Raw genomic sequence first — 56,977 nt, forward strand, 5'->3', positions numbered from 1 at the left:
CCCGGCAGGTACTGTACGGCAAGCCCTACGAGCAGTCCCCCGACGGCGAGCAGGGGCAGCGGCCACCACGGCGGTGTGCCGTGGAAGCCCAGCGCCTTGGGCAGATCGGTGTAGAGGATCGGCTGAAGTTCGTCGACCAGCGCGAGGAAGCCGAACGCCACCGCGGACACCGGTACGCCGACCAGCGCGGCCATCCCAAGAAGCACCAGGTAACTGCGGCTCCGGAGGATCGTGGACGGATCCGGCGGTGACGCGTTCGTGGGTCCCGCCTTGGCGTCCGGCATGCGCCTCGCCTCCTCGTGACGCGGACCCGACACAGGTCTCACCGGCTGCCCTCAGCGAAACGCCGGCGCCCCGTCACCCACTCCGGGCGCGATCCTCACGCTGGCACACAGTCCTGACGTCGGCATTCCGAGGCCGTCCATGCGGGTGGCGCGGAGGTAACCGTCGTTGCCTGCAGGCGGCCAGTCGACGGTGAGTACGTCCCCTCCGGCATCCCAAGTTCGTGCGCGCCTCGATGCGGTCCATGGCTCCGGTCCAATGATCCAGGTCTTCAAGCGTCACAGGTTCCGAAGCTGAGCGTTCACGAAGTCGCTGGCGATGACGATGCCGGCAGCGTAGTAGTCCGGGTCCCACGCCGGCACACGGTCGGCAAGCCTGACGCTGACGACCTGGTCTCCATCGGCCAGGCGGATCAGTTCGAGAGCATCGCTTCATCCATTGGCCGAGTGTCCCAGAGGCCCCCATGCGCCAGTCAGCGACTCATTCAAGAGACAGGCCCAGGCGCCAGACGACGGCCGAGCCGGCCGTTGTAGCCGATCTCGGACTGATCAGGCCCATGCCGACCGCGATCCCAGGTGCGTGCCAGAGTGAACAGCAGAGCAGTCCGAACGCGGCGAGCCATTCCATGGCGGTGGCGTCGTGGATAGGAAGCCGATGGCCACGGTGACGGCGCCGACGAGCACCACGCTCAGCACGCATTGCAGGACGCTGCCGATGACGTGTCCGATGAGTACGGAGCCGCGGTGGATCGCCATCGTGCGGAAGCGGGCGACGATGCCCTGGGACATGTCCGGTTCGTGGGCAGTCGTGGACGGTGGGGGCGAGCGGTCGCGGTCGGCGGTCTGCTGTTCGTCGTGGTGCCGGCTCCGGGCTCGTAGAGGGTGTGCCCGGACGGGTGGAGGGCCGCGCCAACGGTCGCTCCGCCCGCCCGGGGCGAGGCGCCGGACCGTCATCCAGGGTGCCTCGGGCTGGGATGCCTTAGTTCGTGCTTGAGCATCGAGCACCAGTTTCGAAGATGACGGCATTGTTTTACAGAGGATGGGGCCGGGTGTCGGACAGAAGACTGCGTGCGGCTTGTTCGCAGGGCGGTGAACTGGCACGACGCACGTGAACGGGGTGTTGTCCACCGCATGGAAGGGCGGGCAGTCAATTGTTCGGGACCCAGCCCATGGTCGGCAGCATTGTTTGAAAATCAGCACAAGCGCTTCCATAAGCCTCATCTCGAGCTGTGCGTCGAGGCTGTTCCGGCATGACGGGTTGGGGCATCTTGAATGCATCGCCCGCTCCGGCCTGACGGTTGGACACAGCGCCAACTGTGCAGGGCGGTACACCACTTGGCCGGACCGTCATCCCAGGAGGCTTCCATGCCCGCCAGTCCTCTTTCCTGTGTGCCGTCGTTCCCGCACGAAGTGCGGATCCGCATCGTGGTCATCGTTCTCGTGCTGATCGCGACCGTTGTTCTCGTCCGCCACGGCTACGAAGCCGGCAGCGCACTGGCGGTGATCACCCTGGCTGGGGGCACCGCTCTGGACCTCGCCCGACGTCTGCTGGCACCGGCATCCCAGCCCTCGCGCGCACGCCGCCGCACCGCGGCGGGGGAGTGACGAGCCATGCCTCGAGGACGTCCCGAGAAGCCCGTCGACGAAACCATCCCCGAATTGGCGGAACTCGCCACCCGCTTGCGGGCCGTTCGGCACGGAGCCGGGCTGACCCTCGACCGGCTTGCCGGAACCGTCAACTGGAGCAAGGCGATGCTGCAGGCCGCCACGACCGGCACCACCCTCCCCAGCTGGCGCCTGGTCGAAGACTGGGCGAAGGCATGCGACCCCGCGACCAGCCTGGACCTGTGGCGCAGCCGCTACGCGGAAGCCAGCCGCGCCCACCGCGCTCACCACGGTCTCGACCGCGCACCGAACGCCGCCGAGGATCCGCCGGGATCCGGCGCCGTATTCATGCCGGGCGACGAATCTGGGAAGGACTCACTCTCCCCGTTGCGGGCCGCCGCCCAGCACACGCTGGCATCCGGACTGTCGGTGTGGAACTTGCGCAGCGAGGCGAGCACCGGACATGGTGTGGGACCGCTGCCGATCCGGTTCATTCCGGCACCGGTCGACCTCATGGACGGCCCGCCCCAGGTCGACTTTCATGGACGCTTCGGTGACCTGCGGGCTCTGTTCACGCTCCTGCCGTCTCAGCGGCTGGTCATCCTCGGCCAGCGGGGCAGCGGCAAGAGCGAACTCGCCGGCCATCTGGGCAGAGCCCTCCACCACGGCAAGGCCGTTCCGGTCCGGGTGTCGCTGGCCGAATGGCGCCCGGAATACGTGTCCATCCTGGAGTGGATAGCGCACCACCTGCCACACCTCCCGCAGGAACACTTCTCGGCTGAGCGGGTCTCCGTCCTGCTCGGCGCGGGAGAGCTTCTGCCTATCCTGGACGACTTCGACGCGGTCGATCCCCAGTACATGCCGCGTGCCCTCGAAGAGATCGACAGCTGCCTCACCGGTGTCATCCTGGTCAGTGAGACCGACCCGTTCCGCGTCCTCGTCGAATCCGCCAACACACCTCTGGCACGCAGCAGCGGCATCGTCCTGTGCCCTCTGCAGCGCGACGACCTCAAAGAATGGCTCCCTCAGACCAACCGGAGCGCCGATACCGCCCTCGTACACAGCAAATGGGAACCCGTACTCGCCGCCACCGAAGCCCCGGAGCTCTGGGACGTTCTCTCGGCCCCTTCCATGGCCTGCGCCGCCCGCCAGGCGTTCAGCGACGGACGAGCCGACCCAGCAGACCTGCTGGGCAAGTCACGCCACGACATCGAGCGCCAGGTCATCGAATCCGGCTACCTGCCAGCCGTCGCCAAACACGCCTGCGCCACCGGCTACTCCGCACCCCACACCGCTGACCGCTTCCAAGCGTCACTGGCGCTGTTCCTGCGCCAGCCGGCGCGCCCCGACGGAAGCCGCACCGTGGGCGGCGCCGGCTGGCAACCCCCCAAGCGTCCCTACCTCACGCTCCTGATCGCCGTCCTGGCGTTCTTCTACACGTGGGTCACACTGGCCGAGGACACCATCAGCTCGGAAGGCGAGTACGACGGCAGCCTTCCTATGCGACTGGTGCCGTACGCCGTGGTGGCTGCCGTCATCATCGCCGCCATGATGCACCCGGTTGTCACGCGCCCGCCCTCGGCCGTGATCCGTACTGAGCCGCACCCCGCGATGTTGCGGGCTCTCGCCAGCAGAGCAAGCCTGCCTGCCCTTCCCTGCGTTCTGTGCTCGCTGATCACCACCCTCACCGGGGGGCCCAGCGCTGCTGTGCTCGGTCCCATCTTCGCCGTCTATGCGATTGCCTTCATCGGCAGGGCGGCCTACTCGGACGCCAACCCCAGGCAGCACACCGTGGACCATGGCCCGCGCCCGTCCCCGCGCGAACGCCGCAGCGCATGGCTGGGCCTGGAACTTCTCATCGCCCTCTTCATGGTCAGCATGACGGCCGCCTGCATCCCCTCCACGATCCAGGAAAACACCTCCGAAACCCCGACTCTCGTCGCCGCCTCCGCCGTCCTTGGAACAGCACTGCTGCTCACGATCCTTGTCGGCACCCTGGCGGCACCCCACTGGGCCCGCTGCTACTTCAACCGTCACGACCGCAAGGGGCTCAACAACCTCAGTGACACACTCAAAGCCGCACGGAAACAAGGGCTCCTCGTCGTCGACGAAGGGGCCTACCACTTCACCGACGCAGTCCTGGCCCGGCACTACACCGGCACGCTCCCGCACTCGGCAGCCGATCTGCCCGCCAGGGCCTTCCGCTGGGGCGGGCAGGGAGCCTGATTCGCCTAGTGCCTGTCCGACGGGTCGGTGACCGAGGCTTCCATTCCATCGTTCTGTTCGGCGTGGGGAGGGGCGATCGGTCAGACCGCGAGTCGTCTCGTCTGGAAGGGCATCTACTGAAGGCCGTTGGCAGAAGGGGCCGGTGGAAGGATCACCGGATCGTCATCAACGGGATCCTTTTCAGGCTCCGGACCGTGTGCCATGGCGTGACCTGCCCGCGCGTTTCGGGAGCTGGAGGACGATCTACGACAGGCATAGGCGCTGGTCGGCGGACGGCACCTGGGACACGATCTTGCATGCCGTGCAGGCTGACGCCGATACCGAGGGACGCATCGATTGGTCCATGGTGAGGGTGGCTCCACCGTATGCCGGGCTCACCAGCACGCGGCCGGTGCCCGCAACCGACCGCCCCAGATCAGCGGCAGGCGCTCCCGGCCTGCCCAGCATCGAGAGGAGGAGGCCCTGGGCCACTCCCGCGGTGGCCTGACAACCCAAGATCCACCTCGTTGGGGAGGGGAGATGCCGCCCGCTAGCCCTGCTGATCACGCGGGGGCAGTGGGGCGACGCGCCCCAGATGATCCCGGTCCTGGACCGCATCCGCGTCCCCCGCGTCAACGGCGGCCGCCCGCGCACCCGGCCCGACCATCTTGGCGGCCACAGGGCGTACTCATCCCGCAGAAACCGGCGTTACCTACGCAGGTGCCAGATCAAGCACACCATCCCCGAACCGAGGACCCAGCAAGCCAACCGTCGACGTCGCGGAAGTACTGGCGGCCTGCCTCCCGGCTTCGACCGCGGACGATATGCCCGCCGGAATGAAGTGGAGCGAACCATCCTGGCACTCAAGGGCTTCCGGGCTGTAGCGACGAGATACGAGAAGCGGGCGTACGTCTTTCACGGCGCTGTCACGGCTGCCGCGATTCGGCTGTGGCTCCGCTCATGATCCGCGAGTGGGAACCGCTGTCACAGCTGGCCTAAACGCTGCGAGCGATCTACGACCAGCTGATCGGAAGGCAGGATGACGCGCACCCCCAGACCGTCGATCGATTCGATACTCGCTGTGCTTCCCGAACTCGCCCCCCCACGCGCGCGACGCAGTCGTGCTCCACCCCGAGCGGGCAGAGCCAGACTGCCGGAACAGCTCGATCGGCGGACCGCTGCTGTGGCCGGGCGATGAACCGTGGCCCGAATGCTCATTGCCCGACGAGAACGGCCCTGCCGGCGTGCCTGCCGCGGTCATGGTGCCGGTCGCACATTCCAGCGCGACGCGCCGGGACCCTGGTGGCCCGCTGGCATCAACCTCTTGCAGATCCTTTGGTGTCCCAATGAACACGGGGATCCTCCGGCCCAGCAGGCTGACATCAGCCCTGTGATCGAAGTTCGATGGCGTCGAGCCGCTGACGTGACCAGCCAGTTGACGAACCCGCCGGCGCCCTCACGGTATGACGAGGACAGCTACCTGCCCAAGACGTGCGCCATCACCGCCGAGCACGTGACCGACTTCCCATTCCGCGAGGAGCTGCCTGCAGAACTTCGTCCGCGATTGGAGGAACTGGTCCGCGAGACCGGCGACGGAGGCGACGTCATCACCCGCCTCGGCGGCTGGAAACTCGGCGGCTGGCCAACCTGGCATCTGACGCACCCGGCAGTCTTTCGCTGTGGGGACTGTGGCAAGGCCATGACGCTCCTCTTCACCGTGGCAAGCGACGACGAGACAGGGTTGTCGTCGGCCGATGGGGAGACTTGCGCATCATCACCTGCCCCGCCGATCACCGTCACGCGTTCCAGGTAGACCTGCATTGACCTCGGGCTCGTCACCCGCACCACGACCCATCAGACAGGCTCTAGTGCTGCATCAGACAACGTTCGCCCTTTTCACAAGACGCCGTCTGGGATCTGATCCAGGTGTCTCGAATGCTGGCGCCAGTGACCCGTTCATGCCAACATACCCACGCCATCTACACGCGGTGAACACAAACTGCTTGTTGCCGTGGTCTGAGTGGGCTTTCTGAATCACCAGCCGGACGACCAAATTCGCGACCGCACGGAGGAGAGCATGATCACGGGAAAGCTCGGTAAGTGGGGCGTGCGCTCTGCGGCGCTCGCCATCGCGGTACCCCTCATGAGCATCGGCCTGAGCACCCCCGCATCGGCAGGCACGTGTACGACCTCGGGCTGCGGCGGTGAGGTCAGCAACAACTCGGGCATGTCGGTCCGCATAGCCAACTGCTGGTCCGGGACCTCCAGCACCTACTCGGGGGACAAGCTTCCCTGTGTGACGCACGTGAACACCTGGGGTAGCTACAACGCGGATGTGGAGCTCCCCGCAGGCGACGAGTCGAAGTTTCACTACCACTACTTCGACACCGACGCCGTCCGGTTCTACAAGGGCTGTGTCACCAAGTGGCACTACTGGGGTGGCTGGACCAACACGGAGGACCGGCGCGGTAAGACCAGCCTCTGGAAGAAGTTCAGCGACCTCGACCACGTCTACATCGAAAGCATCACCTGCTAGCCAGCGGCATGTGCGGGGCGAGCAGACTTCTTCGCCCCGCGCACCGTGGCGAGTACCTCCCGCTGGAACTGCGGCTCCGGCTCCTCGTCCAGGGCCGCGGTGATACGGGCGAGGCTGTAGGCGTCGGCGGTGTCGTGGTCGGGACTTCGAACTAACAGCACATGTAGACCGCGAGGAGCATCTTGTCCGCGCCGCCCGAGCCGGTCACGTACTCTCACCGAGGTCGGCTGGACGCAGTGCAGCAGGTGCGGGTGCCATCTGGACCAGGGGTGTATGGGAAGTGGGTCTTTCGCGTCAGCTCAACTGGTGAGGTGCCGTCGGGCGAAAGGCGCCGTTCCTAGGACGAATGCGGTGAAGGCGACCAGGCGCTGGAGGCCCGGTTGAGCGGCGAGGCTGCTGTGCTGGATGCCATAGGTCGCGTACCAGTTGGCGGCGAGGTCGGTCGTCATGATGGCGCAAGCGAGGTCTGTCCCTCGACGCTTGCCGCTGATCAGAAGCGCAGCTGTGAGCAGGTCGAGGAGCGCCAGCGAGGACCAGTAGAAGTTGAGCCACTTCGGAGCCCATTCGTAAGCTACAAGGCCGTGGTGAAGAAGGTCGGCGACATGTACGACGGTGCCAACGAGGAACAGGCCAGCGGTAATAGCGCCCACCACTATCACCACCCAGACTGGGGTGCGGTGCATCCAAGCGATCACGTCACGGATCGTCCCAGCCGCCGGTGTGTCGCGTCCGGCAGTTGACGGAAGATGATCTCTCTTCGTGAAACCTGGAGATCTGACCAATGCTCAGTGGGCCCGGCTGGGGCCGTTGTTGCCAACGGGCAAGAAGCCGGGACGGCCGCCGATACGGACCCGGCGGCAGCTGGTCAACGGCATACGGTGGCGGACACGGACCGGGGCGCCATGGCGGGACGTGCCAGAACGGTACGGTCCCTGGGGCCGCGTGTACGACCTGTTCCGTCGCTGGCAGCGGGACGGCACCTGGAAGCGCTTCCTCGCCGAACTGCAGGCCCAGGCCGACTCGAAGCATCTGATCACGTGGGACATCAACGTCGACTCCACGGTGTGCCGAGCCCACCGGCACGCCGCCGGGGCACGGAAAAGGGGGAACTGCAGGTCGAGCCGCCAGGTGGCCTCGACATCGAGCCAGCCGACCACGGACTCGGACGCTCACGCGGAGGTCTGACCACCAAGCTGCACCTGGCCGTCGAACAGGGCCAGAAGCCGATGTCGTTCGTGATCACAGCCGGGCAACGCGGGGACTCTCCACAGGTTGAGCCCGTACTGAAGCAGATCCGGGTACATCGTCTGGGACCGGGCAGGCCCCGCACCCGCCCTGACCGGGTGCGGGCCGACAAGGCGTACGCCTCCCGGAGGAACCGTGCCTACCTGCGCAGACGCGGGATCCGCTGCACCATCCCGGACAAGGCTGACCACGCCCGCAACCGGAAGAAGCTCGGTGCCTGCGGCCGCCCGCCGAAGTTCGACAAGGCCGACTACCGTGAGCGCCACGCGGTGGAGTGTGGCATCAACCGCCTCAAGAGACACCGGGCGGTGGCTACCCGCTACGAGAAACTCGCTGTCCGCTACGAAGCCCCCGTCCTCGTTGCGGCCATCAACGAATGGCTGTGACCGGCACGGAAACCAGTTCGCCCCACTGCCGTGTGACCGGGAAACTCGCCTCATGACCACAGACTTCACCGTGCGCCCCGCCCGACCCGCCGATGCGGGCCGCCTGGCCGAACTCCGATGGACGTTCAAGCAAGAGGACTACGAAGGACTAAGACCGACCCGCGCGCGGCCCCTGGAAGAGGCAGAGCACTGGATCCACGACCGGCTCAGGGATGGCTACTGGTTGGCCTGGGTCGCGGAGACCGAAGGCGAAATCTGTGGTCACGTCTTCCTCTGTCTGGTGGAGCGGATGCCGGAGCCCTACGAGGACAACAACCCGGTCGGCTATGTCACGAACTACTTCGTCCTGCCGTCACATCGGAACAAAGGAGCTGGCTCCGCGCTCCTTGAGGCGCTGAAGCAGCATTCACGCAGCGCAGGCCTCGAGGGCTTGATCGTCTGGCCGTCAGAGCGCAGCACGCCGCTCTATCGGCGCCTCGGTTTCCAGTCCCCAGAGGAACTCTTGGAACTTCCACTCGACACCTGATGAGATCCACTTCCGATACACGGCCTAGCAGCACCAGCAGCACCAGCAGCACTAGCAGCACCAGCAGCACTAGCAGCGATGAACACGCGGCGAGTCACATGAGCGTGCTGCCGAGCGCGGGAGTGCGGCCGATCGGCCACCCGCTCGCTCGGCGGCGCCCTCAGGGCGATGTGACGGACCGCCAACGAACAGGGGGAGTTCATGGCACTGCATCCGGAAGGCATGTTCACCAGCGGACCGATCGCGCACCTCGTCGGGCTCGCAGCCGGCGGGCCCGACCCGCTGGAATGGGAGGTGTTGCGCTTCAAGAGGGTCTCGCGGACCAACCATTGGGACGCGTCCTGGCGTTGCGCCCTCCAGCCGCTCGCCTCCCAACTGGACTACCTGGCCACCGCGTTCAGCGACGAGTTCTTCGCGACCTGTCCGGACGACACTCGGCGGGCATGGACGACAGCCGCCGGAAACAAGCGCCTTCCCGAGTTCATGACCGAGCTGGCGATGCTGCTGCGGCTCGCGGACCGTGAGTGGGACGCCTCGTACGAGGAGGTACCGCTCGCCGCATGGGAGGTGCGCACGCAGTTCCCGCTGCTGCGCGCTCTGGACGACTGGACGTACGACGGCGAGCACGCCTCGTACGAGGACAGCCTGAGGGCGTTCATCGAGAGCGAGCACCCTTTCTGCTTCTACGAGTTGCTACCGCGCCTCACCCAGGCTCTGGAGGCACAGGCCCTCTGCACGCAGTCGGCCGCCTTCGCCGCGTCCTTCCGGACCCTCGTACCGGAGGCGACGCCGGAGGTCCTGAACACCCTCGCCTGCACCACGTTCGCCCACATGACGGAGCACCATGGCTGAGCAGACGACCTCGTACGCCGTCTTCCACGACGAGCCCTTTTCCGAACTGCACGGGCACGCGTCCCAAGTGGTCGTCAGCGCCGACGAGCAGTGGATCGCGGTGAGTTCGGTGCTGCAGGGAAGCAGCGTCGTCGCGCTCTTCCGCGCCGCCGACCTGTCCTGCGCCCACCTGCTGACCTTCACGACGGATGCCGAGTCGATCGCCTTTCACCCCACGCTCCCGCTCCTCGTCGTCGGCCTGGACAACTATGACGAGTACCGACGTGAAGGCGGCCTCACCCTCTTCGAACCCGGCACTGGCCACCGCGTCGACTTCGCCGACCCCGCCTGGGGCATCGAGCCGGTCCGCTGGCTGGACGACCGCACCCTCGAGCTCACCTTCTTCGCCCTGCACCCGGACGACGAGTACACGCACCTGATGTCCCGGGCCACCGTCGTACGCGACAACTGGCTCGGCCTCACCCCCGACGCCCTCGACCTGACAGCGCTCGACCGGACCCCGCTCGACCCGGACGGCCCGTCCCCGTACGACGACATACCGCTCGCGCAGCCGCTGCTGCGCGAACTCGCCGAGCGGGCCGGCCGGACGTACGACGCGCGGGGCGGGGTTCGAGCCGTGGCCGGGCTGCGTGACGGCCGTGTGCTCGCCACCCGCATGCACACAGCGGTGGAGTGCTGGGGCCGGGACGGATCGCTGCAGTGGAGCGTCCCCGCGCCCTCGGCGAGCGGCGGCACGCGGATCGAGCTCGCAGCCGACGAGCGGACGGTACGGGTCGCCGTCTCCGGCCCGGATTCCCGCACGCGGACCGACTTCCCGCTCGTCGCCACCTCGGACGGCACGGTTCTCGACCGCCCATCCGTGCCCTTCTCGGCCGCGCTGTCCGCCCGTACGGACGGGGTCTGGGCGATCCGGGACACCTACGACCGCAGCTTCGGGACCGAGCCGCCCACCCCACCCAACACCCGGATCTTCGCTGCCGACGGCACCCGGCTCGGCGCGGTCCACGAGCCCGACAGGTACGACCTCGTCCCGCTCGACGTCCGCCGCTGCCCCGAGCTGCTGTACGGACGGCGGCGCCGGGAGGTGATCGCCCTCGACCCGACCGGCACCGTCGAGACGACGCTCTTCACGGTCGACGCGCCTCTCGGCAGAGCGGTCTACACCGACGACGCGGCCGGCCCAGCGTTGTTGCACGGACGGACGGAGCTGGTCCGCAGGGCCTTCCCGTCGGGCGAGATCCTCTGGAGCCGTCCGCTGGAATCCGAGGTCAAGGACCTCGACACACATGCCGGGGTTCTGTACGCCCTGTGCGTCGACGGCACTCTCGTCTCCTGCGACACCGCCGACGGGACGGTGCTCGGCCGTCGCGCGCTGCCCTCGTACGGCCCCCTCTCGCTGCACGCTGCCCCGGACGGCACGCTCCTCGTCGGCACCGCCGCCGGCCAGATCCTGCGCCTTCCGGTGGACTCTCGCAGCCCGACCGGGCCGGCGGGCCGGTAGCGGCGGCGCGGGACACCGAGGTGGGGAAGGGGCCTGCGCCGCCGTTGGCAGGACGTACAACCGCGGCGAGGTCTTCGCCCCGCCGACGTGAGCGACATCGACGACCCGCACGGCTCGCCCCCCCGCCAGGGAAGTGACAGAGAGAGCCGATCAACCGTCAAAACCTCTCTCCAGAGCGCCTGCTGGCCACGAGCGCCGCCTCTGCGGCGGAGGTCACCGGCGACGGAACGCGTCTGGGGTTTCATCGTCGCGCTCCATGTGGCAGCGTGAGTGCCGTGATCATCAGGATTAGCGAGGCCCGTGTCCGTCCGGATCGCTTCGAGGCGTTCCGCGACGTGATCGTCAGTGCTGTGAGTGAATTCCCGTCTCTCCACCCCGGGTTGGTGGACCACGAGGTTCTGGTCGCGCCGCCGGACGGACTGTTGTACGTCAGTCGCTGGCGGAGCGAGGAGGATCTGGTCGCCTACGCCGGCGAGAACTGGCGTGACCAGCCGGTGGTTCTTCCCGGCGAGCAGGAGTACTTGGTGGCGCCACTTCAGGTTCGGCACTTCACGATCGCACCGTTGACCTGACGCCCGGCAGCGATGGCCCCGACGCAGCCGTACGCGTCGGCGCCTCGCCCGAAGTTGCGGGTCTGCTACTTCTCGTGCTGACGACGCACCATTTCGGCGATCCAGGCAGGCGCGAACGGGGACGTGCAGTTCGGGGGAGTCGGGTAGTCCTTGAGCACTTCCAGGCGCTCGCCGATGTCGATCGCGCGGGCGCGGTACTCGGCGTGCTGAATCCCGATCTGAGCCAGGCAGTGGTTCATCGCCCACTGCAGACGATCGGGCGCGTCCTTCATCTCCGCCTCGATGACGTCGAGCAGTCCCGCGAGGTCGAGGCCCTCGGGCTTCTTCGCCACCCGCTCGGTGGTCAGCGCCCAGCCGGCGCTCGCGACCACAGGATCCGGGTCCTTGAACCAGGCGAGGCGCAGTTCTTCGGAGGCCGGGTTCTTCTTCACCACGTAGTTCACGAGCCAGTCGTGAACCTTGGGGGCGCGCGCCTCCCGCACCATGGTGTCCAGCTCGTCGCGCTCGAATGCCTTCGGACGGCAGATCAGCATCGCCAGGAGCCTCGCCGCGGTGTCTTCCGTCGCCCAGAGTTCGCGCGCGAGATCCTGCTGCGTCTTGAGCTGCTTCGCGAGTGCGCGCAGCCTGCCGAGGTTCACGCCGTGATCGTCACCGCGCTTCTCGTTCGCCGCACGCATCTTCGGGTCCTCAAGCGCGGCCAACTCAGCCATGACCTGCGCCACCGTCGTCCCGGTCACGTCAGCCTCCTGTCCGTCGAGCATGGAATCCAGCCTACGGCTCGACGGTGACGGGCAGCCCTTGGCGACCCCGAGGCCGGATCGTCGTTCCCATCCGTCCGAGTGCGAGCGGGACCGCACTCGGACCACAGCGAACCGAGGTTGTCCTTCCTGTCCCTGGTGAGTGTGATGTCGATCACTCCCTGCGATCCGCCGGCGGGCGCTCTGCAAACCGCTCCGGCAGCGGCCCGCTCGCTCATCGAGCGGGCCCATGCCGCGGCTGCCGCTGTACGGGCCCGGTGCCTGCGGGCGGGCGAGGCCGTCGACGCATCCCTGACAGCGCCATCGCCGTCACCGCTCGCGCGTCCGTGATGAGAGGCGGCTGGTGCCATCCCATGAGCGGCGCCGCGCGACTCAGACCATGGGAAGGGATGGATCGGGAGTCCAGGGGGTTGGTGCGGTGATGGCCCAGCGTTCGTGGTCCCGCCAGGCCCCGTCGATGTAGAGGTACGCGGGCGCAATCCCTTCGTAGCGGAAGCCCAGCCGCTGGATCAAGGCGAGGGACGCCTTGTTACCCGGTTGAATGTTGGCTTCGAGTCGGTGGAGCCGCAGGTCGGTGAAGGCGTGCTGCAGGGTGGCGGCGAGCCCCTCGGTCATGTATCCGTGCCCTGCGGACGGGGCGAAGGCCGCGTAGCCGAGGGACGCGCCCTGGTAGCGGCCCCGGATGATCGAGTTGATGTTGACCATGCCGGCCGCTGCGCCGGTCTCCCGGACACGTATCAGGAAGCCCCGGTTGGTGGCGTCGTCGAAGCGGCTCATCCAGACCTGGAACTCCTCGGCGGTCGCGGGTAGTTGCATCCATGGCCCGTGCAGCTCGGAGCTGGCCTGCACGAGCGTGCAGAACTCGTCCTGGTCGGAGCGGGTCAGCGGGTGGAGTTCAATGCGTGACGGCTTCTTGAGCATGGACCAACGTTAGGGCCTGTGAGTACCGGGGCACCCCGAGTGATCCACTACTGGGATGACCTTGGCGTGGGTCGTGGCGATGCGACCGGCGCGCGGCGGGCGGTGCTGGAACCGCCGGGGCCGCCGTTGCCGGGGGCTGCCGGCCCGGCCCAACGGAGACGGTTGCGCGTCCAACTGGTCACGCGGGAGGGCGGTCGATCCGGTGTCACCGCTGCCCTCCCAGATCGCCGTGATCCGGCGGGGCTGGATAGGGCCGATGACCTTCTCGCCCCGCGGCGTCCGCCGGATGGGCCTTGGCGGTCAGCCGCTGTCCTAGGTTCTGGCTCTCGGTGGGCGACGGTCCACGTGACGATCGTGGCGAAGTGCGGTGCGGCCTGTGGGCGTTGGCGAGTTCGTCGGTTCGCCCACACGGCCGAGCGGTACTTGGAGCCGGTTCCACGCTCCGGTAGCCGAACCTGAGGGCCCGTCCCGCGTCAGGGTGGATATCGACACCCACAGCGCGATCGTCCTCGCGGGACGCGAGGAGCACCGTCTGGCCCTACTCGCGGGTAGGGTCGGTGTTCATGACACGTGTTGCGCTGGTGGGTGTGGGTGCGGTGGGGGGCGTCATGGCCGCGGGCCTGGCTTCGACCGGGCGGCTGGAGGTGACCGCGTGCGTGCGCTCCCCACTGGGCGAGCTGCGGATCGACGGGCCCGACGGGGCAGTTGAAAAGGTATCGATTCCGCAGGTCCTCGACCCTGCCCAGGCGTGTGCGGTCGACTGGGTGGTGCTGGCGACCAAGGCACACCAGACGGCGGGCGCGAAGCCGTGGCTGGAACGGCTGTGCGCCGCCGGCACTCGTGTCGTGGTGCTGCAGAACGGCGTCGAGCATCGTGAGCGCGTCGCCCCGCTTCTGGGCGCCGCGGCCCGCGTGCTTCCGGCTGTGGTGGAGATCTCCGCCGAGTCGCCGCAGCGTGGCCACATCCGGCTGTTCAACCGCCCGAGGATCGTGGTCCCCGAGGACGACGACGGTGTGGAGTTCGCTGCCCTGTGCCAGGGCAGTGGCATCACCGTGGCCCTGACCGACGACTTCGTGACTGCCACCTGGGAGAAGCTGTGCCTGAACGCGGCCAACGGCGCCATCACCGCTCTGACGATGCGCCGTATGCCGGTCTTCGACAATCCGCGCGTCGCACAGTTGGGCCGCGCGTTGGTGGAGGAGGCGCGGCAGGTTGCTACCGCTTCAGGTGCGAACCTGCCCGATGACCTGGCCGACCAGGTCATCGCCCGGCTGCGAACGATGCCGGCGGAGTCCGGCAGCAGCATGCTGTGGGACCGCCTGGCCGGCCGCCCACTGGAATACGACGCTCGCAACGGCGCTGTCGTGCGCGCGGGTGCCCGCCTGGGCATCCCCACCCCGCACAACGAAACTGTCACCGCCCTGTTGGAGGCCGTCAGCGCATCCGGGATGTGACGCAGCGGCACCAGTCAAAAGGCTGGTGACCTGAGTCGTTCGGGCTCAGTCCCACCAGAGCGACCACATCGTCGAACGGACCATGCCGTCGCCGGTGGGGGTCCTGCACCGTGTCGCTGCAGTAGCCGAGCAACTCCGTGGCAGGACTCAACAAGGAAACAGGCCCTGGATGACGCGCCGCTGCGGCTGCGGCACCGCTCCTCGAAGGGGCGGTGCGCAGCAGTCGGGAGCACCACCCACCGCGGACGACGTGGCAGTGCTAGAGAGGTCGGCGAGGGTGCGGGACGGTGGGTGCGGAGCGGGACGGCCTGCCGAGCCGCACCGGGACTCCGGGGGAGTACAGGACGCTGACCGGGGCCTCGCGTGGCGTCGGGAGGCCGGCCGAAGCGAGCAGGTTCTCCTCGCACGTGAGCAGCTCCGCTCGGTACAGCGGCCAGCGCGGATGGTCGTTCGGCAGATACGCAGCCCCGCCGAAGAAGCCGTTGTGCATACCCCACCGGGCGGTGAGGAAATGCTCCAGCGCGGTGGGCTCGTCGATCCGCTTGCCCCTGGCCACCGTGATACGGCTGTGCGCCCCGCGCGGGCCGGGCCAGCGGCGTGAACTGGCGTAGTCGACGGTGTCGCCGTCGGTGCGGACGCTCATCCGGGACCACAGATACGGCAGCCGGAAGCCGACCCGCCCCATCACGACCGGGATGAGCCGTGACGCGTCCATCGACCGGAACACGACACCGCGCCGCCCGTGCGCGTCGACCGAGTACAGGCGCACATTGGTCTCGGGGAACGAGCCGAGGTACGGCACTCCGGGCAGCCGGAGCCAGCCGACCCGGTGCATCCGGAAGGCCACGAGCCCCACGTAGCTGACCCCGTCGTATGTGTCGGGCACCGTCCCGCTCGGCAACAGCGGGGCCACGACGTCCGGGTCGACGGCCCAGTGGATGAAGGCGAGGTCGAGCCACTCCTGGGTGAGGAGCGGGTCGCGTATGGGGGAGGGTGCGTCGGGAGTCACGGACGAGGGGGGCTGCACGGCGCAAAGAATGACAGAGCACCCGCGCGCCGCCGCTCCACACCCCCTCCGGTCGCCCGAAATGCCCGATCTGCGGACTGCTGTGGCAGAGCCTTTGCGCGGCCCGGCTTTCCGCGGGACGGGTCCAAGGGTCTGCGGAGGCCCGCCGCTCCAGTTCGGCAAGGCCGACTTGACAGGCTCGTAGTCGTCGAGGGCCACGACCAGAGCAAATACACGACGCTCCAGCCCGAGGTAGTCCTCGGGTTCCACGACTTGTGCCTCGTGCTTGACGACGGCGAGTGGTTCATGGGGCAGCTCGACACCGACGGATCAGTCCCTTGCTGGGCCTCCTACTGCCCCGACCTGGCCGGGGGCCTCCTGCTGGGCCTCCTACTGCCCCCGACCTGGCCGGGGCCATCCGCAACCTGTGAGCCACCCATTCGGCCATATTCACAACGGGCCCGAGCCGCCCAGGTCGAACTCGGAGCTGGGGTTCACCTTGATCTGGAGGCCAAGGCCCGCCACCCGTGTGGGTAGGTCGTGTGGCCCTTCCGCCTGCAGCACCATCTCGTCGTCACCGAGCGGCACCGGGTCGATGTCCAGCAGGGTGCCGCCGACGGTGGACAGCTTGGCCGCCAGATCGCCGAGGTCGGTGCCGACCGGCACCGTCAAGAGCCACTTCATCGACACCTCTCGGGTCACGCGATCCGGGGCCCGTTCTCGGTCGTATCCGGATTCACTGCATCCGCGCCGAGCTTTCCGCAGCTCAGGGCTTCCGCAGCAGGAATGAGTACGACGCCGCAGCGTTCACGATCCCACGCCCGTAGCCCGGATCCCAGGCCTTGCCGGTCGTGTTGACCAGCCCGGCCAGCAGCGCCTCGCGCAGCTCCTCCGGGCTGAGTCCGGGGAACGCGGAGAGCATCAGGGCCGCGACTCCCGCAGCAACCGGTGTGGCCGCCGACGTCCCGTTGTCGAAAGGCGACCTGGGGGGCGCCGGAACTCCGCCGGGGCGCCCCGGGCCGAAGTTCCCGAAGAGGTGCGTGTACGACGCGAAGTCCGGCTTCTGCGACTCGAACATGCCGGGTCCTTGAGAGGAGTAACCGACGCGCTCTTGTTGGCTGTTGACCGCGGCGACCGTGATGACCTCCAGAAGGCTGTTGGAGGCGTGGACGGAGCGGCCGGGGCCGATGCCGGAGCGGTCGCAGGCACCGCTCGGGCACTGTGCGCCGCAGTTGCCCGCCGCGAAGAACGCCGCCGCGCCGGAGGCCACGACCTCGCGCACCTTGCGGTGGAGCGGGTGGTCGAGGTCCCAGATCTCGTGCCCGGGCGCCAGCTCGCGGCGCGGGACGCCGGTGAACCCGTAACTGTTGTTCGTCAGGTGCGGCGTGCCGTCGAGTCGACGGTGCTCCAGCACCGCCTGGAACATCGTCAGGGCCCCGCCGGAGTCGGGCTGCCCGAGGAAGGGGTAGTCGTACAACCTGGCCGCGGGCGCCGCGACGAGGACGTCAGCCGCGCACATCGAGCCGTGGCTGGTGATCGGGGCGGCCCCGGGCTGCAGGGTCGCTCCCGGACGGGTGAAGCCGCCGGAGACCGGATAGACCTGCCCGTTCACGCCTTCGTCGATGATGCCGACGACGACGTTCTGCCCTCGGAAGCCGTCCTGCCACGGCCGGGCGACGCCCAGCAGGGCTCGGATGGTGTCAAGGGTGGCCCCGGGGCGGAACGGCCGGCAGTCGAGGCCTGTACGCGAGCGAGCGAGGTCGAACGCGTTCGCCTCGACATCCATGCCCGGCTCGCCCGGACTGCCCTCGTCCTGGTAGAGGTGGAGCGGGGAGCTCGCCCATACGCGGACACCTTCGCGCTCGCGCAGCTCCGCCAGTTTGGTGGGGTCCACTTCGACCGGCAGCACGACCGAGGTCGGTGCGATGTCGGGGTTGGTTTCCGGAACCGCGAACTCCCGCAGGGACCTCAGCGGCTCGGGGCTCCCGCCACCTTCCGGGGGTGGGCTGAACATGGGGACGGGTACGAAGTTCTCGCCCGGCTCGACACCGAGCCCGGCCACTCTGTCGAGTTCGGGAAGGGCCTGGTCGAGGGCCGAGGTCTCGGAGGCAACGGCCGCCCTGAAGGCACCGAACCCCTCGGGCTGGATGTGTGACGCTTCGGTTTCGAGCAGCACCTTGATCTTGGCCATGGTTCGGCTCTTCTCTCCGTCCGTTGGGAACCAGGCTGCTGCGTGGCCCTCTGGCGCGGCCGGAGCGTGCTTCGCATCGCGACCGTGCGTCGGACAGTCGTACTGGCACCTGCGAATCCGCGGGAACCGCGGTCGGGTCGGACCGGGACCGCTCAGTGTCGTGACCCCTCGGTCGGGCGTCGAGTCGGTCGGACGTCGAGTCGGTCGGACATCGGGTCGGCCGGACGTCGGGTCGGCCGGGGTCACGGCAGGACTGGGGTAGCGCGCCGGAGAATCGGCACCTACCACAAATCTATTGATATCGCCCATCATGTGCAACTCTGATGAGGTAGTTGACAGTTGCACGGCGGCTGGCCGTGATCAGTGTCGATACCTTGGTCGGCCATTCCCGTGGCGCGTCCGTGAACCGCCACCCCCGATGGATGAACGCGGCGTACGTTCCCGGTCGACCGCATGGCCTTCGCCGCCGGCGCCGACAGCCCCGTCGCCGGCCCTGGCGCGCCGACGTGCCCCAGGAACTTGCAGCCGCAGTCGCCCTGTCGTGCGCGCCGTGCACGTTCGAACGCTCCGGCGCGCCCGTCGTGCGCGCCGTGCCCTTTCGAACGCTCCGGCGCCCAGTCCTCCGCGCCGTAGGGCTTGACGCCAGGTCAGGGCGGCCGGCCCCGTGTCCCATGGGCAACGCTCGCCCGGGGCGTCAGCCGGCCGCGAGCACCTCGATGCCGCGCGCCGTGAGCTGCTCGATCGCCGGGTCGTGCGGGGTGGCGTCGGTGATCAGGCCGTTGATCTCCTCCCAAGGCAGGACGCGGAACCGTGAAGCGGTGCCGATCTTCTCCGAGGAGGCGAGGACGTAGGTGTCCGCGGCCCGTGCGGCCAGGGCGCGCTTCATCGCGGCCTCCTCGGCGTCGCCGGTGGTCAGACCCGCGTCCGGGTGGACACCGGTGACACCGAGGAAGCAGAGGTCGGCGGAGACGTTCTGTGCGGCCTCGACCGCGGCCGCACCACACGCCACCGCGGAGTGCTTGAAGATACGGCCACCGAGCAGGAAGACCTCCGCCTGCGGATGATCGAGGAGGGCGGCGGCGATCGTCGGACTGTGAGTGATCACGGTGCAGGCCAGGTCCCGGGGAAGCGCATGGACGACCGCGAGGGCAGTGGTGCCGCCGTCGAGGATCAGTGCGCCGCCCGGCCGCACCAGCCCGGCAGCTACGGACGCGACCTTCCGTTTCCCGTCCGGGGCGACGGACTGCCGGGCGTTGTAGTCGGCCACGGCAGGTGAAGCGGGCAGCGCCCCGCCGTAGACCCGCTGGCACAGCCCCTCGCTCGCGAGATCGCGCAGGTCGCGCCGCACGCTGTCCTCGGAGATCCCCAGCGAGGCGGCGACGTCCTTGGCGATGATCTTGCCCTCGCGGGCGAGCAGATCCAGCAGGTGGTCGCGCCGTTCGGCAGCCAGCATCCGTACTCTCTCCTGTTCTTGCACGTTTCTGCATGTATCGTAGCGCGCCATGACCGACAAGCCCCTGCTCGTCCTCATTGCCGGGCCCTATCGCTCCGGCGCCGACGGAGATCCGCAGGCCATGGCCGCCAACCTCGCCCGTCTCGAAGCCGCCGCGTGGCCGATCTTCGCCGCGGGCCACCTCCCCGTGATCGGGGAGTGGATCGCCCTGCCCGTCCTGGGCTCGGCCGGCGCCGGCCCCACCGACCCCCTCGCCGACCAGGTGCTGTACCCGGCCGCCGAGCGCTTGCTCGTCCACTGTGACGCCGTACTGCGACTGCCGGGCGACTCCACCGGTGCCGACCAGGACGTCGCCACAGCTCGCCGCCGCGGCCTGCCCGTCTACCACGACGTCACGCAGATCCCGCGCCGGACCCCGAGGGAGGGCGCGTGAGCCCACACCCCGGCATCGACGCCCCCGACCACCGCGGTCGCACCGGCCTCGACCGCGCCGGACGCGACCTGGACCGGAACCCCGATGTCGTGATCCGCGACGTCGAGCTCACCTCCCAGGGGTGGCACGTGCTGCGACGCACCACCTTCGACTACCGCCGCCGCGACGGACGCTGGGTCACCGAGCAGCGCGAGACCTACGACCGCGGCAACGGCGCCGTCGTCCTGCCCTACGACACCGAGCGCCGGCGCGTCCTGCTCACCCGTCAGTTCCGCTACCCGGCCTACGTCAACGGCCACCCCGACGGCATGCTGGTCGAAGCCGCTGCGGGGCTGCTCGACGCGGACGACCCGCCGGCCGCCGTCCGACGTGAGAGCGCCGAGGAGCTCGGAGTCACCCTCGGCCCGCTCACCCACGTCCTCGATGCCTTCATGAGCCCCGGCTCCGTCACCGAACGGCTCCACTTCTTCGCCGCCCCCTACACTCCGGCCGACCGGACCGGGGCCGGCGGCGGACTCGAGGAAGACGGCGAAGACATCGAGGTCCTCGAACTGCCGTTCGCCGAAGCGCTCGCCATGACCCGCGACGGACGTATCACCGACGGCAAGACCATCCTGCTCCTGCAATGGGCAGCCTTGGACGGCCCTTTCGCCCCGGCCGCCGTCCACTGACGGCACCGCCCCTGACCCGGCCGGACCTGCTCCAGACATGCGGGCCGGCGTCGGGGGCTTGGGGACGGTGCCCGGCTGAGACTCGGCAAGGGTGCTGAACTGGCCGGGGTAGACCATGTGGTGGCGCGTCCGAGCGCCGCAGGACCTGCCACCAGGGGGGGCGAGCGGGACCGGCGCGTCTGGCAGGGGGTCGGTGCAGAACCGCGACGTCGGGGCTGCCTTTTCCGTAGACCGCTTCCCGTACGAGGCGGGAACGTGCGATGTCACTCGTGCGTCGGCGCAGCTCGGGGATCAGGGCCCCGGCCGGGAAGGGGGCCCGGCCGGGAAGGGGGCCCGGCCGGGGTGGTGCCGTGTCAGTTTTCGGGGCACTCCTTCCACGCGAGGTGGTAGACGGTGCTGATGTCACCGTCGGTGGAGTCCATGGTCATGTAGCTGGTGGTGGCCGGGTTCGACGTGCCGGCGTTCACGCGGAGCTCGGTGTTGATGTTGAAGTTCCGCTGCACGCCGCAAGGCGCCCACACGAGCTGCGCCCAGTCGGTGTCGTCGGTGGCCTGCCAGTTGTCCTCGTACGGGCCTCGGAAGGTATGGGTCCGGGACGCGGTGTTCGGCGAGCCCTGGAAGTAGTACGAGGCCTTCTCGGTGCTGCTCGCGCCGGGTCGGAGCGACGCGTAGCCGCGGTAGTCGGCGCTGGCGATGGCGTACGTGAATCCCTGGGGCACGTGCACCAGCAGGTTGAGCTGACAGTTTCTGCGGGCTGCCGTGGGCGGGGCGTTGCCGCCCACCTGCGCAAGGTACTCGCTGTAGGTGACGGTGAAGGCGGTGTTGTCCTCGGACACGGCGATGGCGGCGGTGCCCAGGGGGCAGCCGGAGCCGTTCACCGTGGCGATGTCGATGACGATCTTGTCCGGGGGCGGGTCGACGATCGACGACGGGCTCGCCTGTGTGGGTAGGGCCGAGGCGAACAGAGCGGTGATCGCTCCGCTCACGAGCAGGGGGACTCTCATGGTTCTCCCATCCAGTGCTTCACTGCCGGGCGATCGCGGGCGCACGGGTGCGTCCGGTCGCGGGGCGGGTTGCGGCGCGCCGCAGGTGCGGGCGGCAGGCATGGACCTATTGCGTGGATCGAGGCGCCGGCGGTGCGGAGGGTAGTCCAACAAGCAATCGTTGAACTATCATGGACATGTCAGGTTTGGATTCTGGAGCTCCCACCAGTGCGGGCGGGAGTGGTCGAATGCTAGAAGCCCGGGCGCGGAAGGGCAGGGGGGAGCCCGGCCAACAATCGCCGCGCGAACGGCCCTCCTTTGGCTCGGAACAGTGGTTGTCGCCCCTGGCGTCCCACATGAACCGGGCGTCCCGCGCGCCCCTCGCGTCACTCCTGCGTTCTATGCGTTCTCTACGTCCGGCGCCCGCCCGGCCGCCACAGCCTTCAACCGAGCTGCTGGGCCAGGCCGACGATGATTCCCTCGGGGCCGCGGACGTAGCACAGCCGATAGACGTCCTCGTACTGCGCCAGCTCGCCGACGAGTTCTGCGCCGTGGGTGCGCAGTCGGGCGACGACGTCCTCGATGTCGTCGACAGCGAACATGACGCGACGAATGCCCAGCGTGTTCGCCGGCGCGTCCTTCGGCTCCGTACGGATCGCCTTCGGCTGGTGGAACATCGCCAGCTCGATTCGTCCGTGGCCGTCCGGGGTCCGCAGCATGGCGATGTCCTGTCGGACGTCGTCGACCCCGATGACACGCTCCACCCAACGTCCCTCGATCGGCGCCTTGCTCTCCAGCTCCATGCCGAGTTCGACGAAGAACGAAACGACAGCGTCGATGTCCTCGACAACGATGAGGACGTTGTCCATCCGTTGGATCGTCATGCCGGGTCTCCTTGGTGTCGTACGGCCACGGTGACCGCTTACGCCCCTGAGGCGGAGCCGCCACGCCGTTCTCGACATCCCTGCCACAACCTCTTCGAGTGCCGGGTGGGATCGGCGGGCGCCGGGAAACCCCGTCCCAGGCCACGCCCGTGAGGCCTGGGACGGCACACCTTCCAGGCCCTGCACGCCACCCCGGTCCGGCACCGAGCGACCCGGCCAGAGGGCGGGCGCCCATCGCGATGAGGTTCAGAACGTGTGCCGGCGCCGCAAGCCCATGGGGCGGCCGTCCGGATCGACGAGGAGGTGGTGCAGGGGCGTCGCCAGCACCCTCTCCGTCCTGGGCAGTTCCGGAGGGACGTACCGGCGCAGGCGGCCCGACGGCCGGGGGCCACGACACCCGCTGTCGTACCAGGCGTCCAGCGCGGCGGCGGTCTCCTCGAAGGCACCGAAGGCGGTCACGGGATCGCACAGGCCGTCCGGCGTCCACTCCTCCGAATCCTCGGCCGCACGCGTCCGCCCGCCCGCATCGGCGGGGGCATCGTGGTCGAGAGCTCCCAGGTGCTCGGACATCAGATCCAGGCGGAGGTTCCTGGCGAAGACGCGCGCGCCGTCTCCGAGTCCCGCCGGGTCGCGTGGCCGCCGTGGGTCCGGGCTCTCGTCGATCACGGCGCAGCTGAGTTCGGAATCATGGGTCCACGAGCGGAGGTTGACGTTGTCGGAGCCGACGGAGGCCCATACGTCGTCGATGACGCACACCTTGGCGTGGACGTAGACCGGGGTTCCGGCCCGGTTCTCCAGGCCGTACACCGCGACCCGGTCGCCGCCGGCACGGCGCAGCTTGTCCAGTGCCTTGATCCGTCCGATCAGGTTCATGGGCAGCGTGATCCGGCCGTCCTGCTCCGGGACGGAGGGGACGACGGCGATCAGCAGCAGTCGCGGATGCGCGGTCAGCGCCCGGGCGAAGCAGGCCACCACGCTCGGGGACCACAGGTACTGGTCCTCGACGTAGATCAGCGTCCGGGCCCGCCGCAGCGCCTTGAGGTATCCCCGTGCGATGCTGCGCTCCCCGTCGGGGGCGAAGGGGTATCCGCGCAGGAGCCGGTTCGGATACGTGCGGAGCAGCTGCACGGTGTGCGTGCCGCAAGGGGCGGGGTCGGCTTCCTGCGGCGGCAGGCGGTCCGCGTCGGTGTCCTCCCGGTGCGCCAGCTCACGCAGTCGTGTGAGCGGGCTGCGGGTGAGCGGCGACGGGTCCTCCCACCGTTCACGGAAGACGGCTTCGACGTCGCCGACCACCGGCCCGCGAAGGGCGAGCTGCACGTCGTGCCACGGCGGGTGCGGGCCGTAGGCGGACGCCATGCTCAGCGACTGGCGGTCGCCGCGGTGGGTGGCGTCGTCGTTGCGGTTGTGGCAGAGGTCGATTCCGCCGACGTACGCGACATCCAGCTGCTCGCGGCCGGGATGGCGCAGCACCACCAACTTCTGGTGGTGGGAGCCCCCGGGCCGCACCCGCATGTCGAGCAGACACTCGCCGCCGGCTTCCTCGATCTCCTTGCCCAAGTGGAGGTTCTGCTCCTCACTGAAATGGAACTTGTCCAGGTGGGAGCGCCACAGCAGTCCCTTGACGATGACGCCGCGCTCGGCCGCGTGGCACAGGACCGTGCCGATCTCGGTGCCGGGCCCGTCAAGCCTCTCGTCGGGGTCGCCGCGCCAGTCGGTGAACAGGAGCAGGTCGCCGGCGCGCATCGCGCGGACGGCTGCCAGGAGTTCTGTGAAGTAGGCAGCGCCGTGGACCAGCGGCCGTGCCTCGTTTCCCTCGGACCAGGCAACCCCGCCCGCGCGGCGTTCGTCCAGGCGCGTCGCGGAGTTGCCGCGTTCACCGGACAGCAGAAGCCACTCAGCATGGGTCACGACATCGGCCCTCCGATGTGCCCCTACCCACCACACCGCGTCCCATCCGACCCGGCAGGGCCTGACAGGGTCGGGGCTGACCGGGGCCGGTCCGCCCGACCGTTGGCGCCATGTGAGCCGCCGAGGACGGTGTCCGGTCTCCGAGTGGCGGATTGGGCGGAGAGCCGTTGCGATAGGGCTCATGGACGAGCCGATTGCCCGCACGCGGTCCGTGCCGCCACCGGCTGGTACGTGGACGGACCTGCCGCCCGCGGCGGGCGCCGTGGTGATGGCCACCGGCATCCTGTCCGTGGGCTTCCATCTCGACGGCCGTGAGGTGCTCTCGCGCGTCCCGCTGTGTCTGGCCGCACTGGTGTGGCTGCTGCTCGGGTGGGACTTCGGCGCCCGTCTGCTCCGCAGTCGGAGCCGCTGGCTGGCGGACGCCGACACCCCGCCTGGGCTGACCGCCGTCGCCGCCACCACCATCATCGGCGTTCGCGTCGCCCTCCTCGGCTGGAGTGCCTTCGCGGGGGTGCTGTTGGCGCTGGCTGTGGTGCTGTGGGCTGTGCTTCTGACGGCGGTGCTGCGGCATCTGCGGCGGCACATGCCAGGAGCCGTCTTCCTGATCTGTGTCGCCACACAGGCGCTCGCTGTTCTGGCCGCGACCCTCGCACCCGTCGGGGGCGACTGGCTCGCCTGGGCGGCGCTCGTCGCTTTCGCTCTCGGGCTGCTGCTCTACGTGGACGCCCTGGCCCGGTTCGACTTCGGGCAGGTCGCCCGGGGGGCGGGCGACCAGTGGGTGGCCGGCGGAGCGCTGGCCATCTCGGCGCTCGCCGCGTCCAAGCTGCTGGCGAGCGGAGTGTGGTCCGGGTCTGCCTCCACCGCGCTGCGTACGGCCACTCTCGTGCTGCTCGCCCTCGACCTCGTCTGGTACGTCGTGCTGCTCTGCTCCGAAGTGCTGCGTCCGCGCCCTCATTACGACGTTCGGCGCTGGGCGACGGTCTTCCCCCTCGGTATGACGGCGGTCACTTCCCTGTCCACCTCGGCCGTCACGGGCATCGCCTGGCTCGACACGCTGGGGAGCATGTTCCTGTGGGTCGCTGCGTTGGCCTGGCTGCTGACCCTGTGTGGGCTGCTGAGTGCGCTGCTCGCACGTGCTGCACCGCCGGTCGGCCGGTGAAGGGTGGTGGCGCGGCGAAGCCGGGGCCACGGTGGGTCTCTCGGCGCGCCTGACACGAGCCGAATGGCAGCAGCTGACCGGCTCCTTGGTTCACGACAGCAGAGCGGGCCGTTCGGGGTTTGAGGTCGGCTCGGAGGGAGTGCGGGCGCGGGTGCCCGACGCCGGCCGGCCGCGGTCCATTGCTTTGATTCTGTGGAGCCGGTGGTGGAGGAGATGCAGGCAGTGTGGGGCGCCACCGGTACCCATGGCGCCATCGCGATGACACTCTGGCCCATCGTGGCGCCATGACGCTTGCAATGGCGCCACGATGGTGCCACTATTGCGTCATGGACCTCACCCCGTATGTTGACAACCTTCGCCATGAACTCGGCGTGGCCGCCGAGGCGGGCGGGGACGAAGCCCGTGCTCTGGCCGACCGGCTGACCGGTCAGCTGGAGTCGGCCGCGCGTCTGACGCTGCTGAACGCCCTGTCCGACGCGATGGACGAGATCACCCGCGACCTGGCGCCGGGCTCGGTCGATCTGCGGCTGCGCGGCCTGAACCCCGAATTCGTGGTGACCGCGCCGCCCGCCGCCGACGTCTTCGAGGAGGTCGGCACTCCGGTGCAGGCCGCGCCGGTGGCGGCCCCGGTGGAGGTCGAGGACGGCGCCACGTCGCGGATCAACTTCCGGCCGCCGGCCCAGCTCAAGGTCCGGGTCGAGGAGGCCGCGAGCCGCGAGGGCCTTTCGGTGAACGCCTGGCTGGTACGGGCGGTGACCGCGGCCCTTGAGCCCGGAACGGCGGGCCGTAGCCGGAAGGGTTCGCCGGGCCCGGGCGTCGGGCAGGGCTTCACCGGCTGGGTCCGCTAGCCGCACCCCGGAACCGCCTCACGATTGCACCGGCGGGCTCCGGGTGCGCCGATCGCACCCGGCACGCCTCAAGTCACTGTCGCACCACGGCACTTCACCCGAGCACCGGCGTCCGTACGACCACTCGGCTGCTCAGTACTCGGTCGCTCAGCTCGGTCACTCGGCCAACAGTCACTCAGTCAAAGGGACGGCACAGCCATGCCTACTTTCGAAACCCCCGAACCCCTCTCCGCCACCGTCGAGCTCGAGATCGGGCGGGCCCGGATCGTTGCGGGCGAGCGCACCGACACCGTGGTCGAGGTGACGCCGAGCGACCCCGGCGACAAGCTGGACGTGCAGGCCGCGGAGGAAACCAAGGTCACCTGCGCGGGCGGGAAGCTGCTGGTCAAGGGCCCGAAGAAGCGCTCGCTCTTCGGCAAGATCGGCGCGGTCGACGTGACGGTCGAGCTGCCCGCGGGCTCGGACCTGACCGGCAGCACGGGCCTCGGCGAGTTCATCGGCGAGGGTCGGTTCGGAAACTGCCGCCTCACGACGGCGGCTGGGGACATCCAGCTGGACGAGGCCGCGGCGGTACGGCTGAAGACCTCGCACGGCGACGTCCTCGTGGACCGTACGACGGGCGAGACCGACATCCAAGGGTCGGGCCGCGTACGTGTCGGCCGGATCGAGGGGGCGGCGACCGTCAAGAACCTCAACGGCGAGACCGCGATCGGAGAGGTCGCCGGGGAGCTGCGGGTGAACTCCTCGAACGGTCCGATCAGCGTCGTACGCGCGGCGTCCTCGGTGACCGCGAAGACCGCCAGCGGGGCCATCCGCCTCGGTGAGGTCGTACGCGGCCGGATCACGCTGGACTCCGCTGCCGGAGGCCTGGAGGTCGGTATCGCCGAGGGGACCGCGGCCTGGCTCGACGTACGCTCCACCGCCGGCCGCGTACGCAATGAGCTGGGGGCGGCGGAGGGCCCGGGGGAGTCCGAGGAGACGGTCGAGGTCCGGGGCCGTACGAGCGTCGGCGACATCGTCATCCGCCGCGCGTAGGCGCTCTCGGCGGCGCGCGTGCAGGCGTGCGCACAGGCGGGGTCGGGGCTGAAGCGCCGGCACGGCGTACACATCGAACTGAGGGGCGGGGAGAGAGATGGAACGCGGATCACAGACCGGCGCACTCGGCGCACCCAGCACCCCCGGCGCTCCCGCAACCCCAGGTGCCTTCGCCTCCTTCGTCCGCTTCGTGATCTTCGGCGGCGGAGTCGGCCTCGCCTCCAGCGCGGCCGTCGCCCTGCTCGCCACCTTCCTGCCGTTCATCCTGGCCAACGCGCTGATCGCGGTGGTCTCGACGATCCTCGCGACCGAGCTGCACGCCCGGTTCACCTTCGCCTCGGCCCGGCGGCCCGACGGGCGCGGACTGCTGCGCTGCGGCCTCCGCCACCATCTGCAGTCCGCCGGGACGGCCGTGGCCGCCTTCGCCGTGACCTCCCTCGCGATGCTCGTCCTGTACGCGTTCGAGAGCGCACCCCCTCTCGCGATCGAGCAGACGGTCTACCTCTCTGCCTCGGCCCTCGCCGGCATCGGCCGCTTCCTGGCACTGCGCTTGTACGTCTTCGCCACCACTCGCAAGCAGCCCACCCCGGTCACCCTCGACCTGCACCGGTCCCCGGCCTGTCGCGAACTGCTCACCACCGCGTCCTGAACCGGACCGGGAACCGGGTGAAGGCCCGGGGGACCCTCGTCCGGCCGTGACGGATATGCCGCAACGGATATGCCGTGACGGGGATGCCGTAACGGAAATGCCGTGACGGGGATGCCGTGACCGGGATGCTCGCCCCGCACCTCTAGTGCGCCTATCCGACGCCGGACACACGCCGCCGAGGCGCCATGTCGCGCTGCCCGGCGCCGAAGGCCCGGCTCGCCCGTCGCCCAACGCCCACCGTTTCGACCGGCAGCCGCTCTGACCGGCCACCACCCATCCGATGCGTCCGCCGAACCGATTCGACGGACCAACCGCTTCGACCGACCACCGACCCAACGGGAGTTCCTCCGTGGCTACGTTCCTTTCCAGACTGGGCCGACTCGCTTTTCGCCGCCGGGGGGTGACCCTGCTGCTCTGGCTGCTGATATTCGGCGGCGTGGGCTTCGCGGCCTCGTCCGCGCCGGCGCCGCCCGCCGACACGTTCTCGATGCCGGGCACCGAGTCGCAGGAGGCCTTCGACCTGCTGACGGAGAAGTTCCCCGACGCGAGCGCCGACGGCGCCAGTGCCCGGGTCGTCGTCCGGGCGCCCGAGGGCACGAAGATCACCACGCCCGTGCAGCGGACGAAGGTCGAGCGCCTCGTCGTTGAGCTGGGGACGTCGTCCCCGCAGGTGGTGGGTGTCGCCGACCCGTACAAGACCCCCGAGATCAGCATCAGCAAGGACGGGACGACCGCCTACATGGTGGTGACGTACAAGGTCCCTGCGATGGAGGTCGGGGACAAGGCGCACGACGCGCTCGACGCGGCCACCGAGCGGGCCCGCGAGGCAGGGCTGACCGTCGAGGCCGGCGGTGACGCCGTGAAGATCGAGCAGGCCATGGGCGGCACCGGCGAGCAGATCGGCATCCTGGTCTCCGCGTTCGTCCTGGTCCTGACCTTCGGTTCGATGATCGCGGCCGGCATGCCGCTGATCACCGCGCTGATCGGCGTCGGCATCGGCATCTCCGGCATTACGGCGCTCGGCTCCACTCTGGGCCTGTCCGGCACCACCTCCACCCTCGCGATGATGATCGGTCTCGCGGTCGGCATCGACTACGCGCTGTTCATCGTGTCCCGCTTCCGTGCCGAGAGGGCTGAGGGGCGTACGCCCGAAGAGGCCGCGGGACGGGCCGTCGGAACCGCGGGATCGGCCGTCGTCTTCGCCGGTCTCACGGTCGTGGTCGCCCTGGCCGGGCTCGCCGTGGTGGACATCCCGATGCTCACCAAGATGGGCCTGGCCGCGGCCGGCACCGTCGCGGTCGCCGTACTCGTCGCGATCACGCTGGTCCCCGCCCTCCTCGGCCTGGCACCGGTCAAGGTGATGGCCCGCAAGGGACGCCTGCAGTACGCCGTCAAGCCGCTGTCGGAGCGCAAGCAGCGCAGGGCCGCCAAGCACGCGGCGAAGCTGGCCAGCAAGACCAAGCCCAACCTGGGCTCCCGCTGGGCCAGTTACGTCCTGCGCCACCCCGTGGCCGTCCTGCTCGTCGGTGTGATCGGCCTCGGCACGATCGCCGTGCCGGCCGCGAGCCTTGAGCTCGGCCTGCCGGGCGAGGGCCAGATGTCGACCGAGACCACCCAGCGCAAGGCGTACGACCTGCTCTCCCAGTCCTTCGGGCCGGGGTTCAACGGACCCCTGATGGTCACCGTGCAGGCCAAGGACGCCAAGGCGGCCGGAGACCAGGTCGGCGAGGCCCTCAAGGGGACGGACGGCGTGGCCTCGGTCTCCCCGGCCACCGCCAACAAGGCGGGCGACACCGCGATCCTCACCGTCATCCCCACGACCGGCCCGACCGAGAAGAAGACCGAGGAGCTGGTCCGCGAACTCCGCGACACCGCGGGCGACCTGGAGCAGCGCACCGCGTCCCGGATCCTCGTGACCGGCCAGACGGCCATGTTCATCGACTTCTCCCAGACCCTCGACGACGCGCTGCTGCCCTACCTTGGCCTGGTCGTGGGTCTCGCCTTCCTGCTGCTGATGGTGGTCTTCCGCTCGGTCCTGGTCCCGCTCAAGGCTGCCCTGGGGTTCCTGCTGTCGGTGGCCGCGGCACTGGGCGCCGTCGTGGCGGTCTTCCAGTGGGGCTGGCTCGCCGATGTGTTCGGCATCGACACACCGGGCCCGATCATGAGCACGATGCCGATCTTCATGATCGGCGTGGTCTTCGGTCTCGCGATGGACTACGAAGTCTTCCTGGTCAGCCGGATGCGTGAGTCGTACGCCCACGGAGCCCGCCCCGCCGAAGCGGTCGTCGACGGCTTCCGCTACGGCGGCAGGGTGGTCAGCGCGGCCGCGGTCATCATGATGAGCGTGTTCTCCGGCTTCATCATGGAGGACAACGATTTCGTCAAGATGATCGGCTTCGCCCTCGCGATCGCCGTCCTCTTCGACACCTTCATCATCCGCATGGCGATCGTGCCCGCGCTCTTCGCTCTCCTCGGCAAGTCCGCCTGGTGGCTGCCGAAGTGGCTGGACCGGATCCTGCCCCGGGTGGACGTCGAGGGCGAGAAGCTCGGCCGGGTGCAGGCCGCACCGCACTCGCACCGGGATCGCACCCTGGTCGGCTGACGACCTCACGGACCGCGCGGCACACCTTTGGCGCCAATGGCGCAAGGCCTCGCCTCTCCGGCGTCGGACCCGCCAGAGGTTGCCGTGCCCAGCCGGACCAGCCGGACCAGCCGGACCAGCCAGGCCCGTCGGCAGGCCCTACCCCGCCGGGCCAGCCGGACCAGCCGGCCCGCCGACGTGCCGTACCCCGGCCAGGCCCGCCCAGGCCCGTCGGCGCGCCGTACCCCGGCCAGGCCCGCCCAGGCCAGTCGGCGCGCCGTACCCCGCCAGATGCACCCAGGCCGCGCGCCGTACCCCGCCAGACCCGTCAGCCCGTCAGGCCCCGCCGACCTCAACGGTCCTGCCGCTGCCCCGACGGCCCCGCCCCTTGAACTCCCCGGAAGAGAAAGGCCCACCCACCATGAACACCGCGACCACAGCGGCCACCAGCACACACTCCGCGGCGATCTCAGCGATCGGCCTGCGCAAGTCGTACGGCGACAAGGTGGTGCTCGACGGCATCGACCTGCGGATTCCCGAGGGCACGATCTTCGCCCTCCTCGGCCCCAACGGAGCGGGCAAGACCACCACCGTGGAGATCCTCTCCACACTCATCACGCCGGACGCCGGCCAGGCGCACATCGCGGGCCACGACGTGACCACCGACGCAGCCTCGGTACGCCGTCAGATCGGCGTCACCGGACAGTTCGCCGCCGTCGACGGGCTGCTCACCGCCGAGGAGAACCTCCTCCTCATGGCCGACCTGCACCACCTCGGTCGCGTCGAGGGCCGGCACCGCGCCGCCGAGCTCCTGGAACGGTTCGAGCTGACCGAGGCGGCCCGTAAGAACGTCGCCACCTTCTCCGGCGGTATGCGCCGCAAACTCGACCTGGCGATGACGCTTGTGGGCAGGCCGCGGATCATCTTCCTCGACGAACCGACCACCGGCCTCGACCCGCGCAGCCGCCGCGTCATGTGGGAACTCATCCGCAACCTGGTCACCGAGCAGGGAGTGACCATCTTCCTCACCACGCAGTACCTGGAGGAGGCCGACCACCTCGCCGACCGCATCGCGGTCCTTGACCACGGCAAGCTCGTCGCAGAAGGCACCGCACAGGAACTGAAGCGGCTGATCCCCGGCGGCCATGTCCGCGTCCAGTTCGCCGAGGAGAGCCACCTCGCCACCGCCGCCGCGATCTTCGGCGTCGCCGCCTTCCCCCAGGCTCTCGACTTCGCTCGAGCAGGGGGAGAGTCGCTCACCCTGCACATCCCCAGCGACGGCTCGATCGCCGACCTCCGCGCCGTCCTCGACGCTCTCGACTCCACCGGCGTGCCGGCCGAGTCGCTCACCGTGCACACACCCGACCTCGACGACGTCTTCCTCGCCCTCACCGGCCGGCACACCACCCCCACCGCCCCCACCGTGCCTGCCCCCGCCGTGTCCGCCACGGCTCAGAAGGAGTCGAACCGATGAGCGCTGCCACCCTCAACCCGGCCAAGCCCACCAAGCCCGCCCGCTCGTACGCCTTGCGCGACTCCATGACGATGCTGCGCCGCAACCTCAAGCACATGCAGCGCTACCCCTCGATGACGATCTCGATCCTCGTGATGCCGCTGCTGATGCTGCTGCTGTTCGTGTACGTCTTCGGCGGCGCCCTCGGCACCGGCATCGGGGCGGGAGCCGAACGCGGCGACTACATCAACTACCTGGTGCCCGGCATCATCCTGATGTCCGCGACCTCGGGGGCCGTTGCCACGGCGGTGTCCGTCTGCACCGACATGACCGAAGGCATCGTCAACCGCTTCCGTACGATGTCGATCTCCCGCGGCTCCATCCTCACCGGCCATGTCCTGGGCAGCGTCATCCAGGTCGCGGCGGTCCTCGTCCTGATCACCGGGGTCTCCCTCGCGATCGGCTTCCGGCCCAACGCCTCGGCCGTCGAGTGGGCGTCCGCAGCGGGCCTGCTCCTCTTCCTTGCCTTCGGCATGGCCTGGCTGTCCGCCGCGATGGGTATGGGCGCCAAGACCGTCGAGTCCGCGAGCAACGCCCCGCTGCCGCTGACCTTCCTGCCCTTCCTCGGCAGCGCGGTCGTCACCCCGGACTCCATGCCGACCGCCCTGCGCTGGTTCGCAGAGTTCCAGCCCTTCACCCCGATCAACGAGACCCTGCGCGGCCTGCTGCTCGGCACCCCGATCGGCAACGACGGCTGGATCGCCCTGGCCTGGTGCACGGGCCTCGCCCTGGTCGGTTACCTGTGGTCCCGCGCAGCCTTCAACCGCGAGGTCACACGCTGATCCCGACAGGCCAGGCACGGCGAAGGGCGGCTCCCGACCGATTCCGGGAGCCGCCCGACGGGCGCGGCCCCGCTTCCGGCTCCGGGCCTTGCCTGGTCAGTACAGTGCAGGCGTGCCCCCTCAGCCGTCTTCGCTCAACTGGCACTTCCTGTTCTCGCGCCGGGGCTGGATCTGGTGGATGCCCATCATCGCCGTCCTCATTGTCCTGATCACGGAGGTGGCCGTCCAAGGGCGCGAACCGGTGAGTTTCCTGCTCACCGGTGTTCCCCCCTTGGTCTCCGCGACACGTGGGCCGAGGGCAACCGCATGGTCGGCATTCGGCTGCCTGGGGCTGCAGATGCTGATGGCGGCAGCCCGTCCGGGCCACTTCGACGAGCAGCACCATGTGGCCCTGTACATGGCCACCCTCGTCATCGGGGCCGTCAGTATCCTGCTCGCCAGGCAACGCCAGAACACCGAGAAGCACCTGATCAGGGCGAACTCGGTGGCCGAGGCGATGCAGCGCACGCTGCTGCGCCCGGTGCCGTCCCGCCTCGCCCATGTCAGCGCCGCCGGCTACTACTCGCCGGGTGAGGGCGGTACGTTCGTCGGGGGCGACCTGTACGACATGTGCGAGACGCCGTTCGGGGTCCGGGTCATCATCGGGGACGTCCGGGGCAAGGGCCTGGACGCGGTACAGACGGTCGCAGCGGTCCTGGGGAGTTTCCGCGTGTCCGCCCATGAATGGCAGGACCTCTCTGTCCTGGCGGACCGGCTCGAGCTCAGCATCGTGCGCAACGGCCCCAAAGCGGGCACCGGTGATCCCGAGCTGTTCGTGACGGCACTGGTCATGGAGTTCGCCGGTGACAGCGTACGTATCGTGGACCGAGGTCATCCGGCACCGGTCGCCGTCGGCCCGCACGGGGCCCGTCATCTGGCCACTGCTCCCGCGCTGCCGCTGGGACTCGGAGAGCTTTCCGCCGGCCGGGTCCTGACCACGGAACACGTCCTGCGGCCCGGCGAGGTCCTCGTCCTGTATACCGACGGCCTCAGCGAGGCCCGCAACACGGACGGCACCTTCTACCCCGTCATGGAACGGCTCGGCGAGCACTTCCTCACGAGCGAGCCGGATCCCCAGACGGTGGTGTCGTTCCTGCGGACCGACAGCGACAGTTGGTCGGCGGCCTCCGAGGAAGACGACCAGGCAGTCCTCGCCATCACACTGGCCCAGCCGCCACCACGGCATCGCGTACACAACTGAGCTCTTGTGACGGCGAGTTCAGCCTCTCCGTCATACCGCAGGGGCCTGCCACGCAGACGCTACCCAAGGGTTGTCTGTACAAGTCGGCGTCGCTGTTCTCCGACTCGTCGTCGCGAGTTCACTCCCGACTGCTGCGATACACGCGCCATTTGAACAGCGCTTGATCGAGGAGGCTCGAGTGAATCTCGTAGTCAACGGCGACGCGGAGAGCGGGCCCGGCGGGTCCGCCGAGCCGGTCACCGGCGTGACCGGCTGGGAAGTGCGGGAAGGAGCGCCCGCGCTCATCGCGTACAGCCTGGGCAACGGCTACCCCGGGGCTGCCGACCCCGGGCCCGCCACCCGTGGCAGCCGGTTCTTCTCCGGCGGCAACAGCCCGCGGACCACGCTCGTCCAGGACATCACGCTGCCGACGCGCGGCGCCACCGGCCGCCGGTCAGTCGACGCCGGGAAGGTCCGTTACGCGCTCGTCGGCTGGCTGGGCGGATACGCGACACAGGAGGACGGCGCCCGGTTGTCGGTGGAGTTCCGGGACGCCGACGGCACGCCGGTCGCCCTGTCCGTGCTCGGCCCGGTGTCGGCTGCCGAGCGGCTGTCCCGTACCGCCCTACTGGAGCGCACCGCGACCGCCACGGTGCCCCCCGGCGCGCGTACCGCGCGCGTGCTGCTTGTCTTCACCCGCAGCGGCGGCGGGACGTCCAACGACGGTTACGCCGACGCCATATCGCTCACGCTGCACGCCACGGAGGGACGCAAGTGACCAGGCTCAACCGCCGCGATCTGCTCAAGGCCGCCGGTGCCGCGGGTGCCCTGAACCTCGCCTGGCCACTGGCTGCCGGACTGTCGCCCGCACAGGCCCTGGAGGCCGCCCAGGCGCTCGGCGCCGACTACGACCAGGCGCCGTTCACCCTCGGCATCGCCTCAGGCGACCCGCAGCCGAGCAGCGTCCTGCTCTGGACCCGGCTCGCCCCGGAGCCGCTTGCCGCCGAGCAGAAGCTGCCCGAGATCGTCGAGGTCGACTGGGTCGTCGCCGCCGACCCCCGCCTGCGGCGGGTCGTCGCACGCGGCACCGCGCCCGCCTCGGCGACGCTCGGCCACAGCGTGCACGTTCCGGTCGCCGGGCTGAGCCCGAACACCCGCTACTGGTACGCCTTCAAGGCGCTGGGCAAGCAGAGCCGGATCGGTCGCACGAAGACCGCGCCCGTCGGCAACGTCCCCTCCGTCCGCTTCGCCGCCGCCAACTGCCAGGCGTTCCACGACGGCTTCTACGCCGCCCACCGGGGCATCGCGCGCGAGAACATCGACTTCGTCGTCCACCTCGGCGACTACATCTACGAGCACGGGCAGGTGGGCGGAGTCCCCGCCGACCACGTCCGCGACCACGAGGGCCCCGGGATCTTCACGGTCGCCGACTACCGCCGCCGCCACGCGCTCTACAAGGGCGACGCCTCCCTGCGCGAGGCGCACGCCGCCCACCCCTGGTTCCTGACGTGGGACGACCACGAGGTCGTCAACGACTACTCGGGTACGGGTGGGGGCGCGCCGTTCATGCAGCGGCGGGCGGCCGCGTACCAGGCCTGGTACGAGAACATGCCGCACCGCGACGGCGGCGCCGGAACCGCCACCGCGCTGCCGGACCCCGAGATCCACCGGGTCCGCCGCTGGGGCGACCTGCTGGAGCTGACCGTCTTGGACCTCCGCTCGTACCGCTCGGCGCAGAACCTCTCCGACGGAACGATCCTCGGTGCCGGGCAGAAAGGGTGGCTGAAGCGGAACATCGACCAGGCTCCGGACACCTGGCACGTCTGGGCGAACTCGATCATGCTCAGCCAGCTGCGGAGCCGTCCCGGCGGCTCGTACATGTTCACCGACCAGTGGGACGGCTTCCGCACCGAGCGCAACGAGGTCCTCGGCCATGTGCACAGCGCCGGCATGGAGGACCTGGTCGTCATCACGGGCGACTGGCACTCGGCGTTCGTCGACGACATCCGGCCGGACTTCGACGACGTCTCGTCCCCGGTCATCGGTACGGAGTTCACGGCGCACTCGGTGACCTCGGGCGCCTACTCGGCGAGCTGGAACGCCACGAACGGCCCGGTGATGGGCGCGGGCAACCCGCACCTGAAGTACTTCGAGGGCAACCGCTACGGCTACGACGTCTACGAGGTCACCCCGGAGCGGTTCAGCGCCCACATGCGGGTGATCGACGACCGACGTGACCCGGCGTCCCCCGTCTCCACGCTGACCACGTTCCACGTGGACCGCGGGCAGGCGGGCTCCTACGAGGACCCGGCGACGAAGAACTCGCCGGCCCAGTACCGCAGGGACTGACACACCGAAACGCCCGTCCCGCCGGTCAAGACCGGCGGGACGGGCGTTTCGGGCGGGGGTGTTTGCCGGCCATCACATCCACACCATCAGGCGATAGCGGAAACACCCAAAGAGTCACGGACGGTCCCCTGAGGTCAAGGTCAGGTCGACTTCTCGAAAACAGAGACCACGGTCGGAGTCGACTCCCCGTAAGGGGCACCGGTCAACCCGCCGAGGCTGGCAATCCGTCGCAGACCTGATGCATCAGCAAGCTCAAGAAGTCGTTCCTCGCTGATCAGCAACGCACGCTCGGGGAGGATGCGTACGTCTTCGTCATCGATCCAGACCTGCTTGCAATTCCATTGCTCACCCTCCAGCTCTGAGAAGATGACCATGCCACGCCTGACGCCAGGGTAGGGCATGAACATGCTTCCGCCATTCTCCTCAAGCTTTTGAACCCATGGCAGGTTGTGTGTCTCAGTGATCAGCAACCCGCCAGGTGCGAGATGCTCGGAAAATGTCCGCATCGCATCCAGCTGAGCCGCCGGATCCGTGAGAATCGCCAGGCTGCCACACACGCAGAGGACCAGGTCGTACTGTTGTCCGTCCCGGTAGTGCTGCATGTTTCCGAGCCGCGGTGTGATCGTTGGGAACTCGCGCTCGGCCAGAATCGACAGCATTTCCTGTGAGGCGTCGATCCCGACCAGTGAAGCGTCTACGCCCTCATCGCGGAGCCGCTCCGCGAGCGGGACCAGGACGCGCCCCGTGCCGACTCCGAATTCTGCGACGGAGGGAGATGTACGGCCGCGGAGCTGATGTGCGAGCCACTCGATTTCGGCCGGTTCGAGCGGAGGGAAGATCGAGTCGTAGACTTCGGAAAAGCGTTTCCCGTAATTGCCGCTGTCACGTAAATCGCCGGGAGAATAAGCGCCTTCACTGTCTAACGCCATGGCTGAGCGACCTCCAATTGCGGTGGAATTTGAGGTTAGCACGGCCTTTGTTGGTGATCGAGTGGCCGACCAGTGGATGTGGAAAACGTGCGGCCGGGCATGAAGAATGCATTGACCTCTTCTCATCCTGATCGCCGGGCGATTTCGATGGCGCGGACGGCGACGACAGCGGGACCGATGCGGCAGGGGCTGCCTGCACCGGGCCGAATGAGGCGGGCGAAGGCTGGTTCCCCTGGCGCCCGCGGCGCGGTCCTCGCGGTCTTCGCGGTCTTCGACGACGAGACCGGACCGCGCGCTCCAGCTCTGAGCGGTGGATCTCGTCTTCACTCCGGTGTGTCCCTCCTGTCGGGAGCCGGGGTGCCCGGGTCGTCCTCCCAGTCCCATGTGCCGATGTAGGCCGCCACCCCGGACCGGCGAGCCTCCATGACCGCGGTGAGCCGGGCGAAGTCCCGCGTCGGCATGAGAGGCGCCCAGTCCTCCAGCGGGAGCACGCGGACCTGGTCGTGTTCCTCGGGGGCCAGGGTGATGCCCGCGATCTGCCGGTCGGTGAGCCGCCCGCCGTCGAACACGTAACCCGCGGTCGCGAGCGGCCAACCCGCCCCGGGCAGGCCGAAGACGGCCGCGAGCAGCCTTGGCGGCCCGGTCACCAGGAGCCCGGTTTCCTCCCGGGTCTCACGCACGGCCGTCTCCCACGGGCGCTCGCCGGCCTCGGCCGTCCCGCCCGGCCACTGCCATGGATGCTCCGTGCTGTAGACCGCGTGCAGGTGCACCGGGTGATCCTGTTCGTCGGTGAAGAAGACGCTCCCGAAGAGCGTGGCCTTCGGCAGCGTCGCCGCGTACTCCTCGGGAGGCAACCAGGAACCGCTCGCACCGGATCCCCTTCCCGAGGAGGAGGGTCCGGCGGGTGCTTCGTCGGGAACGGTGGTCACAGTTCATCTCCATGGGTGCGAGAGGGATTGCCCAGCGGCCAGGCCAGAGTTCCGCAGCGGCTTGCCACCCACTGGGCTCCGCCGGGGTCGATCTTCAGCCGGTACGTGTCCGGTGAGCCGACCGCGCCGGCGGTCGGCGATGTCAGCGCGACCAGGGACGCTGCCACCGCCACTGTTGCCGGCGCTGTGGCGCTGACTAGGCCACCGACGATCACCTGGCGCCGCTTGGAATGGCGAACGGCGAGCGCACGGGCGTGCAAGGCGAACAGCGCGGGCGGAAGCTGCCCGAGGAATGTCCGGGATCGCCTGAGGCAGCGTCTCGAATCGCTGCCCGGTGGCCTGTTGTCGTCCACCCCGCGCTGCGAGGAGGACGTGGAAGTGCGGGTCGACTGTGACTGCTGGCGGGAGGGATTCAAGGCGTCCTCCATCTGGGGGCGGCCGGCTGGCACTGGTGCTCTAGGAACGCAACCGGATCCGAGCCCGTCACGGCCGGTTCGCGGGCAGATGGTGAACGCATGTTCTGATCTCGGTGCATGCGCGCTCGGGCGGCGGCCTGCTTCGCCAGACTCGTTCGATTGAGGTTGAGTCACTCCGCCGAGGGATCGCCGGCGCGGGGTGTCGGCCACACGAACGCTGTGTTGTGCCTACGCGCCGAGCTTCGGCAGCGGCTCACCCGGGGCCGCCGGGCGGCCCTCGGCCAGCCAGAACGCGTAGTCGCGCAGGTACTCCTCGAGCCCCTGGCTCAGGTGGGCGAGGTACGCCCGAGCGCTGGCCGCGGCGTCCCGCAATTCCTCGCGCTCGCACGTCGCCCACTCACCCCACCCCACGCGCACGGCCCACTCCCTGACCTTGCCGCGCTCACGCCACCAGTCCCGGACCAGATCCGGGGTCCAGTGGGAGTCGCCGTCCCCTCCGTACGCCGCGAACGGATCGCATGCCGCGGCGCACGTCAGTTGGTGGACCTCGGATGCCCGGACCGGTTGACGGTAGACGAACTCGGCGCAGAACTCGTCCTCGTACGCCACATGGCGGGGTGCGCACAACCGTCCGGTGAAGCAGTTGTCGGTGTTGGCCGTGTAGAAGGGGCCGGGGATGTTCCGCCAGTCCCGCATCTCCCAGCCCTCAGGCGCAGATCGGGACCAGTCGTGCCTCACCAGGTCGCCGTGCCACAGCGGATGGGGCTCGCCCACCAGGGCGCGGACAGTCGGTATCGGGTCCCAGTAGGTCATGCCCTGCAGGATGTCAGACGGCAGTGCGCAGAGCCCTCCTGGATTCGGCGCTGCCCCGCCGGCCTGTGCGGCAGAGAAGGGGGCCCAGGGGGTACGACCCCCGGGGCCCCTTCCGTCATCCCGCTGCTTCGACGAGCGCGTTGGCCGTGCGTGCGCGACGCGTTCCTTGGCGGCTTGCTGCCGAAGGCGCGTTCAAAGGAGCGGAAAGCATCCTCCTGCTTCCACTCCGCCGCGGCCTTGACGCTGGACGCGAGGAACCGGGCGCAGCGCGGACCGGGGTGGGGCTCGCCGAGACGGTCCCGGGCGCACTCCGACACGACCGCGTAGCCGTCACGGTCGCGCCACAGGCTGCGGCCCTGCAGGAAGCCGTACTCCAGGGAAGTGCGGGCCAGGTCCTTCGGTACCGGGTAGTCCAAGTCGGAGCCTCGGGGCGGTCGTGTACGTCTCGGAGGTACGCCGAGACGCGGGCCTCCGCGTGAGTGGGATCGTTCGCTTCCCCCGCTGCGGCCTGGGACAACTGAGTGGCTGCCAGGGTCAGCGCCGACGCGGCGCTGAGGACCGTGGCAACCAGGGCGGTACGGCGCCACGCGGGAGGCAGGATTGAGGGGGCATGCCGATCATCCTCAGGCGGTCGTGCCGCGAGGAGAATGTCCGACATGCCGCTTGTCGCTCGTGCGGGACGCATCCGGCTGTACCGGTGGAGGTTGCGCTCCAGGGCCTGACGACGGACGGCGTCTGCGGGAGCGCCCAGGCCGTTCGTGTACGTTTCGCCCGGCGCCGCGCTCCGTTCGACCTGCGTCCGCGTCCGCGCCCTGTGGTGCCGGACGCGGACGCAGACGCTCCGATGGGACTCCGCTGCGCTTACGTCAGAAGATGCGCTGACCGGGCGTGAGGACACCGTCGGGGTCGTATCGGTGCCGTGCAGCCTCGAACTCGGTCCAGAACGGGCCGAAGTGGTGCACCCAGTCGTCTCTCGTCAGCGGTACCGAACCGATCGGGTACCAGCAGCCGCCCGCGGCGACGGTGATGTCGTACTGCCTACGGTTCGCGGCGACCATCTCCTCGGCGGAATCCGCCCCGGGGGAGGCGGTCTTGAGGAGGGAGAAGAGGTAGGCGAGTTCCTCGTCCGGCATGACCGGGAGCGGGGTCCTGCACTGGGCGGTGGGCACGGGGTACAGCAGGACGACCGCGCTGTCGCCGAGCGCACCGGCCTTGAGACCGGAGAGTGTCTCCGTGACGACGTCGTTGACGGTGGACGCGGGGAGCAGGCTGTCGTACCAGGGGTGCGGCCGCTTCCACTCGCCCATGGACTCGAAGGCTTCCAGCACCGGGGCGATCCGGTTCAGGAAGTCGAAGTACGGCATGTCCTGGGCCTCGATCGAGGTGTACCCCAGGTCGCCCGTGAGCCGGGCGTCGTCGGCGGACGCACCGTCGTACGCGGCGGCCTCGATCATGAAGGTCCAGCCGTCGGGCGTGGCCAGGGCCTGCCCGACGAGGCAGTCGAACCGTCTGTCCTCGATCAGCTGGGCCTGCTGCGCCGTGAGGTCCGCGACGCTCTCGAAGAACATGACGTAGTGCCGTACGGAGCGGGGAGCGGGGACCAAGGAGAGGGTGGCGCGGGTGATGATCCCGCACTGTCCCAGGCCGCCGAGGACGGCTCGGAAGAGGTCCGGGCGCTCGGTGGGGGAGCAGGTCGTGAGCTCGCCCTCACCGGTGACGACCTGGAGTTCGAGCACGTTGTCGACCTGCGTGCCGTAGCGACCGATCTGCCCGCCCAGGCCGCCGGCCGACAGCGTGCCGCCCACGGAGAGCTCGAGATAGTCGGTGAAGGCCGGCGGGGTGAGGTCCATGGGCAGGGAAGCCTGGACCAGAGTGCTCCACCGCGCCCCGCTCTGGACCATGGCGGTGTTGTCGCGGATCTCGATGGAGTCCAGCGAGCCGAGGTCGATGACGAGACCGGAGGGCACCTGGGCCTGTCCGTTGGTGGAGTGCCCCTGGCCCCGTCCGGCGACCTTCAGCCCGCGCTCCCGGCAGTAGCGGACCATCGTGGCGACGTCCTGGGCCGAGCCGGGGCTGAGGACCGCGGCGGGCGGTCGGCTGACCATGTGGCCGAAGTCGGTGGACGCCGCGTCGATGGCGGCCTGGTCGAAGCGCAACTCCCCGTCCAGGGCGGGAACCGCGTCGAAGGCGCTGCCTGCGCCGGGAGTGGAGTCGGTGGGGTCCGGCTGCGCGGCAGGAAGGTGTGGAGGCGTCACGCCTACTCCAGATCAACTCGGTTGCAGGGACTGCCCGCAGCGCGATCAGTCGCCCCGGGCTTTGGCACAGTTCCTTCACATTGTGATCGTTTCTGCGCCGGAAGGCCCTCGAATATCCAAAGTTGGCGCTGTCGGAGGCTCCGCAGGCGTGCACCGGCCCACGCCGCGGGAATGAGGGTCTCCAGGTAGGCTCCGCTTCCCGCCGCTCGCCAGGGCTTCGGCCCTCAGGGTTCGCCCAGGCGTACAGCGAGGGCGGCGATGTCGTCGTCAAGGCGTCCTCTGCTGTAGCGGAGGAGGTCGCGGTGAAGAGCCGTGAGCAGTTCGCGGGGTGGTGTCGGGGGCTGTCCACGCATCCAAGCTGTCAGCGGGAAGAACTCGCCGTCGCGGGCGCGGGCCTCGGCGATCCCGTCCGTATAAAGGAGCAGCAGGTCGCCGGGGGCGAGGTCGAAGGTGTCGACGTTGTAGTGATCGCCGATCAGCTCCGCGAGGCTGAGCAGCGGCGAGGGTGAGGCGGATTCGAGAACGCGGACTCCCCCACGGTTCAGGAGCAGCGGCGGGGGGTGTCCGCAGTTGAGGATGTGGATACGTCTTCCCTCGTGCGGGATCTCGGCGAGAAGGGCGGTGGCGAAGCGCTCCATCGGCCCGTCGGGGGGAAAGGCGGCGTTGTATCGGGTGCTGCTGGCGTCCAGCCTGCGTGCGACCTCGACCATGTCGGTCTCGCCGTAAGCCGCCTCCCGGAAGGCGTTGACGATCGCCGCGGCCGCCCCCACTGCCGGCAGGCCCTTGCCCCGCACGTCACCGATGAGCAGCCTCACCCCGAATGGCGTGTCGACCACCTCGTAGAAGTCCCCGCCGATGCGGGCCTCCGCCGCGGCCGCGAGGTACAGCGACTCGATCTCGACGTTTCGGAAGCGGCGTGGCATAGGGCTGAGAACCACCTGCTGCGCCGCGTCGGCGACGAGCCGCACCTGGAAGAGGGTGCGCTCCCGCTGGAGCCGGACGTGGCTTCCGTACGCCGCGGCCACGGTGACCGCGATGATCCCTGCGGCCGTCCACCACGTTCCCAGGTCGGGGAAGACGAGGCTGAGGCCGATCATCAGAAGGAGGCAGACCGTCCCGAGCAGGACGGTGGGGAGGACCGGCCACATGGAGGCGGCCAGGGCTGGTGCCGCGGGCAGAAGGCGGCTGAAGGCCATTTCCGGCGGAGTGGCGTAGGCCAGGCTGGCGATCACGATGGTCAAAAGGACCGGCGACAGCCGAACAAGCCCCCACCGGCCGTAGCGCCGACGGAGCCGCAGCCGTCCAGAGTCGATCACACCCCCCAGAGTATCTGCGCAATTACGGCAAAGCGCTCTGGCGGAGAGTGTCGACTGCCTGCTCCTCCCGCTCAACAGCTGACGAGCGCCGTTACCCCCTGTTCCAGAAGTCGGTGACCTGGCTGTTCGGCCGTTCGGGCTAGTGGCGGGCGGCCGGCCGGATGGTGAGGTCGTGGGCGATGTCGATGGCGCCGGCCGAGGTGGGGAGCTCGATGACGCTTCCGGGGCGGCTGGTGCCCGCGCCGGCGAGTTCCCGCGGGGCCGTCCCGCAGGGGGTGGCCGAGCCCTTGGTTCCGTAGCGCGTCGCCCCGGGTTCGGCGGAGGCAGGTGCCAGTGGAGGTGTCGTACGCCTTCATGAGGACTCCTCGGTGGGCTGTGTAGCACTTCGGGATGACCCTGCGCCCGCACGGAGATGGACATTCCAGCCCGCAGGGAACCTCCGCCTTCCCTCGCCGTCTTGATCACCAAGTTCGGCTGGAGGAGGGTTCTGATGGCACATCAGGTAGGCGAGGCGGGACGGGCGAAGGCGTCCGCACCGGAGTACCAGGGGGTTCTCGGGTCGATGTCGGTGAACGCCCCGCTGGCGGAGGTGCTCGCCCGGGGCATCGACGAGCTGCGGGCCGCGGAACGGGCCGGTGACCGGCAGGGGGCGGCGCGCTGCGGGCTCGCCGTCGCGGAGGCCTGCAGGAGGCTGGGGCGGATCGAGGAGGCCGACCAGGCGTGGAAGGCGAGCTACCGGGCGGCGCGTTCCGCCGGGCACGAGGGGGCGATGGCCTGGGCGCTGTGGAGTGGTGGCACGCTGGCCCGGCAGCGCGGGGCGTTCCGGCTGGCGTACCGGTTGCTGCGGCTGGCGGCCGAGATGGGTGAGCGGGGCGGTGACGTCGTCGCACGCGGCTATTCCCTGGCGGGGCTTGCCGAGACGGGGCGCATACAGGGCGATTACGCGGCCGTGGGCAGGCTGCACGAACAGTTGCTGGCCGAGGCCCGCCGACGCGGTGAGGCCCGGCATACGGTGTGGGCGCTGGAGGGCATCGCGCAGATGCACCGCAACACCGGCGACTACGACAAGGCGTTGGCGCTGTTCGAGGAGGCGGCCGAGACGGCGTCGCGCGCCGAGGACCGGCGAGGGTGGGCATGGGCGCTGCGAGGCGTCGCCGATGTCGTTTCCGCGCGAGACGGGGACGTGGAGCGCGCCCTGTCGCTGCTGTCGCAGGCGGAGGAGGCCTGCCTGGAGATGCGGCTGACCAGCGCGCTCGCCTACAACCACAAGATGCGTGGCAACGTGCTGTACCGGGCCGGCAGGTACGCGGAGGCCCGTGAGCTCTACACGCGTGCCCTCGAGGAGTTCCGCGGGATGGAGGAGCCGCGGGGGACGGCGCTTTCGAGGCTGGGGCTGGTCAAGGCGCGTGCCCGGCTGGGCCGGGACGCCGCGCGGAGCGCCGCAGAGCTGGCGGAGCTGCGCTCGACGCTGGACCGCATCGGGCTGCGGCATGCCCGGGAGATGGTGGAGAAGGCGGCGGCCGAGCTGGGCGTGGGGCCGCTGCCGGACGAGGCCGGAGACGCGCCGGGGGCCCGGGAGCCGGTGCTGCCCGCGACCGGGCTGGAGGCGCTGCGGGCCGCCGATGCGGAGGGACTGCGGTGAGTTCCTCCCCGGCATCGACGACAACGGCGCCGGTGACGTCGACGGTGTCCTCGCACGGCGCGGCGGCCTGTGCTGTGGCGGCCGCGTCCGACGGCCGTCACAGCACAGTGCCCGGTGTCCTGGCACGCTGTCGTGAGCTGGTGCGGCCCGCTCTGGTGGGGGCGGTGGGACGGCTGCACCCCTGGACCGGTGAGATGGCTGCGTACGCGCTGGGCTGGAGCGATGCGGCCGGTACCCCGGATCCGGGCGGCTCCGAGGGCAAGGGAGTGCGGCAGGCGCTCGCCGTGCTGGGGGCCGAGGCCGTGGGCGCGGACGGCGGCGTCGCCGTCCCGGGCGCGGTGGCCACGGAACTGGTGCACACCTTCTCCTTGCTCCACGACGACATCATGGACGGCGACGGGCTGCGGCGGCAGCGTCCGGCGGTATGGAAGGCCTACGGGACCGGTCCGGCCGTCCTGGCCGGCGACGCCCTCCACGCTCTGGCGGTGCAGACTCTGGCCGAGGCGCCGAGCCCCTGGGCGGCGGCCGCGGTCCGGCACTTGTGCGTGACGCTCGACGCGCTGGTGTCCGGGCAGGCGGACGACCTGCGGTTCGAGCAGCGCCCGTGGACCGGATCCGGTGCGGTGGAGTTGGAGCAGTACCGGTCGATGGCGGAACGGAAGACGGGGGCCTTGCTGGGCAGTGCGATCGGGCTCGGGGCGGTGCTCGGCGGCGCTCCTGCCCGGACTGTGTCGGGACTGGAGCAGGCCGGGCGTCATCTGGGCATTGCGTTCCAAGCGGTGGATGACCTGCTCGGCATCTGGGGTGACCCGGCTGTGACTGGCAAGCCCGTTTACAGCGACCTGCGGCAGTGCAAGAAGACCTACCCGGTCCTCGCCGCGCTGGCCACAGGCGGAACGGCCGCCCGCGAGCTGGCGGCGCTGCTGGAATCTCCCGGGCGACCGCACAGGACGGCAGTGGCACGTGCCGCTGTGCTCGTGGAGGAGGCGGGCGGACGGGCCGCGACCCGTGACGAGGCGCGCCGGCATCTGGACACCGCCCGCCGTGGCCTGCGGGAGGCCTCACTCGCGCCTGAAGCAGCTGGGGAATTGGACGCGTTGTTCACGTACGTGCTGGATCGCAGCTGGTGAGAGGCTGAAAGGTCCTGCGCGACCGCCGTTTCCAGGGTGACGGGGGTCTTCACGCCATGCTGAGCGGGAGGTGGTCGGGCCGGCAGGCGTGTCTGTGATCCATTGCGGGGGAACCCTTTGGGCGGTACGGCCCACCTTTCTATCTCCAACCTGTGTTGTTCCTAGAATGGCCGGGTGAAGGACATCGAAGCGATTGCGGTGTTGCAGGATCCGGTGCGCCGCCGCCTGTACGAGTACGTGGCGGCGCAGGGCCGTGAGGTCGGCAGGAATGAGGCCGCCGAGGCGGCCGGGGTGGCGCGCACGCTTGCCGCGCATCATCTGGACAGGCTGACCGAGGCCGGGCTGCTGGAGAGTGGTAGCCGCCGTCTGACGGGCCGCTCGGGGCCGGGGGCGGGCCGTCCCGCCAAGGTGTACACGCGTTCGCGGGCGGAGCGGTCGGTGTCGTTGCCCGCCCGCGACTACCGCACCGCCGCCGAGCTGCTCGCCGAGGCCGCCGAGCAGGCGGGGCTGGACGCTGGACTCTGCGCGGCCGCACGCCGCCGGGGCGAGGCCCTGCGCGGCTCGGCGGCGCCCTGCGGCGGCCTCGAAGAGGCCATGGAGATGCTGGCCGCCCGCGGCTACGAGCCGCACTTGGAAGCCGTCGAAGCCGTCGGAGATGTCGAGCATGCCGAGGATGCCGAGGATGCCGAAGGTGTTGAGGGGGCGTCCGAGGCGGCCGAACGCGTCATCCGTATGCGCAACTGCCCCTTCCATGCCGTCGCCGAGCGCTTCCCGCCGCTCGTCTGTGGCATGAACCTCGCGCTGCTGGAGGGGCTGCTCGGCGCGGACGGTTCCGTACGCGCTCGCATGGACGCCCGGCCGGGGGAGTGCTGTGTAGTGGTCGAGACTTCTAAAAACAATGATGATTGACATAGAAAAGCAGGGCGTGCTGGGATGAGGCCATGACCGCATCCACGCATGCCGCCCACCACCTCGCCCAGCTCAACGTCGCCACACTCCGCCACCCCCTCGACGACCCGCGCGTGGCGCCCTTCGTCGAGATGCTCGATCCGGTCAACGCCGCGGCCGACGGCGCGCCCGGCTTCGTGTGGCGGCTCGTGGAGGAGGGGGCGGCCGACGCCACCGCCCTGCGCCCCGCGGGCGAGGACGTCATCGTCAACATGTCGGTGTGGGAGACCCAGGAGGCCCTGTGGGACTTCGCCTACCGCAGCGGGCATCTGGAAGTGATGCGGCGGCGCCGCGAATGGTTCGCACGCCACGTCGAGGCCCACATGGTGCTCTGGTGGGTCCCCGCCGGTCACCTCCCTACGGTCGGCGAGGCCTTGGAGCGGCTGGCGGATCTGCGGGCGCACGGGCCGTCCCCGCGCGCGTTCACCTTCGCGTCCGCCTACACCGCCGCCGAGGCCGCCCAGCAGCTTCAGACCGTGCCGCCGACGCAGCCCGAGCAGTCCGCCCGAAGCACGGGGCCGACGCCGGCCGAGGACGCGGCGGCCATCTGAGCGCCTTGCCTACTGCCCCGCCTTGGCGGGCACCAGGTCGAACCGGTCCTCCTGGTACTGGAAGAGGAGGCAGTCCTCTCCCTTCTCGCATCCGCTCAGGTGCGCCTTGTCCGCAGGGAGGCGGTAGTAGGAGCCGGTCGGGTACTCGACGCGCTTCCCGTCGACGTCCGCGTAGAACGTGCCCTTCAGGACGACGGTCGGGAGGTCCTGGGTGTGGACATGCATCGGATTGTCCTTCCCGGCGGGGAAGGACACGAACGCCTCGTAGCTGCCGCTCCCCGCGAGATCGCCGCGCACGCTCGCGTACTTCACGCCGCCCGAACCCGGAAGTTCCTTCCACGTGCGGGAGGGCGAGGGGAAGGAGAGGAACTCGGACGAGCCCATCCTTGCCGTCGGGCTCGCCGACGCCGTGACTGCCTGGGAGGCTGCCGCAGCCGTGCCACCGCGCTCCCTCTTCTCCTGGCCGTCCTTGGCCTCGGCGTCGGCCGAGCAGGCTGCCAGCAGGGCGACCGAAGCCATGGCAGCCACAACCGCGGTGATGGTCCTTGCCTTGGCGCGCATTGATGTCTCCTCATACGTCGGGTTCTCAGGGCGCACGCCGAAGGAGCGGAAACTGAAGTCGTGGATCCCTTGTACGACTTCACTTCCTCGCTGCGGGGCGAGTCCCGGTACGGCTCCATCGTCAGTTCCGGGCCGTCGGGCCGCCATGACGAATCCCCTGCAGATCCGGACATGCGGCTGCACCTCGGCACCGTGGCGGCACTCGCGCCGAACTGCCCACGGCTACAGCGTCCTTGCAGTTCAGCCACGTCTCCGCGGCGTACGAGCGCTGTCCCCGGCAGCCCGAAATGACCGCGTCCTACCCGAGGGACGTGGACGGGCTCGAGAACGAGGCCAGGTCGCTCACGCGGACCAGACTGAGCTTGCTCGGTTCGATCTCGGAGCCGGACAGGACCACTTCAGTGCCCTCGACGCATCCCCGTGCGACCCAGTAACGGTTGCCGCTGTTGCGCCAGAGTTCGAACGTCATGGGTTCCCCGTCCGCGGTGATGGTGACGGGTTCGGTGGCCGGCACTCCGGCCGGGGATTCCTCATCGGGGTGGTAGTAGATCTCGAGAGCCCGCTCCAGGGCCTCCCCGGCCTCCGTGTTGCCGGAGGAGGCGCTGAAGACCGTGACGTGCTCGACCTCGGGGTCGAAGTACGGAGAGCCGAACCACAGGTACACATGGACGTCGCCGGTGGCGCGGTTGTAGCCGTGACCTGTGACCTGCCGTGATTCCGGCCAGTCGGCATCGACGGCGAAGACGCTGAAGCCTTCTGCCGAGCCAAGGATGCCTTGATCGTCCATGGGATCTCCCTCGTGCTCGTCCGTGATCAGGCATCCTGCCATTGCAAGAGAATCGGCGGGAAGCAGGGTCGGGATCCACGGTTCGGGCCTGGCCGGTGCCCGCCCGCACCGCCCCTCGCATCGAGGGGCTTCGCATGCCACCGCGACTGTCGAACGACACCACCCCGGCGGCTCACGACGAGACCCCTACGGCCAACAGGCTTGCTCCTTCCCCGCGTACGCGCGACGGCCGGCTTGCCCCTGCGCAACCGCTGCCGACTGAGCGAAGGCAGCAGCAGGCGACGGTGGCCGCCACCCCGCCCCGCTCCGGGCATGCGGTGCGTGCCGGGGGACCGGAGCGGGCGGCGGCGTGACCGGCGCCCGGTGCGTCGAACGGCCCTGGCCGTCGTGGCATGGGGCCTCGCGTGTCTGCTCCGGGGCAGCTCCGGCCCTCGCTGTTGCCACCGGAGCTCGATGTCGCTACCAGCGCTCGATGTGACTACGCGTCCCGCCTCCGCAGCAGCAGGCCGCCGACCAGCAGCGCGGCCGCGGCCCACGCGGCGAGCACACCCAGGCCGGCCCAGGGGCCGATGGGCAGCCCGGGCAGATCGGTGGTCGCCTGGATCGCGAGTCCGGCGGTCATCGGTGCGATCTGTTGAAGGTGACGCTGCCACTCCGGATCCTGGACCACTTGGGTGACGACCGGGAAGAGGTACAGCAGCCCGAGCGTGATCCCGATGGCGGTCGCCGCCTCCCGTACGGCCGTTGCCACGCCGAGGCCGATCAGAGCGATCAGGCCGAGGTAGAGAACCGAGCCCGTGGCCGCGCGCAGGGTCGGGCCGTCGGCCAGGGACAGCGGGGCGTAGCCGTGCGCCTCGGTGAACCCGTTGCCGGGCAGGATGAGGCGACCGGCGAGCAGGGAGACCAGGACGGCGATCGTCCCGCAGGCCAGGACGACCACGGTGAGGACGGTCGCCTTGGCCGTGAGGACGGTGAACCTGTTCGGCATCGCGGTGAGCGTCGTGCGGATCATCCCGGTGCCGTACTCACCGCTGACGGCCAGTACCGCGACGACGGCGATCACCGCCTGCCCGGCGGTGATGCCGGTCAGGGCGAGCCTGACGGCGTCCTGGCCGCACCCCAAGTCCGGGCACTTCACGGCCTTGGCGGTGCCGGAGCCGACGGCCACGGTCAGTGCGACGGCGAGCAGGAGCAGCCATCCCGTACCCCCTGCGGTGCGCAGTTTCGTCCACTCCGCGCGCAGGGCATGGCCGAAGTCCCCTCGGCCGCCGCCGGTCGCCTTGCCGCCGCCGACCACCTCGCTGACGAGTGGTGTGTCGCCGAGGAGACTCATACGTCCCTCCCGCGCAGCCGCACCACGGCCAGGCCGAACGCGAGCGCGGCGTAGCCGCACAGGACGGCGAAGCCGGTCCACGGCGTCAGCGGGTAGTAGCCGGTCGACGGCTCGTACACGCTGAGCACCTGGGCGTGGTACGGCAGGGTCTGCTGCACGGCGAAGCCCGCCGCCGGAGTCACCCGCAGCAGCCACTCCGAGACGTCCGAGGGCAGCACGCCCGAGGTGGCGAGCAGGAAAGGCAGCACGATCGACGCGATGACCAGAGCGACCGCCGGGGCGCTGCGCCGCAGCAGGGCACCGACGCCGAGGGCGAGTACGGCTGCGGCGGCGCAGAGGAGTCCTGTGCCGACCATGACGCGCAGTTCGGTCGCCGCCGGGACGGGGAAGACGTGGAAGCCTCTGCCGAGTGCGCTGCTCTTCCCTAGGGGGATGGTGATCGCGGCGGCGGCCAGGCCGATGGCGAACGCGACGCCGCCTGCCACCAGAGCCTTGGCACCGAGCACCCGGCCCCTTGTCGGGACGGCCGCCAAGGTCGTACGCAGCAGACCGTGCCGGTACTCGCCGGTGATGAACACCGTGCCCACGGCGATCACCACGATGAGTCCGGCGAACGTACCGACGAGGAAGTTCTCGACCGAGAAGCCGCCGCCCATCACGGGCCCGCCGACGACCGGCGCGATGTCGCCGGCCCCCGTCACGGTGAACCCGCCGCCGGTCCGGGTGAAGCCGCCCTTGATGGTGTTCGAGTAGCTGCCGGAAGTGCCGGCGTCGCCGCCCACCTGTGTGCCGCTCCACGTGCCCGGGGACCAACTACCCGTCAGCTCCGGGGCACCGAAGGTGCCGGTGGCCGCCGCGGGGCTGAAGCCCGCGCCCGCACCTGTCTCCTGCATCGCCTGAGGTGACGCGGCGAAGAATCCGGCCTGCACGGTCCGCGGCAGCCCGGGCAGCTTCACGCTGTCGACTTCGGTCCAGTGGGAGCCGTCGACGGAGACGTAACCGGTGAGGCTGTCTCCGGACCGGACCAGGCGCAGTCGGCGTGGGGAGTCCTCCGAGACCTTGCCGGAAGGACCTGCCGTGTCATGGGTGAAGTCGTACTGCATGCGCATGCCGTGACCGCCGGTGGCCACGACCGCCGCATACGAGGATCCTCGGGTGAGGCCCGCCTTCATGATGATCCCGGCCTTCGCCCAGGGCTGGGCCCCCTCGGCCGGCTCCCGTCCGATCCCGGTATCGGCCACCCCGGTCAGCGATCGCAGGTCGACGGTCAGGCTGCCGTCGCCGGTCAGCTTCTTGTGGACGAGGTAGAAGTTGTCGTTGACGGCCTCGCCGCCGGGACCCTGCGGGTACGAGGCGGTGCCGGTGCCGCGGCCGTTGGGGGCGGGCGCGGCCGTGCCGAGCAGCCCGACCACGATCGTCACCAGGAGCGCCGCCGCCATGGCGAGGACCCAGCCACGTACCGTACGGAACTTCGTCCACTCGGCACGCAACGCCGCGAGGAACCCGCCCCGCTCAACACGCCGCGTGGCTGGGGGGCGTGGGGTGAGGGTCGCCGTCATCGCGTGACCTCCCCCGCAGAGATGCCCCGGTACTCCACCGCGTCACGGGTGAGCTCCATGTACGCCTCCTCGAGCGTCGCCCGGTGCGCGGACACCTGCGAGAAGGGCACCCCGTTCCGGGCGAGGAGGGCCACGATCTCCTCGTCGGGCAGGCCCGTGACACCGAGGGTGTCGGGGCCGGTGGCGAGCACGGTGGCGCCTGCGTCGTGCAGGATCCGGGCGGCGCTCGGGGACGCGGAGGTACGCAGGACGACCCGGCCGCCGGACGCCTCGGCGAGCAGCTCGGACACGCTGGTGTCCGCGACGACCCGGCCCCGTCCGATCACCACGAGATGGTCTGCCGTGCCTTCGAGTTCACTCATCAGGTGACTGGAGACCAGGACGGCGCGGCCCTGCCGGGCGAGCGTCGCCAGGAATCCTCGCATCCACACGATCCCGTCGGGGTCCAGGCCGTTGAACGGCTCGTCCAGCATGACCACCGGCGGGTCGCCGAGCAGAGCCGCCGCGATCCCCAGGCGCTGGCGCATGCCCAAGGAGAAGCCGCCCGCCTTCCGCCGGGCCGCCGAGCCCAGGCCGGCCTGCTCGATGACCTCGTCCACCCGCCGCGCCGGCACCCCCTGCGAGTGGGCCAGCCACAGCAGGTGGTTGCGGGCGGTGCGGCTGGGCTGCAGCGCGGAGGCATCGAGCAGCGCCCCCACGCGCCGAAGCGGGCGCCGCAGACTCCGATACGGCACCCCGCCGACCAAGGCCGTTCCTTCCTCGGCCGCGTCCAGGCCCAGGATCACGCGCATCGTGGTCGACTTTCCCGCGCCGTTCGGGCCGACGAAGCCGGTCACCCGTCCCGGACGCACGGTGAAGGTCATCCCGTCCAGGGCCCGCCGCGACCCGAACCGTTTGCGCAGACCGGCGACTTCGATGGTCGCCTCCGTGTCGTGGCTGCCGCCGACGGCGGCCGTCTCTTCTCTCATGGGCCCCACCCTGTGACGGCATCGGTTACAGGGGCCGAACGGGCGCTGTCATCTCGTTGTTAGGTACCGCCGCTTAGCCTGTTCACCGGGCCTTGGCCGGGACGTCCCTGGTGCGGTCCGCGAGAAGGGAGCATGCGGATGAGGTGGGGACCACGCCGATGGTTCACGGGCCCAACCGCCCGCCTCGGCCTGCGTCGTGGCACCGCCCGCGCGCGCTTCACCGCCTGGTACGTGACTCTGTTCCTGCTCTCCGGGACAGTGCTGCTCGCCATCGCGGCCTTGGTGGCGTCCGGCGGGTCGCGCTCCACCCAGGTCGCGCCCGGCGGCGACACGGGACGGCCCACCACGGCGGCACAGGCCCAGGGCCGCATCGAGCAGCTGGAGCAGGAACTGGCCCAGGCGCACGACACCCAGTCCAAGGAGATCCTGATCGGGTCCGCCATCGCGTTCGGCGTCATGGCGGTGGTCTCGGTCGGTCTCGGCTGGTTCGTCGCCGGCCGGGTGCTGCGCCCGCTGCGCATGGTGACGGCGGCCACCCGCCGGATCACCGCCGACAGCCTGCACGAGCGCCTCGCGATCGGTGGCCCCCGCGACGAAGTGAAGGACCTCGCGGACACCATCGACGACCTGCTCGGCCGCCTGGAGGGCTCCTTCGACGCCCAGCGTCTCTTCGTCGCCAACGCCTCCCACGAACTGCGCACCCCACTCACCACAATGCGGGCCTCCCTGGACGTGGCCCTCGCCAAACCGGGCCCCGTACCCGACACCACAGCCAGGCTGGCCGCCCGCCTGCGTACCGAACTCGACCAGGTGGACCGGCTGTTGGAGAGCTTCCTCGTCCTGGCGCGCACCCAGCACGGTGAGTTCACCGACTCGGGACCGCTCGCCCTCGGCCAGGTCGCGAGGGCCGCCCTGTCCGCACGAGCCGGGGATATCGCGGCCAAGGGCCTCACGGTGCACGACGACGGGATCGACGACTCCGTGGGGGTGTGGGGCAGCCGGACGCTGCTGCGTCGCCTGGCCGACAACGTGATCGACAACGCGACAGCGCACAACGACCCAGGGGGCTGGATCGGCGTCGAGGTACGGGCCGACGGCGGCGAAGGGGACGACGGCGGCGAAAGGGACGACGGCTTCGCGGTGTCCCTCGTCGTCGAGTCCAGCGGCCCGGTCCTGGACCAGCGGCGGGTGGCGGACCTCGCGCGCCCCTTCCGCCGCCTCGGCGCCGACCGGACCGGCACCGGCCGGGGGAGCGGCCTCGGCCTCTCCATCGTCGCTGCCATCGCCGAGGCGCACGGAGGCGCCCTGGACCTCCATGCCCGCGCCGACGGTGGGCTGCGCGTCACCGTGACGCTCCCTCGCACCGATGACAGGACAGCGGACGCCCCAGGCACAGGAGCGAACGCCGCGCGGACAGGAGCGGACGCCGCGGGCACAGGAATGCACGCCTCCGGCACAGGAGCGGACGCCGCGAGCACAGGAATACACGCCTCCGGCACAGAAACGGACCCCGCGGGCACAGGAATGGCCGCCCCCGGCACAGGAATGGACGTGGCACGGTGAGAGTCCTGGTGGTCGAGGATGCCCGCTCCCTCGCCGAAGTGATCGCCGAGGGGCTGCGCGACCAGGGGATGGCCGTGGACCTGGCCCACGACGGGCTCGACGCCGCAGCCAAACTGGACGTCAACGCGTACGACGTCGTCGTGCTCGACCGCGACCTGCCGGGCATCCACGGAGACACCCTCTGCCGGATGATCAGCGAGCGGGACGACCGCGTCATGGTCCTGATGCTGACCGCTGCCGCCTCGGCCTGCGACCGCGTCAGCGGCCTGACCCTGGGCGCCGACGACTACCTCGCCAAGCCCTTCCATTTCCCCGAACTCGTCCTGCGCATTCGCGCTCTGGCCCGCCGCCGACCCTCCGCCCGGTCCCGCACTCTGCGCGCGGCGGGCATCGAACTCGACCCGCTGCACCGTACGGCCGGCCGCGACGGTCGCCAGCTCAACCTCTCCGTCAAGGAGTTCGCCGTACTCGAAGCCCTCCTGGACGCGAGCCCCGCCTTCCTCAGCGCGGAGGACCTCCTCGAACGGGTCTGGGACGAGCACGCCGACCCGTTCACCAACACCGTCACCGTGACCATCAGCCGCCTGCGCCGCAAACTCGGGGACCCCCTGGTCATCGCCACCACACCCGGCGTGGGCTACCGGATCATCGACCCGGCCGACCGAGCGGACGGCATGCCCGGTCCGCCGGCCACGGCGCCGTAGCACCACGTCATGGGGGCGGTCACACCGGCGTCGGCGGCGATGTGGATGCGTCATCCGAGCGACATGGGTGTGTCGGACCACGCGTCCACGCACTCCGTCCACGCACAGCCTGGAAACACCCGGGCGAAGGCCGTCGCGATCACAGAGGCTTCTCGTCCGACCAGTAGAGCCGCTGTGCGCTGATCCCCACGGCCAGACCCGTAGGCCGCCGTCCGGGTGCTTCCCGCCGTGGCTCACCGTCCCAGAGACGAGCCGGACTTAGCGTGCAGAGCACTCCTGCTCTCCGGAAAGGGAGCAGAAACGTGCTCAAGGGCTTCAAGAACTTCCTCATGCGCGGCGACGTCATCGTGATCGCCGTCGGTCTGGTCATCGCGCTGGCATTCTCCACTCTGATCAAGGCGTTCACCGATTTCGTGGTCAGCCCGATCGTCGCCCGGTTCCAGGGCGGTGGCTCCGCCGGACTGGGTTGGCAACTCGGAGAGGAGGGGAACGCCGCGACGTACCTCGACATCGGCGAGTTCATTTCGGCGCTGATCTACTTCCTGATCTTCGTGGCAGTCGTGTACTTCCTGATCGTTGTGCCGTACAAGCACTACCAGGCTCGCCGCGGTGTCACCGCCTTCGGTGAGCCGGGGCCGGTGAAGACGTGTCCGGCCTGTCTGGCCGATCCCCGAGGCAGCGACCAAGTGCCGGTACTGCACCAGCCAGCAGCCGCCCGCGGGCGCGCCTGCCTGACATGGCCCCCGTCCTAACGGCCTCCCATGAAGCGAAACAGCCCCGTGCAGCCTCGGGTCCCACAGCGCCATCGGCGACGTGGAGACCCGTGGATCACCGCATGAGGTAATTGGTCCATGAGCTACTCCATGTACGACGTCCTGGGGCGGGACGGTCGACGAGCCTGATCCGGACACGATGAGGCGAGTGCTCGACGGTCTGGCGCAGGCCGATGACGAGCACCCCGATGTATCGCTCACCCATGAGAGCGGGTGGTGCCTCAGCGCGTTCCGCGGCGGTCTTCTGGTCTGGGAGAACCCGGACGAGGACTCAGTGGCCCCTGGTGAGCTGCGCGATGTCGCCCGCGAGGAGACCTTCCGGCTCTTCGGGCTCCTGGCGGCGGGTGACATCGCATCGGTCGAGGCGCTCTCCTGGCAGAAGTGACCTGCGGTGGCGCGGTATCTACATGCGCACCGACAATCTCCGGCTGCGACCAGCCGTACATCGATGCCACCGCGTCGACGGTTGCAAGCGGGTTGTTACTCCATCGTCTCGGTCAGCGGCCCTGCACCGACTCCCCAAGCACCTCCGCACCGACCTGTCTCGCCAGCCACTCCGCCCGGGGGAGATCCCCGAACTTGGACAGATGCACGAACACCGTGTGCTCATCGGCGGGAAGCTCCCAGTCGATATCGTGGTTGTTGAACACGACTTGGACTGCCTCGTACTTCGCGTACGCCTCGAGATCGAGTTCTGGTACGTCCGGCCAGTTGCCGTCCCAGAAGATCGTGGCAGAGCCCTCACCCAAGGCCTGGACGAAGCGATCCTCCAGCTCGTCATCCACCGGAGCCTCGACGTCCACGCGGAACGGCAGCAGAGTTCCGAGCCCGTACGAATGCCTGGGCAACGTGTCAGCCCGGTACTCGTGAGTCCACTGGCACGAGTCGAATGGGATGCCCTGAGCGTTGTAGACAGCCTCCGGCAGTACCTCCAACATCCTCCACACGTCGTCGTCCGTTTGGAGCTCAGCGGTCAGTTCGACAACCGACTGCCGCCTCTCCATCAGCGAGCACAGACGCCGTGCCACCGCGAGCGCGTCCACTGCGCGGGCACTCCTGAAGAGGGGGTACGCCCTTGAGTCACCCTGATCGCCACAATGCCACACCCACCGACACCGGCCCCCAGTGCAGCAGCACCGGCGCCCCGGACGTGCTCCTGTGCGACGGGGTCGGGCCGGCCGTGACGCCGCAGGCATCCTCTGGCCGCACCTCGGCAAGGGCGACGGCATGCGCCTATCCGGGTCACGTCCGGACGTGCCCCGAGCGAGAGACGCTCGGTGGGGGTAGGTCGATG

The 56,977-nt window shown here is 69.7% G+C and carries 53 protein-coding genes and 3 pseudogenes (1 of these 56 running past the window's edge); 31 read left to right on the plus strand and 25 right to left on the minus strand.

The genetic code is table 11. The annotated features are described in order from the left end of the window. The 3 genes and pseudogenes from ACZ561_RS04115 to ACZ561_RS04125 all read right to left on the minus strand — a co-directional run. Positions 1-284, minus strand: partial view of a chloride channel protein gene (locus ACZ561_RS04115; protein WP_470989402.1) — the 5' end (the start) only. It extends 1,069 nt beyond the left edge of the window; the window shows 284 of its 1,353 coding nt (coding positions 1-284); its start codon is at positions 282-284; the stop codon falls past the left edge of the window. Between the two features lie 276 nt (positions 285-560). Beyond that, entirely contained in the window at positions 561-698 is a 138-nt protein-coding gene (locus tag ACZ561_RS04120) for a hypothetical protein (protein ID WP_470990061.1), read from the minus strand. Positions 699-792: 94 nt separating this feature from the next. Beyond that, positions 793-1,073, minus strand: a pseudogene (locus ACZ561_RS04125) (ABC transporter permease); the annotation flags it as partial. Positions 1,074-1,646: 573 nt separating this feature from the next. Here ACZ561_RS04125 and ACZ561_RS04130 point away from each other — a divergent pair. The 5 genes and pseudogenes from ACZ561_RS04130 to ACZ561_RS04150 all read left to right on the plus strand — a co-directional run bounded on the left by ACZ561_RS04130 (position 1,647) and on the right by ACZ561_RS04150 (position 6,627). Then, the gene (locus ACZ561_RS04130) at positions 1,647-1,886 is read left to right on the plus strand and encodes a hypothetical protein (RefSeq protein WP_470989405.1); all 240 of its coding nucleotides are present in this window, start codon (positions 1,647-1,649) and stop codon (positions 1,884-1,886) included. A 6-nt stretch (positions 1,887-1,892) separates the two neighbouring features. Then, entirely contained in the window at positions 1,893-4,112 is a 2,220-nt protein-coding gene (locus tag ACZ561_RS04135) for a helix-turn-helix domain-containing protein (RefSeq protein ID WP_470989408.1), read from the plus strand. Between the two features lie 62 nt (positions 4,113-4,174). Then, positions 4,175-5,055 (plus strand): annotated as a pseudogene (locus ACZ561_RS04140) (IS5 family transposase). A 459-nt stretch (positions 5,056-5,514) separates the two neighbouring features. After that, entirely contained in the window at positions 5,515-5,904 is a 390-nt protein-coding gene (locus tag ACZ561_RS04145; protein WP_470989410.1) for a YwqG family protein, read from the plus strand. A gap of 264 nt (positions 5,905-6,168) precedes the next feature. Then, a complete protein-coding gene (locus tag ACZ561_RS04150; RefSeq protein ID WP_470989413.1) occupies positions 6,169-6,627 on the plus strand; it encodes a hypothetical protein in 459 nt (152 codons plus the stop codon). Here the strand turns inward: ACZ561_RS04150 and ACZ561_RS04155 are convergent. Both ACZ561_RS04155 and ACZ561_RS04160 read right to left on the minus strand, forming a co-directional pair. After that, on the minus strand, positions 6,624-6,788 hold the full coding sequence (locus tag ACZ561_RS04155) for a hypothetical protein (RefSeq protein WP_470989416.1): 165 nt from the start codon (positions 6,786-6,788) through the stop codon (positions 6,624-6,626). The two genes, ACZ561_RS04150 and ACZ561_RS04155, sit on opposite strands and share 4 nt — an antisense overlap. Before the next feature lie 138 nt (positions 6,789-6,926). Then, positions 6,927-7,322: a hypothetical protein gene (locus tag ACZ561_RS04160; protein ID WP_470989419.1), complete on the minus strand. Its 396-nt coding sequence runs from the start codon at positions 7,320-7,322 to the stop codon at positions 6,927-6,929. A 64-nt stretch (positions 7,323-7,386) separates the two neighbouring features. Here ACZ561_RS04160 and ACZ561_RS04165 point away from each other — a divergent pair. The 5 genes from ACZ561_RS04165 (at position 7,387) to ACZ561_RS04185 (ending at position 11,709) form a co-directional block, all read left to right on the plus strand. Further along, positions 7,387-8,258, plus strand: a protein-coding gene (locus ACZ561_RS04165) for an IS5 family transposase (RefSeq protein WP_470989421.1) whose coding sequence is annotated in 2 segments (ribosomal slippage) — positions 7,387-7,731 and positions 7,734-8,258 — 870 coding nt in all. Because the reading frame shifts where the segments join, the coding sequence is not laid out codon by codon here. 52 nt (positions 8,259-8,310) lie between these two features. Further along, entirely contained in the window at positions 8,311-8,784 is a 474-nt protein-coding gene (locus ACZ561_RS04170) for a GNAT family N-acetyltransferase (RefSeq protein WP_470989424.1), read from the plus strand. 201 nt (positions 8,785-8,985) lie between these two features. Next, a complete protein-coding gene (locus tag ACZ561_RS04175) occupies positions 8,986-9,636 on the plus strand; it encodes a hypothetical protein (RefSeq protein ID WP_470989427.1) in 651 nt (216 codons plus the stop codon). Beyond that, complete coding sequence (locus tag ACZ561_RS04180) at positions 9,629-11,137, plus strand: hypothetical protein (protein WP_470989430.1); 1,509 nt, start codon at positions 9,629-9,631, stop codon at positions 11,135-11,137. The genes ACZ561_RS04175 and ACZ561_RS04180 overlap by 8 nt, the downstream gene beginning before the upstream one ends. Before the next feature lie 266 nt (positions 11,138-11,403). Continuing rightward, a complete protein-coding gene (locus tag ACZ561_RS04185) occupies positions 11,404-11,709 on the plus strand; it encodes an antibiotic biosynthesis monooxygenase family protein (protein WP_470989432.1) in 306 nt (101 codons plus the stop codon). A gap of 65 nt (positions 11,710-11,774) precedes the next feature. Here the strand turns inward: ACZ561_RS04185 and ACZ561_RS04190 are convergent, their stop codons facing one another. Next, a complete protein-coding gene (locus tag ACZ561_RS04190) occupies positions 11,775-12,470 on the minus strand; it encodes a DNA alkylation repair protein (RefSeq protein WP_470989435.1) in 696 nt (231 codons plus the stop codon). Positions 12,471-12,839: 369 nt separating this feature from the next. After that, on the minus strand, positions 12,840-13,388 hold the full coding sequence (locus ACZ561_RS04195) for a GNAT family N-acetyltransferase (protein WP_470989438.1): 549 nt from the start codon (positions 13,386-13,388) through the stop codon (positions 12,840-12,842). A gap of 563 nt (positions 13,389-13,951) precedes the next feature. On the opposite strand from ACZ561_RS04195, the gene ACZ561_RS04200 reads away from it, so the two are divergent. After that, a complete protein-coding gene (locus ACZ561_RS04200) occupies positions 13,952-14,842 on the plus strand; it encodes a 2-dehydropantoate 2-reductase (protein ID WP_470989441.1) in 891 nt (296 codons plus the stop codon). Between the two features lie 259 nt (positions 14,843-15,101). Here ACZ561_RS04200 and ACZ561_RS04205 read toward each other — a convergent pair whose 3' ends face one another. The 4 genes from ACZ561_RS04205 to ACZ561_RS04220 all read right to left on the minus strand — a co-directional run bounded on the left by ACZ561_RS04205 (position 15,102) and on the right by ACZ561_RS04220 (position 19,492). Beyond that, positions 15,102-15,869 (minus strand): YqjF family protein, encoded by a 768-nt coding sequence (locus tag ACZ561_RS04205; protein ID WP_470989444.1) that lies wholly within the window; start codon positions 15,867-15,869, stop codon positions 15,102-15,104. Between the two features lie 429 nt (positions 15,870-16,298). Then, a complete protein-coding gene (locus tag ACZ561_RS04210; protein ID WP_470989446.1) occupies positions 16,299-16,532 on the minus strand; it encodes a hypothetical protein in 234 nt (77 codons plus the stop codon). An 82-nt stretch (positions 16,533-16,614) separates the two neighbouring features. Next, entirely contained in the window at positions 16,615-18,039 is a 1,425-nt protein-coding gene (locus ACZ561_RS04215; RefSeq protein WP_470989449.1) for a S8 family serine peptidase, read from the minus strand. A 694-nt stretch (positions 18,040-18,733) separates the two neighbouring features. Next, entirely contained in the window at positions 18,734-19,492 is a 759-nt protein-coding gene (locus ACZ561_RS04220) for a DeoR/GlpR family DNA-binding transcription regulator (protein ID WP_470989451.1), read from the minus strand. A gap of 49 nt (positions 19,493-19,541) precedes the next feature. On the opposite strand from ACZ561_RS04220, the gene ACZ561_RS04225 reads away from it, so the two are divergent. Together ACZ561_RS04225 and ACZ561_RS04230 are read left to right on the plus strand one after the other, a co-directional pair. Then, entirely contained in the window at positions 19,542-19,925 is a 384-nt protein-coding gene (locus ACZ561_RS04225) for a DUF4406 domain-containing protein (protein ID WP_470989453.1), read from the plus strand. After that, positions 19,922-20,596, plus strand: coding sequence for an NUDIX domain-containing protein (locus ACZ561_RS04230; RefSeq protein WP_470989456.1), 675 nt, complete (start codon positions 19,922-19,924; stop codon positions 20,594-20,596). Before ACZ561_RS04225 ends, ACZ561_RS04230 begins: the two co-directional genes overlap by 4 nt. 353 nt (positions 20,597-20,949) lie before the next feature. Here the strand turns inward: ACZ561_RS04230 and ACZ561_RS04235 are convergent, their stop codons facing one another. From ACZ561_RS04235 to ACZ561_RS04245, 3 genes are all read right to left on the minus strand, one after another. Further along, positions 20,950-21,600 carry a DUF4360 domain-containing protein gene (locus ACZ561_RS04235; RefSeq protein ID WP_470989458.1) on the minus strand — a complete coding sequence of 217 codons (651 nt, stop codon included), beginning with the start codon at positions 21,598-21,600 and terminating at the stop codon, positions 20,950-20,952. Between the two features lie 422 nt (positions 21,601-22,022). Beyond that, entirely contained in the window at positions 22,023-22,463 is a 441-nt protein-coding gene (locus tag ACZ561_RS04240) for a VOC family protein (protein WP_470989461.1), read from the minus strand. Positions 22,464-22,709: 246 nt separating this feature from the next. Continuing rightward, positions 22,710-24,371, minus strand: coding sequence for a phospholipase D family protein (locus ACZ561_RS04245; protein ID WP_470989464.1), 1,662 nt, complete (start codon positions 24,369-24,371; stop codon positions 22,710-22,712). 181 nt (positions 24,372-24,552) lie between these two features. On the opposite strand from ACZ561_RS04245, the gene ACZ561_RS04250 reads away from it, so the two are divergent. From ACZ561_RS04250 to ACZ561_RS04295, 10 genes are all read left to right on the plus strand, one after another. After that, positions 24,553-25,530, plus strand: coding sequence for a tellurite resistance/C4-dicarboxylate transporter family protein (locus ACZ561_RS04250; protein WP_470989467.1), 978 nt, complete (start codon positions 24,553-24,555; stop codon positions 25,528-25,530). A gap of 326 nt (positions 25,531-25,856) precedes the next feature. After that, positions 25,857-26,378, plus strand: coding sequence for a hypothetical protein (locus ACZ561_RS04255; RefSeq protein ID WP_470989470.1), 522 nt, complete (start codon positions 25,857-25,859; stop codon positions 26,376-26,378). Positions 26,379-26,576: 198 nt separating this feature from the next. Then, positions 26,577-27,413: a DUF4097 family beta strand repeat-containing protein gene (locus ACZ561_RS04260; protein ID WP_470989473.1), complete on the plus strand. Its 837-nt coding sequence runs from the start codon at positions 26,577-26,579 to the stop codon at positions 27,411-27,413. A 97-nt stretch (positions 27,414-27,510) separates the two neighbouring features. After that, positions 27,511-28,062 carry a GtrA domain-containing protein gene (locus tag ACZ561_RS04265; RefSeq protein WP_470989476.1) on the plus strand — a complete coding sequence of 184 codons (552 nt, stop codon included), beginning with the start codon at positions 27,511-27,513 and terminating at the stop codon, positions 28,060-28,062. A 349-nt stretch (positions 28,063-28,411) separates the two neighbouring features. Then, complete coding sequence (locus tag ACZ561_RS04270; protein WP_470989479.1) at positions 28,412-30,664, plus strand: MMPL family transporter; 2,253 nt, start codon at positions 28,412-28,414, stop codon at positions 30,662-30,664. A gap of 400 nt (positions 30,665-31,064) precedes the next feature. Beyond that, positions 31,065-32,117 carry an ATP-binding cassette domain-containing protein gene (locus ACZ561_RS04275; RefSeq protein ID WP_470989482.1) on the plus strand — a complete coding sequence of 351 codons (1,053 nt, stop codon included), beginning with the start codon at positions 31,065-31,067 and terminating at the stop codon, positions 32,115-32,117. Beyond that, entirely contained in the window at positions 32,114-32,938 is an 825-nt protein-coding gene (locus ACZ561_RS04280; RefSeq protein WP_470989484.1) for an ABC transporter permease, read from the plus strand. Before ACZ561_RS04275 ends, ACZ561_RS04280 begins: the two co-directional genes overlap by 4 nt. Before the next feature lie 112 nt (positions 32,939-33,050). Continuing rightward, positions 33,051-34,178 carry a PP2C family protein-serine/threonine phosphatase gene (locus tag ACZ561_RS04285; RefSeq protein ID WP_470989486.1) on the plus strand — a complete coding sequence of 376 codons (1,128 nt, stop codon included), beginning with the start codon at positions 33,051-33,053 and terminating at the stop codon, positions 34,176-34,178. Between the two features lie 178 nt (positions 34,179-34,356). Continuing rightward, positions 34,357-34,935: a phosphoesterase gene (locus ACZ561_RS04290; protein WP_470989489.1), complete on the plus strand. Its 579-nt coding sequence runs from the start codon at positions 34,357-34,359 to the stop codon at positions 34,933-34,935. Then, entirely contained in the window at positions 34,932-36,506 is a 1,575-nt protein-coding gene (locus tag ACZ561_RS04295; protein WP_470989491.1) for an alkaline phosphatase D family protein, read from the plus strand. Before ACZ561_RS04290 ends, ACZ561_RS04295 begins: the two co-directional genes overlap by 4 nt. A gap of 140 nt (positions 36,507-36,646) precedes the next feature. Here ACZ561_RS04295 and ACZ561_RS04300 read toward each other — a convergent pair whose 3' ends face one another. From ACZ561_RS04300 to ACZ561_RS04320, 5 genes are all read right to left on the minus strand, one after another. Next, positions 36,647-37,435 (minus strand): class I SAM-dependent methyltransferase, encoded by a 789-nt coding sequence (locus ACZ561_RS04300; protein WP_470989494.1) that lies wholly within the window; start codon positions 37,433-37,435, stop codon positions 36,647-36,649. 323 nt (positions 37,436-37,758) lie between these two features. Next, positions 37,759-38,364 (minus strand): NUDIX domain-containing protein, encoded by a 606-nt coding sequence (locus tag ACZ561_RS04305; RefSeq protein ID WP_470989496.1) that lies wholly within the window; start codon positions 38,362-38,364, stop codon positions 37,759-37,761. Positions 38,365-39,008: 644 nt separating this feature from the next. Further along, entirely contained in the window at positions 39,009-39,593 is a 585-nt protein-coding gene (locus tag ACZ561_RS04310) for a ferredoxin (protein WP_470989498.1), read from the minus strand. 866 nt (positions 39,594-40,459) lie between these two features. Beyond that, entirely contained in the window at positions 40,460-41,848 is a 1,389-nt protein-coding gene (locus ACZ561_RS04315) for an FAD-binding protein (protein WP_470989500.1), read from the minus strand. A 224-nt stretch (positions 41,849-42,072) separates the two neighbouring features. Next, positions 42,073-43,164, minus strand: a complete 1,092-nt coding sequence (locus ACZ561_RS04320; protein WP_470989502.1) for a PP2C family protein-serine/threonine phosphatase — start codon at positions 43,162-43,164, stop codon at positions 42,073-42,075. Positions 43,165-43,654: 490 nt separating this feature from the next. On the opposite strand from ACZ561_RS04320, the gene ACZ561_RS04325 reads away from it, so the two are divergent. The 4 genes from ACZ561_RS04325 to ACZ561_RS04340 all read left to right on the plus strand — a co-directional run bounded on the left by ACZ561_RS04325 (position 43,655) and on the right by ACZ561_RS04340 (position 47,435). Further along, entirely contained in the window at positions 43,655-44,806 is a 1,152-nt protein-coding gene (locus ACZ561_RS04325) for a tetratricopeptide repeat protein (RefSeq protein WP_470989504.1), read from the plus strand. 74 nt (positions 44,807-44,880) lie between these two features. Continuing rightward, positions 44,881-45,936 (plus strand): polyprenyl synthetase family protein, encoded by a 1,056-nt coding sequence (locus ACZ561_RS04330; protein WP_470990064.1) that lies wholly within the window; start codon positions 44,881-44,883, stop codon positions 45,934-45,936. 174 nt (positions 45,937-46,110) lie between these two features. Next, a complete protein-coding gene (locus tag ACZ561_RS04335) occupies positions 46,111-46,845 on the plus strand; it encodes a helix-turn-helix transcriptional regulator (RefSeq protein WP_470989506.1) in 735 nt (244 codons plus the stop codon). Positions 46,846-46,877: 32 nt separating this feature from the next. After that, positions 46,878-47,435, plus strand: a complete 558-nt coding sequence (locus ACZ561_RS04340) for a DUF3291 domain-containing protein (protein ID WP_470989509.1) — start codon at positions 46,878-46,880, stop codon at positions 47,433-47,435. 9 nt (positions 47,436-47,444) lie between these two features. Here ACZ561_RS04340 and ACZ561_RS04345 read toward each other — a convergent pair whose 3' ends face one another. From ACZ561_RS04345 to ACZ561_RS04365, 5 genes are all read right to left on the minus strand, one after another. Further along, a complete protein-coding gene (locus ACZ561_RS04345) occupies positions 47,445-47,996 on the minus strand; it encodes a cupin domain-containing protein (RefSeq protein WP_470989511.1) in 552 nt (183 codons plus the stop codon). A gap of 298 nt (positions 47,997-48,294) precedes the next feature. Further along, on the minus strand, positions 48,295-48,783 hold the full coding sequence (locus ACZ561_RS04350) for a hypothetical protein (protein ID WP_470989514.1): 489 nt from the start codon (positions 48,781-48,783) through the stop codon (positions 48,295-48,297). 478 nt (positions 48,784-49,261) lie between these two features. Continuing rightward, a complete protein-coding gene (locus tag ACZ561_RS04355) occupies positions 49,262-50,116 on the minus strand; it encodes an ABC-2 transporter permease (protein ID WP_470989517.1) in 855 nt (284 codons plus the stop codon). Next, a complete protein-coding gene (locus ACZ561_RS04360; protein WP_470989520.1) occupies positions 50,113-51,675 on the minus strand; it encodes a DUF1349 domain-containing protein in 1,563 nt (520 codons plus the stop codon). Before ACZ561_RS04360 ends, ACZ561_RS04355 begins: the two co-directional genes overlap by 4 nt. Continuing rightward, the gene (locus tag ACZ561_RS04365; protein ID WP_470989522.1) at positions 51,672-52,643 is read right to left on the minus strand and encodes an ABC transporter ATP-binding protein; all 972 of its coding nucleotides are present in this window, start codon (positions 52,641-52,643) and stop codon (positions 51,672-51,674) included. Before ACZ561_RS04365 ends, ACZ561_RS04360 begins: the two co-directional genes overlap by 4 nt. A 138-nt stretch (positions 52,644-52,781) precedes the next feature. Between ACZ561_RS04365 and ACZ561_RS04370 the strand changes: the two genes are divergently transcribed. The 4 genes and pseudogenes from ACZ561_RS04370 (at position 52,782) to ACZ561_RS04385 (ending at position 56,068) form a co-directional block, all read left to right on the plus strand. Then, positions 52,782-54,206 carry a HAMP domain-containing sensor histidine kinase gene (locus tag ACZ561_RS04370; protein ID WP_470989524.1) on the plus strand — a complete coding sequence of 475 codons (1,425 nt, stop codon included), beginning with the start codon at positions 52,782-52,784 and terminating at the stop codon, positions 54,204-54,206. Further along, entirely contained in the window at positions 54,203-54,910 is a 708-nt protein-coding gene (locus tag ACZ561_RS04375; RefSeq protein WP_470989527.1) for a response regulator transcription factor, read from the plus strand. Before ACZ561_RS04370 ends, ACZ561_RS04375 begins: the two co-directional genes overlap by 4 nt. Before the next feature lie 302 nt (positions 54,911-55,212). Beyond that, positions 55,213-55,645, plus strand: a pseudogene (locus ACZ561_RS04380) (large conductance mechanosensitive channel protein MscL). 186 nt (positions 55,646-55,831) lie between these two features. Then, positions 55,832-56,068 (plus strand): hypothetical protein, encoded by a 237-nt coding sequence (locus tag ACZ561_RS04385; RefSeq protein ID WP_470989530.1) that lies wholly within the window; start codon positions 55,832-55,834, stop codon positions 56,066-56,068. A gap of 112 nt (positions 56,069-56,180) precedes the next feature. Here ACZ561_RS04385 and ACZ561_RS04390 read toward each other — a convergent pair whose 3' ends face one another. Continuing rightward, positions 56,181-56,726 (minus strand): hypothetical protein, encoded by a 546-nt coding sequence (locus ACZ561_RS04390; protein ID WP_470989532.1) that lies wholly within the window; start codon positions 56,724-56,726, stop codon positions 56,181-56,183. Positions 56,727-56,977 lie beyond the last annotated feature (251 nt).

It is taken from the genome of Streptomyces sp. NPDC039609 (assembly GCF_055596705.1).

What these genes read in the sequence shown, in the direction of transcription:
- ACZ561_RS04250 (WP_470989467.1), top strand. Translation starts at nt 24,553, where the DNA reads ATGGACGAGCCGATTGCCCGCACGCGGTCCGTGCCGCCACCGGCTGGT.
- ACZ561_RS04350 (WP_470989514.1), bottom strand. Translation starts at nt 48,783, where the DNA reads ATGGACGATCAAGGCATCCTTGGCTCGGCAGAAGGCTTCAGCGTCTTC.
- ACZ561_RS04370 (WP_470989524.1), top strand. Translation starts at nt 52,782, where the DNA reads ATGAGGTGGGGACCACGCCGATGGTTCACGGGCCCAACCGCCCGCCTC.
- ACZ561_RS04255 (WP_470989470.1), top strand. Translation starts at nt 25,857, where the DNA reads ATGGACCTCACCCCGTATGTTGACAACCTTCGCCATGAACTCGGCGTG.
- ACZ561_RS04325 (WP_470989504.1), top strand. Translation starts at nt 43,655, where the DNA reads ATGGCACATCAGGTAGGCGAGGCGGGACGGGCGAAGGCGTCCGCACCG.
- ACZ561_RS04310 (WP_470989498.1), bottom strand. Translation starts at nt 39,593, where the DNA reads ATGACCTACTGGGACCCGATACCGACTGTCCGCGCCCTGGTGGGCGAG.
- ACZ561_RS04135 (WP_470989408.1), top strand. Translation starts at nt 1,893, where the DNA reads ATGCCTCGAGGACGTCCCGAGAAGCCCGTCGACGAAACCATCCCCGAA.
- ACZ561_RS04360 (WP_470989520.1), bottom strand. Translation starts at nt 51,675, where the DNA reads ATGACGGCGACCCTCACCCCACGCCCCCCAGCCACGCGGCGTGTTGAG.
- ACZ561_RS04150 (WP_470989413.1), top strand. Translation starts at nt 6,169, where the DNA reads ATGATCACGGGAAAGCTCGGTAAGTGGGGCGTGCGCTCTGCGGCGCTC.
- ACZ561_RS04365 (WP_470989522.1), bottom strand. Translation starts at nt 52,643, where the DNA reads ATGAGAGAAGAGACGGCCGCCGTCGGCGGCAGCCACGACACGGAGGCG.
- ACZ561_RS04180 (WP_470989430.1), top strand. Translation starts at nt 9,629, where the DNA reads ATGGCTGAGCAGACGACCTCGTACGCCGTCTTCCACGACGAGCCCTTT.
- ACZ561_RS04200 (WP_470989441.1), top strand. Translation starts at nt 13,952, where the DNA reads ATGACACGTGTTGCGCTGGTGGGTGTGGGTGCGGTGGGGGGCGTCATG.
- ACZ561_RS04195 (WP_470989438.1), bottom strand. Translation starts at nt 13,388, where the DNA reads ATGCTCAAGAAGCCGTCACGCATTGAACTCCACCCGCTGACCCGCTCC.
- ACZ561_RS04220 (WP_470989451.1), bottom strand. Translation starts at nt 19,492, where the DNA reads ATGCTGGCTGCCGAACGGCGCGACCACCTGCTGGATCTGCTCGCCCGC.
- ACZ561_RS04170 (WP_470989424.1), top strand. Translation starts at nt 8,311, where the DNA reads ATGACCACAGACTTCACCGTGCGCCCCGCCCGACCCGCCGATGCGGGC.
- ACZ561_RS04265 (WP_470989476.1), top strand. Translation starts at nt 27,511, where the DNA reads ATGGAACGCGGATCACAGACCGGCGCACTCGGCGCACCCAGCACCCCC.
- ACZ561_RS04240 (WP_470989461.1), bottom strand. Translation starts at nt 22,463, where the DNA reads ATGACGATCCAACGGATGGACAACGTCCTCATCGTTGTCGAGGACATC.
- ACZ561_RS04215 (WP_470989449.1), bottom strand. Translation starts at nt 18,039, where the DNA reads ATGGCCAAGATCAAGGTGCTGCTCGAAACCGAAGCGTCACACATCCAG.
- ACZ561_RS04225 (WP_470989453.1), top strand. Translation starts at nt 19,542, where the DNA reads ATGACCGACAAGCCCCTGCTCGTCCTCATTGCCGGGCCCTATCGCTCC.
- ACZ561_RS04235 (WP_470989458.1), bottom strand. Translation starts at nt 21,600, where the DNA reads ATGAGAGTCCCCCTGCTCGTGAGCGGAGCGATCACCGCTCTGTTCGCC.
- ACZ561_RS04210 (WP_470989446.1), bottom strand. Translation starts at nt 16,532, where the DNA reads ATGAAGTGGCTCTTGACGGTGCCGGTCGGCACCGACCTCGGCGATCTG.
- ACZ561_RS04355 (WP_470989517.1), bottom strand. Translation starts at nt 50,116, where the DNA reads ATGAGTCTCCTCGGCGACACACCACTCGTCAGCGAGGTGGTCGGCGGC.
- ACZ561_RS04275 (WP_470989482.1), top strand. Translation starts at nt 31,065, where the DNA reads ATGAACACCGCGACCACAGCGGCCACCAGCACACACTCCGCGGCGATC.
- ACZ561_RS04260 (WP_470989473.1), top strand. Translation starts at nt 26,577, where the DNA reads ATGCCTACTTTCGAAACCCCCGAACCCCTCTCCGCCACCGTCGAGCTC.
- ACZ561_RS04345 (WP_470989511.1), bottom strand. Translation starts at nt 47,996, where the DNA reads ATGCGCGCCAAGGCAAGGACCATCACCGCGGTTGTGGCTGCCATGGCT.
- ACZ561_RS04190 (WP_470989435.1), bottom strand. Translation starts at nt 12,470, where the DNA reads ATGCTCGACGGACAGGAGGCTGACGTGACCGGGACGACGGTGGCGCAG.
- ACZ561_RS04300 (WP_470989494.1), bottom strand. Translation starts at nt 37,435, where the DNA reads ATGGCGTTAGACAGTGAAGGCGCTTATTCTCCCGGCGATTTACGTGAC.
- ACZ561_RS04280 (WP_470989484.1), top strand. Translation starts at nt 32,114, where the DNA reads ATGAGCGCTGCCACCCTCAACCCGGCCAAGCCCACCAAGCCCGCCCGC.
- ACZ561_RS04175 (WP_470989427.1), top strand. Translation starts at nt 8,986, where the DNA reads ATGGCACTGCATCCGGAAGGCATGTTCACCAGCGGACCGATCGCGCAC.
- ACZ561_RS04130 (WP_470989405.1), top strand. Translation starts at nt 1,647, where the DNA reads ATGCCCGCCAGTCCTCTTTCCTGTGTGCCGTCGTTCCCGCACGAAGTG.
- ACZ561_RS04340 (WP_470989509.1), top strand. Translation starts at nt 46,878, where the DNA reads ATGACCGCATCCACGCATGCCGCCCACCACCTCGCCCAGCTCAACGTC.